This window comes from Novosphingobium sp. MBES04, from assembly GCF_000813185.1.
GTDB lineage: Bacteria > Pseudomonadota > Alphaproteobacteria > Sphingomonadales > Sphingomonadaceae > Novosphingobium > Novosphingobium decolorationis.
Genome location: NZ_DF850488.1, coordinates 111,550 through 169,220, shown reverse-complemented (window position 1 = coordinate 169,220; position 57,671 = coordinate 111,550). Strand labels below are relative to the sequence as shown.

Here is a 57,671-nt window from a genome sequence, read left to right as displayed (position 1 = left end):
CACGGTGGCCTGTCCAACCGTCGCCTCGCGCACGCCAAGATCATGGACGATGCCCAGGAAAAGAAGCTGTTTGAGGTTCTGGCCGAGCGTTACTCGGATCGTCCCGGCGGTTACACCCGCATCATCAAGGCGGGCTACCGCGCTTCGGACGCCGCTCCGATCGCGATCATCGAACTCGTCGACCGTGACACCGAGGCCAAGGGCCAGGATTCGGGCCCGGTCATGAACGAGGCCGAAGACTACGCCGAAGCGTAAGGCTTGGGGCAGGGCCTCCCGGTCCTGTTGAAAAGCAAAGATACGTCCGATTTTTCGAAATTGACGGAGGCGGCCGCGAGATGCACTCTCGCGGCCGCCTTTTCTTTTGGGCGCGACGTATCTTCCCGGGAGTTCTTCTTTTTCATGCGCAATATCCTTCGTTGGACGACAGCCCTGTCGGTCCTCGCGGCCTCGCCTGCTTTCGCGAATGAGCTGACCGACACGAACTATCCCGACACCCGGCGCGGCGACGTAGTCGAGACGCTGTTCGGGGAAGAGATTGCGGACCCCTACCGCTGGCTTGAAAACGATGTGCGCGAGGACAAGGAAGTTGCCGACTGGGTGGCCCGTCAGAGCGCTTTCACCGACAGTTATCTGAAGCAATTGCCGCAGCGGGGCTGGTTCGAGGAGAAGGTACGCGGCCTTCTCGATTTCGAGCGTTTCGGGCTCCCGGACAAGGCGGGGAAGCGGTACTTCTATACGCGCAATTCAGGGCTTCTCAACCAGTCGCAGCTGTTCGTGCGCGACGGGCTGGATGGCGAGCCGCGCCTGCTGATCGATCCCAACACCTGGGCGAGCGACGGGGCCACGGCGCTGTCGGGATGGACGCCGTCGAAGGAAGGTTCGTACCTCCTCTATAGCGTGCAGGATGGGGGCAGCGACTGGCGTATCCTTCACGTTCTGGATGTAGCGACCGGCAAGGTCCTCGAAGACGAGATCCGCTGGGTCAAGTTCTCGGACCTGGCCTGGGTGGGCGAGAAGGGCTTCCTCTATTCGCGCTATCCCGCGCCGGGTGAGGGCGAGGCCTTCCAGAGCGCCAATTACGACCACACGGTCTATTACCATGAACTGGGAACCCCCCAGTCGCAGGACGTGGTGGTCTACCGCACGCCCGAGCATCCCGAATACAACCATTCGGTCACAGCCACGCAGGATGGGCACTGGGCGATCGTCACCAGCAGCATTGGCACCGATGCGCGCTTCGAGATCCACGCGATTGATCTGACCCGCAAGGACTGGACGCCGCGCGTGGTTGTCGGTGGCTTTGACGATGCCTGGGAGCTCGTCGAGGGCATGGGCGACAAGCTCTGGTTCGTCACCAACAAGGACGCACCGCGAAAGCGGCTCGTCCAGATCGATCTGGGCGGCAAGACGCCGAAGATGCACGAGGTCGTGCCCCAGGCCGAGGACATCCTCGAGCGCGCGGGTATCGTGGGCAATCGCCTCGTCCTCAATTACATGCGTGATGCGGCTAGCCATGCGGTCATCGTCGGTCTGGATGGCAAGAGCGCGCAGGAGTTCTCGCTGAGCGGGATCGGGACGGCCTCGGGCTTCCATGGCAAGCCGGGCGATCCTGAGACCTTCTATTCCTTCACCAGCTTCAACCGCCCGCCCTCGATCTTCCGCATGAACATCGAGACGGGTGAGACCACGCCGTTTGCCGAGCCGGAGATGGACTTCGATCCCGAAGACTTCGCCATCGAGCAGCGTTTCTACGCCTCGAAGGACGGGACGAAGGTTCCGATGTTCATCGTGCGCCGCAAGGACGTGGTCGCAGCCGGCAAGCCGGTGCCGACGTTGCTCTACGGCTATGGCGGTTTCGATATTGCGCTCACGCCGGGCTTCTCGGCCTCGCGCATGGCCTGGATCCAGGCAGGCGGCGCCTATGTCCTGGCGAACCTGCGCGGGGGCGGCGAGTATGGCCGTGCCTGGCACGACCCGGACGGCGCGAGAACAAGCAGAACGTCTTTGATGATTTCATTGCGGCGGGCGAGTACCTGAAGGCGCAGGGGATCACGAGCGAAGACGGGCTGGCGATCAACGGGGGCTCCAACGGTGGCCTCCTGGTTGGCGCGGTGACGAACCAGCGCCCGGACCTTTTCGCGGCGGCCGTGCCGCAGGTCGGGGTCATGGACATGCTGCGCTTCGATCGCTTCACGGCGGGGCGCTACTGGGTCGATGACTTTGGCTATCCCGACAAGGAGGCCGATTTCCGGATCATCCGGCGCTATTCGCCCTACCACAACATCGCAGACGGGCAGGACTACCCGGCCGTGCTGGTGACGACGGCGGATACCGATGACCGCGTGGTCCCGGGCCACTCGTTCAAGTATGCGGCGGCCATCCAGCATGCGGACCTGGGCGACAAGCCGCACCTCATCCGTATCGAGACGCGGGCCGGCCATGGCTCGGGCAAGCCGACTGACAAGGTTATCGAGGAATCGGCGGATATCCTCTCGTTCATGGCGGAGTGGACAGGACTGGACGTTCCGGAGTCCTGATCGTTCAGGTAATGCGCGCATAACATGAACAATGGCTGATGTCCGGGTTCAGGCGGGTATCAGCGCCTCCTTGCTACACCGCATCTGTCGCCGGGCATTGGGCTCGGCATGCAGAAAAAAGGAGGAACGCCTCATGCCCACCCTGATGAAATCCGCTCTTGGCAAGGGACTGGTCGGGACCGTGGCGGTCGGCGCAATGGCGGCCTCCACGGCCACCCCGGCCATGGCGCGCGATGGCGGTGTCGATGCGGGCACGGTAATTGCCGGCGCGCTGGTCGTGGGCGGTATCGCCGCCCTGGCCGCGTCGGCCAGCAACGACCGGGACGGTTATGCCTATGGCCACCCGCGCGGGCGTGATCGTCGCTATGGTCGTGGTTTCCGCGGCGTGAGTTCGCGCGATGCGGTTGATCGCTGCGTTGCGGCGGCGACCCGCGCGGCACATCGTTACAGCGGGCGCGCCCGGGTGACCGATATTCGCGATGTCGACCGCAAGGATTATGGCTACAAGATCAAGGGCCGGATCGTGGTCGAAGACCGCCGCGGCGGGCGTGGGATCGCCGCAGCCGGGCCGATAGCGGCAAGTTCACGTGCAAGGTGAATTATCGTGGAGGCCTGCGTGACCTCGACTTTTCGGGAATTCGCGGCCTGCGCTGAGGATACGCTGCCCGCCTGTGCGGTTCAGCGCCGGGAAAGGCGCCTTGGCGCATCGGGAAAACTGCTGATTGGGACGGCGCGGATCGTGCGCGCCGATTGGGAACTCGAGTTATGAAGATCCTGCGTTCGCGTACCAGTGCCTCGCTGGCTGCCCTGGCGGCCACGGTGATGACCGTTTCGCCTGCCATGGCGCATGGCTGGGGCCGCTATCCGGGCCCGCCGCGCCACCATCACCATCGTGGCGGCGGCGGAAGCGGCCTGCTTGCCGGACTTCTGATCGGTGGCGGCCTTGTCGCCATTGCCAGCGCGGCAAGCAAATCCAATCGTCCCGAGCCTGTAGTCCAGCCTCGGGACGCTTATGAGGATGACGATTACGGCCGTGACTATGACCGCGGCGATGCCCGTCCGGCCTATCCCGGTGGCCCGGTGGCGGGCGATCCCGGCTATGCGGCGCCCTATGAGGACGACCGCTTTGGCGACGAGGTCGGGGCCTCGGGCTTCGGCATGGCGGTGGATACCTGCACCGACGAGGTCGAGGGCGGTTCGCGTTACAGCGTGCGCAGTGTCGACAAGGTGGACCGGATGAACGGCCGCGTCGCGGTCGAAGGGCGGCTCGCGGATGGCCGAGGGTTTGCCTGCAGCATCGACAATGAAGGGCGCGTGCGCTCGGTCGCGGTCGATGGCCGCGCGATGATCTAAGGTGCGCTGCGCCCCGGGGCTCAGGTCTGCCGGGGCGGGCTGTCGTCCTCGCCGCCGTGCGTGGGCAGACCGATGGACCAGTGGATCGCGGCTCCGCGCAGGATGAACCCGGCCAGCGCGCCGCAGATCCAGGCGGTGATCGGCGAAATGTCGAGCGCGATGAGAAGCGCCGCACAGGCCGAAGCCAGAGCCGAGGCCGTGACGTAAAGCTCCGGGCGCATCAGGATCGAGGGTTGGCCTGCGATAACGTCGCGGATGATGCCGCCCGCACACCCTGTCATCACGCCCATCAGGAACGAGGGGACAGGGGGCACACCCCAAGCCATCGCCTTGATCGTTCCCAGGACGGAATAGACGGCCATGCCCAGCGCGTCCGCCCAGACGAGGATCCGGGCGTTGTACCAGCGCGCCGGCGTGAACCAGGCGAGCGTTGCCACGGCGAGGCACACCGGCGCCACGAGCCGGTCATGGACCCAGAACACCGGCGCATCGATCAGGAGGTCGCGCACCGTCCCCCCGCCAACCCCCGCGATCAGCGCAAAGAAGGCCACCGTGACGTAGCTTTGCTGGGTCCGTGTGCCCGAGAGCGCGCCGGAGAGGGCGAACAGGCCGATGGCGAAAAGGTCTACGGCGGCGGGCAGCACCGGCGTCTCGGGAGGCGTGATCATGGGTGTCTCTTATCACCCGTTCGGCATGGGACCTACCCTGCCGGGTACAACACGGGGCCATGTTCTGCGGAAACTTGTTTGCCCGCGTGAAAACACTAGGTTGAAGCCCTGCGTCCGGCGTCCCCCATTGCCGGTCTGACCCCGTCACATATGGATTTCCTCCCATGTCCACCCGTACCGTATTTTCCTCCCTTGCCCTGCTGCTGGCGGGCACGGCCCTCGCGCCGAGCAGCGTTGCCATCGCGCAGAGCTCCACTGCCGAGGCACCGTACAATCTGGGCGCGGCCAAGGCCGCACTGGCGCCGGTCGAGATGGATGTCGACACCGCCTTTCTGAATGCGGAAGAGCGCAAGGTCGTCAACCTGCTGATCAAGGCCTCGGACCTTCTGAGCGAGGTCTATCTGCGCCAGCGCTACGACGCCAATCCCAAGGTCCGCATGGCCATCGCGCGCAACCGCCGTGCGGACCGCGACCTCCTGCTGGAGATGTTCGACCGCAATTTCGGACCTTGGGACGAGATGTCCGAACTCCATCCCTTCTGGGGCGGCGAGGCCATGCCCGAAGGCGCGGGTTTCTATCCCACCGACCTGACCCGTGAGGAACTGGAAGCCTATGTCACAGCCCATCCGGATGCGAAGGAGGCGCTGCTCAGCCCTTATACCGTGGTGCGCCGCGATGGTGAGGCACTGGTCGCCATTCCCTATTCAAAGGCTTATGCGCAATGGCTGCAGCCCGCCGCGCAGCTTCTGGAGGAGGCCGCGGCCATCACCAGCAATCCTAGCCTCAAGCGCTTCCTGTCGCTGCGCGCCAAGGCCTTCCTCTCGGACGATTACTATGAGAGCGAACTGGCCTGGATGGACCTGGAGGACACGCCGATCGAAGTCGCCATCGGCCCTTACGAGGTCTACACCGACCGCCTGATGGGCACGAAGACCGCGTTCGAGAGCTTCGTGACGCTGAAGAACCCGGAAGAATCGGCCGCGCTCGCCAAGTACAAGAAGTACCTGCGCGACATGGAGGCGAACCTGCCGATCCCGGACGAGGTCAAGAACTTCCAGCGCGGCTTTGCCAGCCCCATCGTCGTCTCCGAACAGGTTCACGGCGGGGGCGACAACGTGCCCGGCGCGCCGACCATCGCCTTCAACCTCCCCAACGACGAGCGCGTGCGCGAGGCCAAGGGGGCCAAGAAGGTGATCCTCTCCAACGTCCTTGGCGCCAAGTTTGATCGCATCCTGAAGCCCATGGCCCCGATCGTGCTCGAGCCCGATCAGGCCGCGCTCGTCGCGCGCAAGTACATGCAGTACGAGACGCTGTTCCACGAACTCTCGCACAGCCTCGGGCCAGGGACGATCACCGTCGATGGCGAGGAGACGACCGTGAACGCGCGCCTCAAGGAGCAGGCCTCGGCGCTGGAAGAGGCCAAGGCCGATGTCGCGGGTGTCTGGAACATCCTGTTCATGATGGACAAGGACGAGATCCCGGCGGGCGAGCGCGACCAGCTGTTCGCCACCTACTTCACCGGCATCTTCCGCTCGGTACGCTTCGGCGCGGTGGAAGCGCACGGGAAGGGCGCTGCGCTCCAGTACGGCTACCTCCAGGCCAAGGGGGCCTTCCGTTTCGATGACGATGCAGGACGCTTCGTGATCGACGATGCGCGCATGGAAGCGGGCCTTCGCGATCTTCTGCACGACATCCTGATGCTGCAGGCGAGGGGCGATTACGAGGGCACCAAGGCCTTCATGGGCACCTGGGCCAAGCTTGATGGCCATGCAGAGGAGGCGATTGCCGCGATGGGCGATGTGCCCGTCGACATTCTCCCGATCTATCCCAGCGAAGTCTGACGACGCGCGCCTGGCGAACCCAGGTCGCCGGGCGCAGTCCTTGCGCTCAGAACGCCCACCACAAATAGCTGGTGATCGTACCGAGTGAGAGGATCGTGGAGAGAAGCACGGTGCGCGCGGTCACATCGGCCTCGCGGCCATAGAATTCGGCCAGCATGAACGGGCCAGTGCCGGTCGCAGGGCCGAGAGGATGACGGCGGCGTGGATAGCCATCGGGTCGATCTGGAAGACCCGGGCCGCCAGAAACCAGACAGCCACGGGCTGTGCGATCAGTTTGACCACGATCAGTCCTGCAATCCAGCCCCTGGGCGCGGGCGCAGGGCTTCGCTCCGCTGCAAGGAACAATCCGAGGGCAACCAGCGCGCAAGGCGAGGCGGCCGCGCCCAGCATCGTGAGGAAACTGTCGAGCGGATCGGGCACGGCCAGCCCCGTGATTGGAAAAATGCTGGCGGCAAGCGGTGCGGCGACAAGCGGATTGGCAAGCACCCGGCGCGCGACCTTGATGGCGAGCTTGCCCGGAGTCGCCGCCTTCTGGGTCGCGGCTTCGATCAGCACGATGCCGATGGCGAAAACCACGCACACGGTCATCAGGACCGAGAGCAGTGTCAGCGAACGCGCCTCACTCCCCAGCACGACGGCGATGATGGGAAAGCCCATGTAGCCGTTGTTCGCGTAGCTCGAATTGAGGCCGTCGATGGCCGCATCGGCGAGGCCGTGGCGCAGGCGCGCGAGGATCGTGAAGACGAACGTGCCCAGAGTGCCCAGTGCCAGAGCGGCCAGGAAGCCGGGGTGCCAGAGCTGCGCAGGCTGGGCCTTGGCGACGATCTCGAACAGGAGCGCGGGCAGCGCCAGCCAGACGACGAAGCGGTTGAGCTCGCTTGTTGCCTGGGGGCCCAGCGCCTTCAGACGGCGCGCCAGCCAACCGGCGAAGATCAGGCCGAAGACCGGGAGGACGGTCAGCAGGGGTGTGAGCATGGAAGCAGTCTAGCGCTTGGCGGATCAGAAGGAGACGCGCATGTAGCCCGCGAGGCGCGTGCCGGTGTGCCGATCCCAGTAGCGCGTGTCGCGCGCTGCGTCCTGGTCGATGCTGGTCCCGCTCAGCTCCATGCCGATCGCAAAGTTGAGGCGCGAGCGTTCCACCGCGACGTACCAGTTGGTGTAGTCGCCATCGGGGCGCAGGCGCACGGCGCGCTCGGCATCGTTGGTGGATCCGATGGTCTGGCCGATCCCGGCGTAGAGGGCGAGGGGGCTGCCCGGAATACCCGCACCGATGTCGGCGGACAGGTAAAGGTTGTCGCCGCCGATGGCGTACTGCGAGGGGGCGTAGCTGGCGCCCAGCGTCAGCCACGCGGGGCCCAGCGTGCGTGAGACCGAGCCTTCGATCTCGACGTAGTCAAGCTCGCCCGCATCGATGAAGACGTGCCCGCGCGCACCGGCCGAGAAATCCCAGCCATTGCTGGAGGTGACGTACTTGGGGGCGATCTCGATGCCCAGCTCACTTCCGCCGTGACGGCGCGCGCCGCGCAGCGTGGTGGCGTTGGCGTCAACCACGATGTGCGAGGTGATGGGGAGGGAACCGTCGACCTGGAGGGCGAGTTCGCCCTCGCTGTCGCTGATGCCACGGCTGCGCATGTCGGTGCGCGCCTCGAGCGCCGCGCTGGCCGTGCGCATTGCTTGCGCATAGGCCTGGCCGGGAGCGGCGAAAGTGGTCAGGGAGAAAAGCGAAGCCGCGAGAACTGCGGCAGAAAATGTACGCACCATGCGGCTTCGCATAACGTGCTATCAGCGCGCGGCCAAGGACCTCGCCGCGGCGATCGTGGCCGCCACGTGGGGACGGTCTTCCTGTGCGGTCAGCGCCAGCTGTTCGTCGAGGTCGGCGGAGGACTTCGCGACGAGATCGGCGTGCATGGTGTCGCGGGCGACGCAGCGTCCGGCACGGGTGTGCGAGACTTCGCGGGTGCCCGGCAGCATGGCGCTGATCGCCTTGCCCGAGGCGGCGTCGGTGATGCGGCGCTCGATGGTGACGAGGCCCGAGACCTCGCAGCGCTTCATCCCGCGGCGGCCTGCGGGTGCAATGCCGATCTGGCGGGCCGAGGATTCGACGTGGGCGACATAGGAGACCGTGTAGGCCTTGCCGTTCTGCTCATGCTCGACCGTGTGGACGGGAGCCATGGCTGCGGCGGCGGTGAGGGTGATGGCGAGAAGGCTCATAAGGATCCTTGCTTGGTGCGGTGCACGTGACTGGCGAGAGGTGGGCGACTGCCCGGGAGAGGCCCGGCCTAGGCCGCACGGCGGCGTCCCGGTCAACGCGGGCGCGCGGCTTCCTTCGCACAGTGAGAGAAAGGGAGGGCCCCGGCGTCCGGGAATGCGGACGACCGGACACCGGGGCTGCGGCCCCTGGCGCTGCGTACACGCCAGAGGCCGCGGGGGGTGAGGCGCTACCGGTTGATGGATGGCGCGGCCGGGCAGGTCCTGTTCGGGGACGCGGCGAGGGGCCTGGGGATCGGCTGCAGTGAAGCCATCGACATCGTACTCTCTCCCAAAAGCAATAGCGCGCTCAATACATGGGCATGTGTGCCTTTTGTTTGAGCATCCTTTGCGTATCGTGTGGGCAATGCCGCAATGTTTCTGGATCGAAAGAATGATTGGCCTTGTTTCACAACGCTGGCCGCGTTGCGCACGTGAAGCCCCGTTTGGGCCGGGAAGGTGCGGGCACCGGACATGAAAAAAGGGCGGCGCCAGCGGCACCGCCCTTTTCAGCTGTTTCGTAGGGACGCTCGATCAGGTGTGGATCGGCTTGCCCTGGATGCCCATCGCGGCTTCCTTGATCGCTTCCGAGTGGGTCGGGTGTGCGTGGCAGGTGTAGGCGATGTCTTCCGACGTGGCGCCGAATTCCATGGCCTGCGCAACCTGCGCGATCATGGTGCCCGCGACCGAGGCAATGCACCACACGCCGAGCACGCGGTCGGTTTCCGCGTCCGCGATGACCTTCACGAAGCCGTCGGGCTCGTGGTTGGTCTTGGCACGCGAGTTGGCCATCATCGGGAACTTGGAGGTCTTGACCTTGCCCTTTTCCTTGGCGGCTTCCTCGGTGAGGCCCACGCCCGCGATTTCGGGCTGGGTGTAGACGACGCTCGGGATGACGTCGTGGTTCACGATGCCGGTAAGGCCGGCAATGTTCTCCGCAACGGCAATGCCCTCGTCCTCGGCCTTGTGCGCGAGCATCGGACCGGGGATCACGTCGCCGATCGCCCACACGCCTTCGACCTTGGTGCCGAAGTCGTGGTCGGTCTCGATCTGGCCGCGCTGGTTCAGTTCCAGGCCGATCTTGTCGAGGCCCAGGCCATCGGTGTTGGGCTTGCGGCCGATTGCGACGAGCACGACGTCGGCGTCGAGCACTTCGGCATCGCCGCCAGCGGCCGGCTCAACGGTGACCTTGGCCGCTCCGTCCTTGACCTCGACGCCGGTGACCTTGGTCTTCAGCTTGAGGGTCATGCCCTGCTTCTTGAAGATCTTGCCGGCTTCCTTGCGCACGTCGCCGTCCATGCCGGGCAGGAGCTGGTCGAGGTATTCGACCACGGTGACGTCGGCGCCGAGACGACGCCAGACCGAACCGAGTTCCAGACCGATCACGCCGCCGCCGATGACGACCATCTTGCCCGGGACCTTGCCCAGTTCAAGCGCGCCGGTGCTGTCGACGACCACGCCGCCCGCGTTGTCGACTTCAACGCCGGGAAGCGGCGTGACCGACGAACCGGTGGCGATGACGATGTTCTTGGCGGTCTTGGTCTCGCCGTTCACTTCGACGGTGTGCGCGTCCTTGAACTGCGCGTAGCCCTTGAGCCAGTCGACCTTGTTCTTCTTGAAGAGGAACTCGATGCCGCCGGTCAGGCCCTTGACCGCGTCCTTGCGCTGGCCCTGCATCGTATCGAGGTCAAGCTCGGGCGTGACCTTGATGCCCATGCTGGCCATCGCGCCGTTGGCAGCCGCGTCGAAGTATTCCGAGGCGTGCAGAAGCGCCTTGGAGGGGATGCAGCCCACGTTGAGGCAGGTGCCGCCCAGCGTCTCGCGGCCTTCGGCGCACGCGGTCTTGAGACCCAGCTGCGCGCCACGGATCGCCGCGACGTAGCCGCCCGGGCCCGCACCGATGACAAGCAGGTCGTAATCGTATTCAGCCATAACCTGGCTCCAATCCTTCGTTCGTCATCCCCGTGTATAACGGGGATCCCGTTGTTCGGGAGAGAAAAGAGCGGGGCCCCCGCGACATGGCGCGGGGCGACGCGATCAGAGGTCGATGAGGAGGCGCGTGGGGTCCTCGATCGCTTCCTTGATGGTCTTGAGCGCGGTAACCGCCTCGCGACCGTCAATGATGCGGTGGTCGTAGGACAGCGCGATGTACATCATCGGGCGGATCACGATCTGGCCGTTGCGCACGACCGGACGGTCCTCGATGCGGTGAAGGCCGAGCACCGCCGACTGCGGCGGGTTGATGATCGGGGTCGACATGAGGCCGCCGAACACGCCGCCGTTGGAGATCGTGAAGGTACCGCCCTTCATGTCGTCCATGGTCAGCGTGCCTTCCTTGGCCTTCTTGCCGTAGTCGGCAATTGCCTTCTCGATGCCCGCGAACGACAGCTTGTCGCAGTCCTTCACGACGGGGACGACGAGGCCGTTCGGGGCCGAGACCGCGATCGAGATGTCGACGTAGTCGTGGTAGACGATCTCGTTGCCGTCAATCTGCGCGTTGACCGCCGGGATGTCCTTGAGCGCGAGCACCGAAGCCTTCGCGAAGTAGGACATGAAGCCGAGCTTGATGCCGTGCTTCTTGGCGAAGACGTCCTTGTACTTGTTGCGCGATTCCATGACGGCCGACATGTCGACGTCATTGAAGGTGGTGAGGAGGGCTGCGTCCTCCTGCGCGCTCTTGAGGCGCTTGGCGATCGTCTGGCGAAGGCGCGTCATCTTCACGCGCTCTTCCTGGCGAGCCGGAGCCGCGGCGACCGAACCGGCCGAAGCAGGCGCGTCGGCGGGCTTGTTCTTGGCGGCGGCGATCACATCGTCCTTGGTGATGCGGCCGTCCTTGCCGGTGCCTTTGATGGTGGCCGGATCGATGCCGTATTCGAGCACCGCGCGGCGCACGGCCGGCGAGAGCACGGCGGCATCGGTCGTCGAACCTTCGCTGGCGGCCGGTGCGGGAGCCGGGGCCGATGCGGCCGGTGCGGGGGCCGGAGCGGCAGCCTTGGGGGCCGCCGCCGGAGCGGCCGCGCCGCCCGAGCCGGACTCGATCGTGGCGATCAGCGCGTCGACGGTGACGGTGTCACCCTCGGCGGCAAGCTGCTCGCCCATGACGCCGTCGTGCGGCGCCATGACGTCGATTGCGACCTTGTCGGTTTCCAGGCTGCAGATGGGCTCGTCGGCGGCAACCGCTTCACCGGGCTGCTTGAGCCATTCGCCAATGGTGGCCTCGGTGACGGATTCGCCGAGAGTGGGGACCTTGATTTCGGTGGACATGATTTACTCTCAAGCCTTCTGCTTGCGACGGAGTTCGGAACGGACGGAGAGGTGAAGCGCGTCGGCGACCAGGGCCGACTGCTCGGCCACGTGGCGCTTGGCAAGGCCGGTTGCAGGCGAGGCCGAAGCGTTGCGACCAGCGTAACGCGGACGCGGGTTCGAGACGCCGGCTTCCTTGGCAGCGGCCTCGATCTCGCTTTCGACGAAGAACCAGGCGCCGTTGTTCTTGGGCTCTTCCTGGCACCAGCAGATTTCCTCGAGGTTGGTCATGCGCGAGAGGCGCAGGGCCAGCGGCTCGCCCGGGAACGGGTAGAGCTGCTCGAGGCGGATGATCTGGGTGTCGTCGATCTCGTTTTCATCGCGCGCTTCGATGAGGTCGTAGTAGACCTTGCCTGAGCACAGGATGACCTTCTTGGTAGCCTTGTCTTCCGGCGCCTTGGGGTCGGAAAGGATACGGTAGAAGTGGCCGTCGCCGGTGAAGTCCTCGGCCTTCGACTTGGCTGCGGCGTGACGCAGCAGCGACTTGGGCGTCATGATGATCAGCGGCTTGCGGAACGGACGGTGCATCTGCCGGCGCAGCACGTGGAAGTAGTTGGCCGGGGTAGTGATGTTGCACACCTGGATGTTGTCGTTCGCGCACAGCTGGAGGTAACGCTCGAGGCGGGCCGAGGAGTGCTCGGGGCCCTGGCCTTCGTAGCCGTGGGGCAGCAGCATCACGAGACCGTTTGCGCGCAGCCACTTCGATTCCGAGGAGGCGACGTACTGGTCGATGATGATCTGCGCGCCGTTGGCGAAGTCACCGAACTGGGCTTCCCACAGGACCAGGGTCTTGGGGTCGGCGCTGGCGTAGCCGTACTCGAAGCCGAGCACGCCGTATTCCGAAAGCGTCGAGTTCAGGACCTCGAAGGTGCCGTGGGGCAGCGTCTTGATCGGGGTGTACTTGCGCTCGTCCTTCTGGTCGACCCAGACGGCGTGGCGCTGCGAGAAGGTGCCGCGTTCGCAGTCCTGACCGGACAGGCGCACGCCGTACCCCTCGGTCACGAGGCTGCCGAAGGCGAGCGCCTCGGCGGTGGCCCAGTCGAAACCTTCGCCAGCTGCGAACATCTCTTCCTTGGCCTTGAGCACGCGGCTCAGCGTCTTGTGGACGGTGAGGTCCTCAGGAACGGTGGTCAGCGTACGGCCCAGGCTGTCGAACAGCTTGGTGTCGATGCCGGTCTGCACGTTGCGGCGCGCGGTTTCCGCATCGGCAGGCTTGTGAAAGCCCGACCAGCGGCCCGAGAACCAGTCGGCGTGGTTCGACTTGTAGGTCTTGGCCGCTTCGAATTCGTCCTCGAGATGCGCGTTGAACGCAGCTTCGGTCTCGGCGAGGAAGGCGTCGTCGATGACGCCTTCGGCCTTCAGGCGGTCCGAGTAGATCTTGGCGACACCGGGGTGCTTCTTGATCTGCGCGTACATCAGGGGCTGCGTGAAGCCGGGCTCGTCGCCTTCGTTGTGGCCGAAGCGGCGGTAGCACCACATGTCGATCACGATGTCGCGGCCGAAGGTCTGGCGGTAGTCGATCGCCAGCTTGCAGGCGAAGGTCACGGCCGCCGGATCATCGCCGTTGACGTGCAGGATCGGGGCCTGGACGCCCTTGGCGACATCCGAGGGGTACGGCGAGTTGCGCGCGAAGGCGGGGCTCGTCGTGAAGCCGATCTGGTTGTTGATGACGAAGTGGATGCAGCCACCGGTGTTGTAGCCCTTGACGCCCGAGAGGCCGAAGCACTCCCACACGACACCCTGGCCAGCAAAGGCGGCGTCGCCGTGAATGAGCACGGGAAGGACGGTCTTGTGCTTGGCGCCCGGACCCACATCGTCGCCGATGTCATCGTGGCTGACCTGGTAGCTGCGCACCTTGCCCAGGACGACCGGGTTCACGGTCTCGAGGTGCGAGGGGTTGGGCATGAGGCTCATGTGAACCTTGATCCCGTCGAAGTCACGGTCGGCCGAGGTGCCCAGGTGGTACTTCACGTCGCCCGAGCCGCCCACGTCCTCGGGGTTGGCGGTGCCGCCCGAGAATTCGTGGAAGATGACCTTGTAGGGCTTGGCCATGACGTTGGCGAGGACGTTCAGGCGGCCGCGGTGGGCCATGCCGTAGACGATTTCCTTGACGCCGAGCTGGCCGCCGTACTTGATCACGGCTTCGAGCGCCGGGATCATCGATTCGCCGCCATCAAGGCCGAAGCGCTTGGTGCCGACGTACTTCTTGCCGAGGAACTTCTCGTACTGCTCGCCGCGCACGACGGCCTGAAGGATCGCCTTCTTGCCCTCGGGGGTGAACTCGATCTCCTTGTCGGGACCTTCGAAACGGTCCTGGAGGAAGCGGCGCTCCTCGACGTCGGCGATGTGCATGTACTCGAGGCCGACGTTGCCGCAGTAGTTGGCACGCAGGATCTGCACCAGCTCGCGCACGGTCGTCCATTCGAGGCCGAGGTTGCCGCCCACGAAGACCGGACGGTCCAGCGCGGCGCCTTCAAAGCCGTGGTACTCGGGCGTGAGGTCCTTGGGCAGCTCGCGCTTGGCAAGGCCGAGGGGGTCGAGGTTGGCGGCCATGTGGCCACGCACGCGGTAGGTGCGGATGAGCATCATGGCGCGGATCGAGTCCGCAGCGGCCTGGTCGATGCTCTTCTGGTCGACCTTCGCGCCGCCCTTGCCGGCGGCCTTCTCGACAGCCATGCGCAGAGCGGAAGGATCGAGGCCCTGGGTCAGGTCGTCTTCGAACTCGGCGCCGACGAGGGGCCAGTTCTTGCGCTGCCAGCTGGGTCCCTGCTGGGGGCCGTCAAGGCCCGTATCGGGGGTGAACTCGAAACTTTCGTCGCCCATGGAATCACCTTTTCACGCCAGTATCGTCTCTGCGGCGCATGGAGGAATAGTTTTGGGACACTGTCGGGGGCCGGAGAGGAAGGCGCGGCAGTGGGATTACAGTTCTGTCGGCGTTTGGACGCCTTGTGTTTGTTGCCGTGTGGAGGCGGCACCCCGGAAAAACCGAGAGGCCGCCTCCACCGGAAATAGGATCAGGCCACTTCCTTGATGGCTTCGACCAGCGTCTCGCCCAGGAGCGAGGGGCTGGCAGCCACGCGGATGCCGGCTTCTTCCATCGCCGCGATCTTGTCTTCGGCGCCGCCCTGGCCGCCCGAGACAATCGCGCCTGCGTGGCCCATGCGGCGGCCCGGAGGCGCCGTACGGCCCGCGATGAAGCCGGCCATCGGCTTCTTGCGGCCACGCTTGGCTTCGTCCTTGAGGAACTGTGCAGCTTCCTCTTCGGCCGAGCCGCCGATTTCGCCGATCATGATGATCGACTTGGTCTCGTCGTCGGCGAGGAAGAGCTCGAGGACGTCGATGAAGTTGGTGCCGTTGACCGGGTCACCGCCGATGCCGACGGCCGTGGTCTGGCCAAGGCCCGCGTTGGTGGTCTGGAACACGGCTTCGTAGGTCAGCGTGCCCGAGCGCGAGACCACGCCGACCGAACCCTTCGAGAAGATGTTGGCGGGCATGATGCCGATCTTGCACTCACCGGGGGTGAGGAGGCCAGGGCAGTTGGGGCCGATGAGGCGCGACTTCGAACCAGAAAGGGCGCGCTTCACGCGAACCATGTCGAGCACGGGAACACCCTCGGTGATGGCGACGATCAGTTCGATCTCGGCATCGATGGCTTCGAGGATGGCGTCCGCGCAGCCCGAGGGCGGAACATAGACGCACGAGGCGTTGGCGCCGGTGACGGCCTTGGCCTCGGCCACGGTATCGAACTGGGGCAGGCCCAGGTGATCGGTACCGCCCTTGCCGGGGGTCACGCCGGCAACCATCTGGGTGCCATAGTCAAGCGCGGCCTGGGTATGGAAGCTGCCGGTCTTGCCGGTCATACCCTGCGTGATGACCTTGGTATTCTTGTCGACGAGAATGGACATAGGGTTATTCCTGTTCCTGGGCTGGAGCGGCCTCAAAGGCCGGGGTCCGGTGTACTAGGAGTAATGTATGTCGCGGACCAGAGGCTCCGGTCCGCAACACACAAGTGTATTTGCTCAGGCGAGCGTTTCGTCGATGCCCTTGCAGGCCGCGACCAGTTCCTTGACCGCGTCGATCGAGACCTGCAGGCCTGCCTTGGCGGTGTCGTCGAGAGCGATCTCGATAACTTCCTCGACGCCTTCGGCGCCGATCTTGACGGGAACGCCGACGTACATGCCGTCAACGCCGTACTGGCCTTCGAGGAAGGCGGCGCAGGGCAGGACGCGCTTCTGGTCGAGCAGGTAGCTCTCGGCCATCGAGATGGCCGAAGCCGCCGGAGCGTAGAAGGCCGAGCCGGTCTTCAGCAGTGAGACAACCTCGCCGCCGCCGCCCGCGGTGCGCTTGACGATGGCGTCAATGCGCTCCTGGGTGGTCTTGCCCATCTTGATGAGGTCGGGAACGGGGATGCCCTTGACGGTCGAGTAGTCGACAACCGGGACCATCGTGTCGCCGTGGCCGCCGAGCACGAACGAAGTGACGTCGCGCACCGAGACACCGAACTCCCAGGCGAGGAAGGTCGAGAAGCGGGCCGAGTCGAGAACGCCGGCCATGCCGACGACCTTGTTGTGCGGCAGACCCGAGAATTCGCGCAGCGCCCAGACCATCGCGTCGAGCGGGTTGGTGATGCAGATCACGAATGCTTCGGGAGCGTGCTGCTTGATGCCTTCGCCCACGGCCTTCATGACCTTGAGGTTGATGCCGAGCAGGTCGTCGCGGCTCATGCCCGGCTTGCGGGGCACGCCGGCGGTGACGATGATGACGTCGGCGCCTGCGATGTCGGCGTAGTCGTTGGTGCCGGTGATCTGGGCGTCGAAGCCCTCAACCGGACCGCACTGCGACAGGTCGAGTGCCTTGCCCTGCGGAATGCCTTCGGCGATGTCGAACAGGACGACGTCGCCCAGTTCCTTCTGCGCCGCGAGGTGCGCGAGGGTGCCGCCGATGTTGCCGGCGCCGATGAGGGCAATCTTCTTACGTGCCATGATGCGTGCTTGTCCTTCCCAAGGCGGGATTGACGGACGAAAAGGGAGCCTGCTTCATCCCGCGAAAGGCAGGCACCGGGTACTTGCAATCGCGGCCCTAGTCCTCTCGGGGGGGACATTGCAACCGGGAAAGGGCGCGAGAACCGCCGAATTCGGAGGTTTTTATGATAATAGTTCGCAATTGCATTAAGGCGTGTTGCTGCGGTTTTGGGAACGTATTTCGGCGGGTTTCCGTATGCCGGGCGGGCGGCGTAGGTCCGGCCGGATGGCTCCGGCGGTCCGGATTAGCCCAAGTTCGTTGCGCAAGTGTGCAGGGCTTGTGCGATGCTCGCAAGACGGATGGTCCGAGTCGCCCCGTGGCGTCGGTCTGTTGCTTTGCGTCTTCGGGGCGGGGCCACGAAAAAGCCCCTCGGCCGTAGGGCAAAGGGGCTTCGGAAGGGCGGTTTGCCGGAAGGCTTCAGAAGCCGGTGGCGAGGTGGCTTTCAAACTGTTCGGCCATGCGGCGGTTGAGCTGGCGGCAGATCGAGATCCACCAGGTGCACGAGCGCGTATCGCCCACGAGGCGCGCGGCCTGGGCGTTGTGGCGGGCATGCTCGGCCGCGGACAGGCCGTGCCGGGCGAAGTGCTGAAGCGCTTCGGTCAGAAGGGTCTCGTCGTTCGCGGGCGCGGGAGTCCGGTCGAACTCGCGCGAGACGATCGAGACGTCGATCGAGCCTGAACGGCACTTGCGGTCGGCGTTGTCGTTGGTGCTGTCGAGCGGGGCCGAGACGCACTGCATGCGTTCGAGGAAGGGGATGGCTCGTCCTTTCGCAGCTGCGAAGCGTATTGCCATTTTGTGGTCGAGGCCTTTCCGTTTCTCCAGAGTCCGGTTCCTCTGCTCCGTAAGAGCGGGTCCGTGAGAGAATCCCTATCACTCAAGGCGCTAAGTCTTTGTGTGGGGCTATGGTTTCCAAATGGTTTACGGCGCCTCGGGAGGCCTCGGAGTGCTGCGGTCGTGTTCGATCCAGCGGCCCGAGTTGCGATATTCGGGGCGCACGCGGGCGCCTGCGGGAAGCCCATCGGCCGCCGGTTCAGACGGGGAGGCCGTCGCGGAAAGGGGCGCGCTCCCGGGTGTGCCGATGGCAGGTGGTCCGGCGAGCGCCCTGGCGATGTCCTGATAGGCTTGCTGGATCGCGACCGGATCGCTTTGGGTTTCGGTAGTGGGCGTCAGGGCATTGGCGGCGGGGCTGCGGCGTTCGCTTGCCGGTTCCATACCCGCATAGAAGTAGCGGAACGTGGCCGCACGGCCGGCGGCGCCCTTGAAGCTGTAGAACCGGTGGGCACCAATGGTCGTCAGGGGCTGGAGGCTGGAGGCCCAGTACGGCGCCACTTGAAGGGTATGGTAATGGGTCGCGAGACCGGCGGGGGCATAGACATCGCCCGACAGCGCGCCCCTCGCCACCGTTTCGGCGCGGTTCCAGAAGTAGGTCGCCGGACGACGGGACAGGGAGCCATCGCAGGTGAAGGAGAACTGGCAGCCCGTGGCAAGCTCGGAGCCTTCGTAGACAACGCCGCACACGGTGTCGGGATAACTGGGGTGCGCGAGGCGGTTGAGGACGACCTGGGCGACGGCGCGCTGTCCGGCGTCGGGCTCGCTCGCGGCTTCGTAGTAGATCGCGCTGGTCAGGCATTGCAGCGCGCGGGAGCGGTCGGTCGGCGAACTGGTGAAGGGCAGGTCGAGGACGTGGAGGGGCTGTGCCGTAGGGTTCTGGCCGATGGCGTGCCCGACAATCGTGCCTGCCAGGCCATCACCCTGGACGCCTTGTCCGCTTCGAGATAGTAGAACGCCGAGCCCGGGAAGCTGGCCCCCGCCTGCTCGAACGGCATGGGATCGGGCGTGTGGTGCTGGGTGGCCGCGTTGGCGATGCGGAAGCGCTCCCAGGTGCCGGGCATGGCAAAGGCGGTCAGGGCGGCCAACGAGAGTACGGTTCCGATCCGCCTGGTGTAGGCGCGGCGCGGTGCGGCGGTGCGGGTGGTGAACCGGCGGGCCCGGCGCTTGCGGGCAAAGTGCCCCTGGAAGTCGGCAGGGCGGCCATCGCGTAAATCGGGCAGGGCAGGCACGCGCGACATGGGGTTTCGTTCCGGATCCTTGGTTCGCCTACCCCCTCCCCATATCGGGCAGGGGGCGAGCGTTGGCGACACTCTCTATACAATACGCATCGTGGGTCGCGGTCACGCCTGTGAGGCGCGTCCCACCTCGGTACATGGATCGAGTTCGCCAGATTAGGGGAAAGGCTTTAAGAAAGCCTCTGCAACCTGCCAAGATGGTTCCGCGCAATGATTGCAGGGCGAGAGGTCTTTGAGTTGCAATTTCCCCATGGCGCACCTAAAGGCCGCGCGCACGCCACGGGTTGCCTGCTCGCGTTGACGCGGGGGCAGGCCTAAGAGGGAAGCCGGTTGCAACTCCGGCGCTGCCCCCGCAACTGTGACCGGGGAGCATCCCCTCCATTCGCGCCACTGAGCAATCGGGAAGGCCGGACGGGGATGCATCGATCCGGAAAGCCAGGAGACCTGCCCGGGGTCGTCGTTTGCAAACCGGGCGAGGGGACCGGTGGGCAGCGGTATGGGGCGCCACTTCGGGACCGGCGCGATCCTTCCGCCATGAACGGCCACACGTTCAGGGGGTTCCGGAAGGGGTAAGACATGAAGAGCCGTTATTTCGTGGGCGCCGCATTGGGCGTGGTCCTCGCACCTGTCTGTGCGCAGGCCGCCGAGGCCGGACCGCTCGACGAGACGATTGTGGTTGCCGCGACGCGCACCGAGGTCCCGCTCAGCCAGGTCGGCCAGTCGGTCAGCGTGGTGACGCGCGAGGACATCGAGCGCACCCAGGCGACCACCGCCAGCGAAGTGCTGTCGCGCCTGCCGGGCCTGCAGGTCACCAATTCGGGCGGCTTCGGCCAGCCTTCCAGCGTGTTCATCCGCGGCGCCGACAACGCGCAGAGCCTGGTCCTGATCGACGGCGTGCGCGTCAATGATCCGGGCGACGTGGGCGGCGGTTTTGACTTCGGCGCGCTCACCATCGGCCAGTTCGACCGGGTCGAGGTGGTGCGCGGGTCCTCGGGCGTGCTCTACGGCAGTCGGGCCATCGGCGGTGTCATCAACCTTGTCACCCAGCGTCCCGAGGAAGAGTGGCACGGCCGCGCGAGCGCCGAATATGGCTGGCGTGATCGCCGCCAGGTCTCGGCCTCGGCAGCGGGCCTGGTCGGCCCGGTCGGCCTGACGGTGGGCGGCAACTGGCTCAAGGGCGATGGCTATTCCGCCTTCAACGAGGATCGCGGCGGCACCGAGAAGGACGGCTTTGAAAACAAGAGCCTGAACGCCCGCGCGCAGGTGGAGTTGACCGAGGGCCTCTCCATCGACGGCGGCACCTTCTGGACCCGCGCCAACTACGACTACGACAACACCGGCGCCGATGCGCTCAATGTCGGGTTCAAGCGCGATCTGACGGGCTATGCCAACATCCGCTACGCCGGGCTCGATGACCGCCTGCACGCGCGCGTGGGTTATGGCGTGGTCGACACGCGCCGCATCTCCGACGACGCGGCCTGGGGGCCTTACGAGACCAACGGCAAGAACGAGCGCTTCGAAGGCCAGGTCGATTTCACCCCCATCGAGGCGGTGACGCTGCTGCTGGGGGCGGAGACCGAGACGCAGGACTTCTCCGACACCTACGATTCCAACGATTCGATGACCATCGACAGCCTCTTTGCCAATCTGACGCTGCGTCCGGTGCGCGGGCTCACGCTGAACGGCGGGCTGCGCTACGATGACAATTCGCAGTTCGGTGACCGCACCACCTTTGCCGTCAACGGCGCCTATGCCTTCGCGGGCGAGGATGGCCCGGTCGTGCGCGCCAGCTACGGCGAAGGCTTCAAGGCGCCCTCGCTCTACCAGCTCTACACCAACGCGGGGTACCGCGCGCTCGAGGCAGAGACGTCCAAGAGCTGGGACGTCGGCGTGGAGCAGCCTTTCGCGGGCGGCGCCGGGCTCTTCTCGGTCACCTATTTCGATCGCAAGACGAAGAACATGATCGACTATGACATGGCCCAGTGGAACTACTACAACATCGGTCGGGCTCGGGCGAAGGGTGTGGAACTGGGCATGCAGGTGATCGACTGGCAGGGTTTCGACATGAACCTTGCCTATACCTACCTTGATGCCACCAACACGCTGACCGGGGCGCGCCTGCCGCGCCGCACCAAGAGCAACATGACCGCGAGCCTCGACAAGCGCTGGGACGTCAATGGCCACGGCGGCCTGCGCCTGGGTGCGGAGCTGCGCGTGGGCGGCGCGCGCTGGGACGATGCGGCGCAGACCTACTACGTCGAAGGCAACACGGTCGTGAACCTGCGCGGGTCCTTCGCGGTCACGCAGAACGTCGAGGTCTTCGCGCGCATGGAGAACCTCTTTGACGAGCACTACGAAGTGGTGCGCACCTACGGCACGCCGGGCCGCTCGGCCTATGCGGGTGTGCGCGTGAAGATGTGACCTGTACCGTTCCTCCTGCTTCCTGGCGTGCCGCTGCGGCGCGCGCAGGCTGGGCGCTCCTTGGCACGCTGCTGCTGAGCGCGTGCAGCGGCGCGCCCGCGCGCCCGCAGGAGCAGGGGGAAGGGGCGTCCTCGGGGGGGAGGCGGCCGAGCATCGTCTCGCTCAACCCCTGCACCGATGCCATCCTGGCCGAGGTCACCGCGCCCGGCCAGCTGCTCGCGATTTCCGGTTACAGCCACGATCCCTCCAGCACCTCGATGGGGCTGGAGGCTGCCGCGCGCTACCGCGGGGTCTCGGGTTCGGTCGAAGAGGTTGCCGCGCTCGCACCCGATGTCGTGGTGGCAGGGAGCTTCCTCGCCCCGCCGACCGCCAACGCCTTGCGCGATCTGGGCATCCGCGTTGTCCTTGAACCCATCGTCTCGGACGTGGCGGGCGCACGTGAGCAGGTGCGCATGCTGGCCGAATTGAGCGGGGACAAGGCGGCAGGCGAACGGCTTGTCGCGCGGATTGACGACGCGCTCAGGCGCAACGCCGCGCCGGCGGACTGGACCCCGGTTCCCTCGCTGGTCTGGGAATCGGCGGGGCTGGTCGCAGGCAACGACACCCTGGTGGTGGACCTTCTTGAACATTCCGGCTTCGTCAACAGCGCGGGCGCACGCGGGCTTGGGCAGGCTGAGTTTCTGCCTCTTGAACAGGTGCTTGCCGATCCGCCGCGCGTTATCTTCGCGGTCGGCAATCCGCGGGCCGAGGAGGACCGTATGCTCCATCATCCGGTTCTGGCCGATATGAAGAACACGCTGCGCATCCCGCTCTCGCGCTCGCTGATCTGGTGTGGCGGACCGACCGTGCCCCGTCTGCTCGACCGGCTGGGCCGCGCGCGCCGCGCCTGGCTTGGCCGTCACGTGGACACGCGCGAAGGCGCAGAGGACGCGGGGCACGCGAGGGGCTTTGTGCAGAAGGACACATGACCCAGTTTCGCCTCAACCTGTTGTTGCTCCTCGGGCTTGCCCTTGTTGTGCCGCTCTCGCTTCTTGCCGGACGCGTGTGGATCAACCCGCTTTCGCCCGAGACGCACAACGCCTCGCTCATCCTGATGCACCTGCGCCTGCCGCGCGCGGTCCTGGCCGTGACGCTGGGCGCGGGGCTTGGCCTGACGGGGGCGGCGATGCAGGCGTACCTGCGCAACCCGCTCGCCGATCCCGGGCTTTTCGGCATTGCGCCGGGCGCGGCGCTGGGCGCGGTGCTCAGTTTCTGGACCGGCTACGCGGCCTCGCCCTGGTTGCTCCCGGTCTTTGCTCTGCTGGGAGCTTCGGGCGCGATGCTGCTGCTCGCCCTCATTGCCGGGCGCGGCGGCGGGGTGGCCCTGTTCACGCTGGCGGGCCTCATGGTCTCCAGCCTTGCCGGGGCCCTGATGAGCCTGGCCATCAGTCTTTCGCCTTCGCCCTTCGCGATGACCGAGATCGTCACCTGGATGATGGGGGCGCTGGCCGACCGGTCCTGGCGCGAGGTCTGGATTGCCGTGCCCTGTACCCTGGCCGGTGCGGCGGCGATCTACGCCGCGCGGCGCAGCCTTGATGCCCTCACGCTGGGCGAGGTGGCGGCCCGTTCGCTCGGTGTTGATCCGCTGATCCTGCAGTTGCAGATCATTGCCGGGGTTGGTCTCATCATCGGGTCAGGTGTGGCGGTCGCCGGGATCATCGGTTTCGTCGGGCTCATGGTGCCGCACCTCGTGCGCCCCTTGACCGACCGGCGGCCGAGTTCGCTGCTGGTGCCGAGCGCGATTGCCGGGGCTCTGCTGCTGTTGGTCGCCGATTGTCTGTGCCGTATCCTCCCGCTCGCCAGCGGAGAGCTGCGTCTGGGCATCGCGCTCAGCCTTCTGGGAACGCCCTTTTTCCTTGTCCTGCTGCTGCGCATGCGCAAGGGGCTGAGCTGGTGAGCCTGGCGACGGAAAACCTGTGCGTGGGCGAGCGCTTGCGCAACGTTTCGATCCAGTGCCGTCGCGGCATGGTCACCGCGATCTGTGGCCCCAATGGGGCGGGCAAGTCGACGCTGCTGTCCTGTCTTGCGGACCTGCAGGAGGCCAGTTCGGGCCGGGTCATTCTGGGTGAGCAGCCCATGCGTTTCAAATCCCCGCGCGAGCGGGCGCAGTGGCTGGGCTATCTGCCCCAGGCCCCCGATGTGGCCTGGGACGTGGCGGTGGAGGTGCTCGTCTCGCTGGGCCGTCTGCCCTGGAGCGATGCGCCGGCCGGGGAAAACGCAAAGGCCATCGAGGCTGCCATTTCGGCGATGGACCTGGAAGAGCTGCGGCATCGCCCGGTTTCGCGCTTGTCCGGTGGTGAGCGGGCACGGGCGCTCATGGCCCGCGTGCTGGCGACGCAGCCCGGCTGGCTTCTGGCCGATGAACCACTCGCCAGTCTGGACCTGGGCCACGCGGCGGCGCTGATGCGCCGTTTCCGGCAGCAGGCGCAGCAGGGGCGCGGCGTGGTGCTGGTCCTTCATGATCTTGCCACCGCGATGAACCATGCCGATTGCGTGGTCGTGCTCGACAAGGGCGAGGTCGTCGCCGAGGGGCCGCCCGAGACCGCGCTGACCCGCGAGATTGTCAGCCGCGTCTGGAAGTGCCGTGCCCAGTGGCTGGGCGATCCGGGCGAACGTGCGCTTTCGATTGCCTCGCCCTCGCCGGCGAGCGAGCGGGGGATGCGCATCCTCGACTAGATGATCCGGCCGTGGGAACGCGGCTGCGAGCACACGAAAAAGGGGCAGCAGGCGTGGCGCCTCCTGCCCCTTTTTCATTTCGTAGCGGATCTGAAGTCCTACTTCTCCGACAGGCCGCGCGCCTCGAGCATCGGTCCGATCTCGGGATCGTGGCCGGTGAAGTCGCGGTAGAGCACGTCGAGGTCCTTCGAATGGCCCTGACCCAGGAAGCTCGCGCGGATGTGATCGCCGTTGGCGCGGGTCATGCCACCATGCTTGGCAACCCAGTCCCAGCCATCGTGGGCAAGCAGCTCGGTCCAGATGTACGAGTAGTACCCCGAGGCATAGCCGTTGTCCCAGATATGGCGGAAGTACGGCGTGCGGTAGCGCGGCGGGATGAGATCGCTGCGAAGACCCATCGAGTAGAGCGCCTGCTTTTCGAACGCCATCGGGTCCTGCGCAGCCTCTTGCGGGCTCAGTGTGTGCCACTTGATGTCGAGCATGGCCGCTTCCAGAGTCTCGCCAAAGCCCACCGACTGGTTGAACTTGGATGCCGCGTTGATCTTGTCGATCGTGCCTTCGGGAAGCGGGGCGCCGGTCTCGTAATGCTTGGCGTAATGGGCCAGCACTTCCGGGACGGTCGCGAAGTTCTCGTTGAACTGGCTCGGGAACTCCACGAAGTCGCGGGCGGTATTGGTGCCCGAGAGCGCAGGGTAGGTCTGACTTGCGAAGAAGCCGTGGAGCGCGTGGCCGAATTCGTGGAACATCGTGGTCACGTTGTCCCAGCTTGCCAGCGCCGGCTCACCCTCGGCGGGCGGATCGATGTTGAGCGTGTTGGCGATGACCGGCGTGTTGCCGAGGAGGTCGGACTGCTCGACGAAGTTGTTCATCCACGCACCACCGCGCTTGGAGGGGCGCGAGAACGGGTCGAAGTAGAACAGGCCGAGCGCGCTGCCGTCCTTGTCGGTCACTTCGTAGACGCGCATCGTCTCGTGGTAGACGGGAATGTCGGTGCGGCGCTTGAAGCTGAGGCCATAGGTCTGGCTCGCGGCGTAGAACACGCCATTCTCCAGCACGTTGTAGACCTCGAAGTAAGGCTTGATCGCGCTTTCATCGAGGTCGTACTTCGCCTTGCGCACCTTCTCGGCGTAGTAGGTCCAGTCCCAGGGCTGCAGCGTTGTCACGCCATCGGCCTTGGCGGCATCGAGCAGAAGCGCGGCTTCGCGGTCCTGCGTCGTGCGCAATGCGGGCGTGAAGCCGGTCATGAACGCCATCGCCTTTTCCGGCGTGTTGATCATGCGGTCGTACATCTGGAAGGTGCCGAAGTTCGGCTGGCCCAGCAGCTCGGCCTTCTTCGCGCGCAGCGTGGCCAGCTTCGTCACGATGCCGGTGGTGTCGAATTCATCGCCCGAGGAGGCGCGGTTGATGCTCTCCTCGAAGACGCGGCGGCGGCTGTCGCGGTTGGTCAGGCTGGCGAGCACGGGCTGCTGGGTGAAGTTGATCAGCGGCAGCACGTACTTGCCCGGCTTGCCTTCCTCCTTGGCGCGCTTGGCGGCAGACGAAATCTGCCCCTCGGTAAGTCCGGCGAGCTCTTCGGCGCTGTCGAAGACGACGGCGTGGGCGTTGTTGGCCTGGGTCAGCTGCTGCGCGAACTCGGTCTCCAGCTTGGAGATCTGCGTGTTCATCGCCTTGAGTTCGGCCTTCTTCGCGGCCGAGAGGAGTGCGCCGCGGTGGACGAACTTGGCGTACTCGGTCTTGAGCAGCATCGCGTCCTCGCCGGTCAGGGCCTGGCCCGCGGCGCTGTCGTGGACCGCCTTGACCCGGGCGAAGAGCTTGGGGTCGAGGTAGATGTCGTCCTGCATGGAGGAGATCTGCGGCGAGACCGCGGTGTCGATGGCGTCGAGCGTGTCGTTGGTGGCCGCCGAAGTGAGCTGGCCGAAGACATTGTAGACGCGGTCGTAGAGGACGCCCGCGCGCTGCATGGCGACCAGCGTGTTCTCGAAGGTCGGCGCTTCGGGATTGTCGGCAATGGCCTTCATCTCGGCGCGCTTCTGAGCGATGCCCGCCTCGATTGCGGGCTGCCAGTCGGTATCGCGGATCTTCGTGAAGTCCGGGGCCTGGAAGGGCAGCGTGCTCGGCTGGGCGAAGATCCCGTCGTAGGCGGTATCGCTCGCGGCATGTGCGGTGGAGATCGTCATGGCAGCTGTTCCCGAAAGGGCAAGAGTGGCGAGGACAGCGGGCGCTGCGGCTGCAAGGAGCCGTTTCTTCATCAGGTCATTCTCCGAAGGGTCTTCAGGCATGCGACGGGGGATTATGGGGGAGGCGTGCCGGCGTTCTTTTCTGTGCCGGGTTGCCCGCCTGAAGACTATGTCATGGGCGGCAATCAAGCGTGGCGGCGGGGCCTTTGCAAGTCCGATCTGAGGCAGGATGACCCGGTTGCACAGATCGTTGCTCCGGCCTCATTTGTGTGTTCGGTGGTGCCATGTGGAGACATGATCTTGCGTGCGTGGGGGCAAGGTGTGGCCTGAGGCCGACGCACGACAACCGCTAGGGCGGGCGAGCACCCCGGCGGTGTCGGGACATGTTCGATGGAAGGGGGGAGAGTAGGCCCTAGGGGCCCGGCTGTCAGAGCTTGCGGAAGCGCCCCTGGCTCCAGATGCGCAATTCGGACGTCTCGGTGTCCTTGCGCGCGCGGTCTTCGCGTTCACGATCCAGGATGAGCGATCCGGTCTTCCGGCTGAAGCTCGAGCGGCGGAACGGCATTTCGGCTCCGATGTTCATTATTTTTCTCCTCTATCCAGAGAGGAGAACGTGGCTGGGGCGGGATGGGTTCCCGGCGGCTGGCATATTTTTCGCTTCTAGGCGCGCAGACCTGAAACGCCAATCTTGCGAGGGCCCATGCCGATCTACGATTTTCGCTGCCCGTCCTGCTCTGCCGAGTTTGAACTGCTGGTGCGTTCGGGCGAGGCGGTGGCGTGCCCGCGCTGCGGTGGCGGAGATCTCAACCGATTGGTTTCGCGCGTTTCCCCACCGGGAAAGTCCAAAGCGCTCGCGGCAGCAGGTCGAGCCGCGGCGAAGCGGGAAGGGCATCTGAGCAACTTCTAGGCGCCGCCTCCCTCCCGCCGCGCGCGGACCGGCCTTGGGCAGAAGTACGACACGCTCGTGTCGTCTTTGCGACATGGCTTTGCGTGTCGCAGGAAAGTCAGAGCGCGCCGACGCCGCGTTCGAACTGGCGTTGCAGGTTGCCGAGCGTGCGGGAGTCAATCGCGGGGATCTTGCGGGCAGGCTTGCCTTCGCGCAGACGCGCGCGGTCCTTTGCGTCGGGTTCGACCCGGCGCACGCGCACGGCGGCGACGCCCTTGGCGCGGATGCCCAGTTCCTCGGCCGCGCCGCGTGAGAGGTCGATGATGCGCGAGCGCGCAGCAAACGGCCCCCGATCGTTGACCCGCACGAGGATGCGCCGCCCGGTGTCGAGCGCGGTGACCTCGACGTAGGTCGGCAGCGGCAGGTCGCGGTGCGCGGCGGTGATCCAGGCCGGGTGGAACTTCTCCCCGTTGGCGGTCTGGCTGCCGCTTTCACTGCCGTACCACGCGGCATAGCCGAGCATGTCGTAGTCGGGCTGTGCACGCGGCGTGTAGCGTTCCCCGCGCACCTGGTAGCTGGGACCGATGCGCACGGGGCTGTCGCTGACCGGGCGGTATTTCGTGCCGCCCCCGCAGGCGCTCAGGGCGAGGCAGGTGAGGGCGGCGGTGAGGGGAAGGGCGCGCACGAGGAGGCTCAGTTGCGTTCGGCCGCGCTTTCCTCGCGCCGGGCCTTGAATTCAGAGCCGGCCTTCCATTGCGGCCAGCGCGGCGTGCTCGCCAGTTCCCATCCGATCTGGCCGATGAGGTCGATGTCCTGCACCGCGCCCGCGAGGTCCCAGTCCGGGCCGATGGCATCGCAGGCCTGGTGGTAGCAGTCACCCGTGTAGGCATCGATCCAGGCCTGGCCTGCCTCACGTCCGCCGTCTTCGAGATCGGCGGCTCCGGCAATACCCATGAGCAGCATCACAGGAACGCCGCGCTTGGCGAAGGAGAAGTGGTCGGCGCGGTAGAACAGCCCGCGTTCGGGCAGGCCCTCGGGCGTGACGGTGCGTCCTTGCGTGGCGGCTACGCGCGCCATGTCGTCTTCCAGCGTGTTCTGCCCTTCGCCAACGAGGATCACGTCCTTCGCAGGGCCCGCGGTCTGGAGAATGTCGATGGCAAGGTTGGCCACGGTCTTCTCGAGCGGGAGGACGGGATTGGCCGCGTAGTATTCCGAGCCCAGGAGGCCGCGCTCCTCGGCGGTCCAGGCGGCGAAGACGACCGAGCGTGCGGGCGCGGGACGCGCCTTCATGACGCGCGCGATGTCGAGCAGCGCGGCGACGCCCAGCGCATCGTCGTTGGCGCCTGCACGGTAGATGCGGCCCAGTTCGTCGGGCTGGCCCTTGCCGTAGGCGTCCCAGTGCGCGCCATAGATCACGGCCTCGTCGGGGCGGGTGGTGCCCGGGATCTTGCCTAGCACGTTGTGGCTGGTGATTTCCTCGTGGGTGACCGGAACATCGGCGGAGAAAGTTACGCCTTCCAGCGGCACGGGGCGAAAGTCCTTCGAGCGCGCCTGTGCCTGGAGGGCCGCCAGATCGAGCCCGGCGCGGGTGAAGAGGTCCTGCGCGGTCGCGCCCGACATCCAGCCCTGGAGTTGGAGCGGGGTCACTTCGCCTGCGGGCTTGACCACGTCGAAGTTCTCGCCGCCCGGGCTCTCGACGACGTTCCAGCCGTAGCCCGCACCTTCGGTCTCGTGGATCACCAGCGCGCCGACCGCGCCCTGCCGTTCCGCTTCCTCGAACTTGTAGCGCCAGCGCCCGTAGTAGGTCATCGTGCGCCCGCCGAACTTGCCATAGGGATCCATGTCCGGGGTGGCGTTGAAGTCGGGGTCGTTGACGAGGAAGACGAGGACCTTGCCGGTAAGGTCCATGCCCTTGAAGTCGTCCCATTCGCGTTCGGGCGCATCAACGCCGTAGCCTACGAAGACGACCGGTGCCTTGGCGAGGACCGCGCAGTCCTCGCTGCGCAGGGTCGAGACGTAGATGTCCTTGGTCTGATCGACGGCAAGTTCGCCTTTCGGTGTGGCGAAGGAAAGCGTGCGTGCCTTGCCGAGCGCTGTGTGGAGGAGGGGGACGGGCTGGACCCAGCTGCCGTCCGGCCCGGCCGGTTCAAGGCCGAGGTCCTGCATGCGCGCGATGAGGTAGCCGATGGTGCGGTCATCGCCGCGCGTACCCGGCGCGCGCCCTTCAAAGACGTCTTGCGTCAGGGTCGTCACATCGCGCGCGATCCGCGCCGCATCGACCGAGATGGCAGGCGGCGTGGGCGAATTTGCCTGCGCGGGCGTTGAGACAAGGGGGCTCGCGGCCAGCGCCAGGGCCAGCGTCAGAAGGGACCGGGTGTGCATGACAGGCATAGTAAGCCGCGCGAAACAGGACACAAGCGCGCAGCGAAACGCAGTGTGCACAGATGCGCACGGCGACTGGAGGACGTGTCGCGGTGGGCTGCGGCAACCGGCTTTCTCCTCATCCGTTTAGGAGCGCGATGGGCCGCGCACACCTACGGCCTGCAACCTGGAGCCCTTTCGGTCGTGATGTCCCGTTTCCTGCGTTCGATGATGCCTATTCTCCTGCTTGTGCTCCCCGCCTTGCCGCTGGCCGCGCAGGAAAGCTCGCCCGTGGCGCAAGCTGCCGATGCGGTGACACCCGATGCACCGGACGAGAACGCCAACGCAGACGGGCAGGCTCCGGCCCCGCAGGAGCCCGTGTCCGATCCCTATGGGCGGACCACGCCGCGTTCGATGGTGCAGGGCCTGATCGAGGCGCTGGCGGCCGGAGACGATGCGCGGGTCGACCGCTTCTTCGAGGATGCCGAGCATGGCGCCGAACGGGCGCGCCAGTTGCAGGCGCTGCTCGACAAGGGGGGCTCGCTCAACACCTTCGCGGCGCTCTCAGACAAGCCCGAGGGCGTGCTCGACGATGACCTGCCGGCCGAGCAGGAATATGTCGGGCACCTGGGCGATGAGGGCAAGACACCGATCATGCTCACGCGCACGCAATCGCCCGAAGGGGCCATGATCTGGCAGGTCTCGCGCCAGACGGGCGACATCGTGGGGCGGCTGAACCCGGAAACCACCTCGCCCGAGGAAAGCGGCGAACTGACCGTGGCCGGTGCCAGCGTGACCGATTGGGGCGTGCTGATCGGACTGGCCGCGGCCGTGTTCGTCGGCTTTCAGCTGATCTCGATGGCGCTCGTGGCGATTGCCGAGCGGCTGGTGCGCGGACCTACGGCCGAGGCGGGCGTTGCCTTCGCGCGCGCGGCGATGCCGCCGTTCAGCCTGTTCCTGGCCACGGTCGTCTTCCAGCTCTGGGCGGACAGCCTGCCGGTCTCGATCATCGCGCGCCAGTTCATGCTCAAGTACATCGGGCTCTTTGCCGCCGCCGCGCTGACCTGGCTGCTGGTACGCCTGATCGATGCGATCTCGCGCACGGTCATCACCCGCATGGAGGCGCGCGGGCAGCGCCAGGTCGTCTCTGTCGCCTCGCTGCTGCGCCGTGCGGCCAAGATTCTGCTCCTCTTCGGGGTCCTCGTTGCCATCCTCGATACGTTCGGGATCGACGTGACGACGGGTATCGCGGCGCTGGGTATCGGCGGTATCGCTCTTGCGTTGGGCGCGCAGAAGACGGTCGAGAACTTCGTCGGCTCGGTCTCGCTCATTGCCGACAAGCCGGTGCAGATCGGCGACTTCTGCAAGATCGGCGATATCCTGGGCACGGTCGAGGACATCGGCATCCGCTCCACCCGTATTCGCACGCTGGCGCGCACGGTCGTCACCATTCCCAATGGCGACCTGTCCTCGCAGAACATCGAGAACTACGCCAAGCGCGACCGCTTCCTGTTCAACCCCACCGTGGGGGTGGAATACGGCATTGGTTCGGCCAAGCTGCTGGAAGCTGTCGAGATCGTGGAAGGCGTGCTGGAGGAGCACGAGCGCATCGCCAAGCCAGGCCACCGTGCGCGCTTCGTGGCCTTCGGTGCCAGTTCGCTCGACATCGAGGTCTTCGCCTACATCGAGGCCGCGGACTATGACGAAAGCCTGGTGATCCAGCAGGACCTCCTCTTGATGATCTTTGCGCGGCTGGAGAAGGAGGGGATCGGTATCGCCTTCCCGACCCGCACGCTGCACCTCGTGCGCGAGGGGGGCGAAGAGGCGCTGGCCCGCGCGAAGCCCGACACCAGCCTTGCCGACACCCACCGCGAGGGGACGCAGGCCGTGCCCAAGGGACCTCCCCCCTCGCAGGTGCAGGACAGCGAGGACGACGACGGCGAAGATTGAAGGCGGGGAGGACTAAGGGGACGAGGCCTGAAGGCGGCGCCCCGGCGTAGAGCGTGGGCGCGCGCTTGACCGCGGGCGCGCCACGGTCCATCGCCTGCTCCATGATCGCTCGCACGCTTCGCACCGCCGCCCTTGGCGCGGCTTCCCTCGCCCTTGTCCTGCCCACCCTCGCAACCTCGGCGGCGCCTGCCCGGGACACGCTCGACACCATGGCCAACGACCAGGTGGACGCATACGACTGGGTGCGTCCGCAGGCCGACTATGTCCGGCGCGAAGTCATGGTGCCGATGCGCGATGGGACGAAGCTCTTTACCGTCATCGTCTACCGCAAGGGGACGAGCGACGGGCCCATCCTGCTCAGCCGCACGCCCTATAACGCGGGCCGGGCGACGAGCCGCAACCGCAGCCAGAAGATCGAGGAAATCCTGCCCGTCATGGACAAGGAGTTCGTCAACGATGGCTACATCCGCGTCTACCAGGACGTGCGCGGGCTGGATGGTTCGCAGGGCGACTATGTGATGAACCGGCCCCTGCGCGGACCGCTCAATCCCACCAAGGTCGATCACGCGACCGATGCCTACGACACGATCGACTGGCTGGTGAAGAACGTGAAGGAAAGCAACGGCAAGGTCGGGATCATCGGGTCCTCGTACCTGGGCTTTACCTCGCTCATGGCGCTGATCGATCCGCACCCCGCGCTCAAGGCCTCGGTGCCGCAGAGCCCGATGGTCGATGGCTGGATGGGCGATGACTGGTTCCACAACGGCGCCTTCCGCACCTTCGGCTATGACTACGATCTCTCGCAGACGGTCGCCAAGGGTGGTGGCTCGGTGCCGCGCGGCTCGGGCGAGGACTACGCGGCCTATCTGAAGGCCGGCTCGGCCTACGACTACGCCAAGGCTTACGGGCTGCTGGATATCCCCGCGATCCGCAAGGTTCTGGAGCATCCCTCCTACGATGCCTGGTGGCAGGGACAGGCGGTCGACAAGCTGCTCGCCGCGCGTCCGCTGAGTGTCCCCACGATGCTGGTCGTCGGCCAGTGGGACCAGGAAGACAGCTACGGCGCGCCTGCCGTCTACAAGGCGCTGGAGCCCAAGGACACCAACAACGACATGGTGAGCCTGGTGATCGGCCCCTGGCGCCATTCGCAGGTGAACTATGAGGCGCGTTCACTTGGCGCGCTGGACTGGGAGGGCGATACCGGCCTCCAGTTCCGCACGCGCTGGATGAAGCCCTTTCTTGATTGCCATCTCAAGACCGATGCGCCCGCCTGCGACACCCCGCCGGTGCTGACCTATGCGACGGGTACCAACCGCTGGGAGGTCTCGCAGGAATGGCCGGGCGGCGCCTATACGCCGCTCTACCTTGCCAAGGACTTCGGTCTTTCGTGGAGCAAGCCGGAAGCAGGCGAGGACAGCTACGTCTCCGATCCGGCCAAGCCCGTCCCCATGCTCCCGCGCCCGATCCACATGAGCGGGGAGGAATGGCGCACCTGGCTGGTGCAGGACCAGCGTTTTGCCGAAAGCCGCACCGACGTGCTGAGCTACGCGACCGAAGCCCTCGCGCAGCCTGTCCACATCAAGGGCGCGCCCAAGGTGGACCTGCACGCCTTCACCAGCGGCGAGGACAGCGATTTCGTGGTCAAGCTGATCGACGTCTACCCCGAGGAATATTCGGAGAAGCCGCAGATGGCGGGCTACCAGTTGCCGATGGGGATCGAGATCTTCCGCGGGCGCTACGTCCACGGTTTTGCGACCCCTGCGCCGCTGGAGCCGGGCAAGAGCTATAACTTCAAATGGTCGCTTCCCAACGTCGACCATGTCTTCCTGCCCGGACACCGCATCATGGTGCAGGTCCAGTCGAGCCTGTTCCCGCTCTATGACCGCAACCCGCAAGGCTGGGCGCCTTCGATCATGAAGGCGCAGCCGCAGGACTACAAGAAGGCGACCGAAACCGTGCAGCGCGGCGGCGAAGCCGCGAGCGCGGTCTGGCTTCCGGTCGTCCAGGAGGACTGAGGTTCTCGCTCAGGCGTAGTCGTACGTTCCCCCAGCCTCCAGCGCGCGCTGGTAGGCCGGGCGGTCGTGAAGAGTGTCGAGCCACTGGCTGATGTGCGGATGGCTCTGCGCATCAAGGCCTGCCAGCACGCGGGCGGCTTCCAATGGAAAGCTCATCATCACGTCCGCCGCGGTCAGCTCGTCGCCTGCGAACCAGGGGCGTGCGACCAGTTCGCTCTCCACGAAGTCCAGATGCAGCGTGATCATCGGCTGGATTTTCTTCGCCGCCATCTTCCCCATGATCGGGATGCGCCCGATGATGAGCTTGAGGAGAAGCGGGACCATCATCGAGGCTTCGGCGTAGTGGAGGAACTGGCGGTAGCGCAGCTTGTCCTCCAACCCTGTGGGCGCGCCCATGCGCCCTCCGGCAAGATCGACCAGGTATTCGCAGATCGCCGCGCTCTCGATCAGCGTGCGGCCCTCGTGCTCGATCACCGGCGACTTTCCCAGCGGATGCACGCGGCGCAGTTCGGGCGGTGCGAGCATCGTCCTGGCGTTGCGCTCGTAGCGGCGGATCTCATAAGGGAGGCCCAGTTCCTCCAGCATCCAGATGACTCGCTGCGAGCGCGAGTTGTTGAGGTGGTGGACGGTGATCATCAAGGCCTCTCCCGGTTTGTGCATTTCGTGTCGTGGGGCCCACGCTTGGGATTGGGGGCGGGCGCCCCCTACAGCAAGGCCGCCCCGGTAAAGTACCGGAGCGGCCCTGATCGTGTCATCAGCGAACCGATGTCATCGCCAGTGTGTGCGGATCAGCGGCACTGGATGTCGTCGCGGCTGATCTCGCGGCCTGCCAGCGCGCCGCCACCCGCGCCCAGCAGCGTGCCGAGCGTCTTGGAGCCATCAGGCGCAATGAGGTTGCCCAGAACGCCGCCGGCCAGACCGCCGATGATGGCGCCTTCGGTGCCGTCCTTGCGCTTGCAGTAGTAGTGCCCGTCGCGCGCGCGGTAGATGCGGTCGCTGTCACCCAGGCGATAGCCGCGCGAGGAGCCGTAACGATCGTTGTAGCCATAGCCGCCGCGGCCGTAGCGGTCCGAGGCACAGGCGCCGAGCGCCATCGAGAGCGTCGCGAGGGCGAGGATGGGGGCGTATTTCACGAGACAAGTCCTTTGTTATGCGAAGGGGGCGCTTGGCCTTGTCGGCGTGGCCCTCGTGCGACCTTCGGGGGAACGTTGGGGGTGTGCCGGAACAAGGCGCCAAGTCAGATTTTGTTCCCGCGTTGAATTTTTGGGAGCGCTCAAAGGAGCCGATGAAGCGGTGAGCAGGCCACCCCGCCACCCTGTTCTTGCGTACATCTTTGGACAGCTATCTATGTGCTTGATCGCAAGGCGGCTTTGCTCAATACTGACTTGGGTGAGCGAACCGATCGTAGATCCCGCCCCGCAGCGTTCCGGCCCCTCGGTCGTGCTGCCTGCCCGCCCCGAAGCCCTGCGCATCGATGCTTCGACAAGCGCGGTCATCGTCATCGACATGCAGAACGCCTACGCCTCGAAAGGGGGCTATGTCGACGAGGCGGGCTTTGATGTAGGTCCTGCCGCCGGTGTGATCGGTCATATTGCGCAGGTGCTCGACGTGGCGCGCAGCGCCGGAATGCCGGTCATCTTCCTGCAGAATGGCTGGGACGCGGACTATGTGGAAGCGGGCACGCCGCAATCGCCCAACTACCACAAGTCGAACGCATTGAAGACCATGCGCGCGCGGCCTGAACTTGCCGGTAAGTTCCTCGCGCGCGGCGGCTGGGACTACGAGCTTGTCGAGGCGCTGACGCCGAAAGAGGGCGATATCCGCGTCCACAAGCCGCGCTATTCGGCCTTCTTCAATTCGCAGCTCGACACGATCCTGCGCGCGCGGGGCATCCGCACGCTCATCTTCACTGGCATCGCCACCAATGTCTGCGTGGAATCGACCCTGCGCGACGGCTTCCATCTCGAATACTTCGGCGTGGTGCTGGAGGATGCGGTCCATCACCTGGGCCCCGACTTCATCCGCGAGGCCAGCCTTTACAACATCGAGAAGTTTTTCGGCTGGGTAAGCTCGCTCGCCGATTTCCGCACCGCCGTGGGGCAGTTGCCGCCTGCAGACTGACGCGAAGAACCTGCCAGACAGACCAGAGAGGGAAAAAGACAGATGCCGTTCGAGCCGATCAATCCGCCGCAGTTCCCGACCCCCATCGCCCCCTATTCGGCGGGCGCGAAAGCGGGAAACACGGTCTACGTCTCGGGCGTGCTGGCGCTGGGGGAAGGGGGCACGGTCCTCCACGTCGGCGATGCCGCAGCCCAGACCCGGCACATCCTGGACGTCATCAAGGTGACGGTAGAGGCGGCCGGGGGCACCATGGCGGACATCGCCATGAACCACATCTTCCTCAAGGACCTTGATGACTATGCCGCCTTCAACGCGGTCTATGCCGAGTACTTTCCGGGCGACAAGCCGGCGCGCTACTGCATCCGGGCCGACCTGGTGAAGCCCGACCTCCTTGTCGAGATCGCCTCGGTCGCGCACCTTGCCTGAAACGGGCGGCCTCTGGTTCGAGGAGCATGGCAGCCCGGAGGCACCGCCGCTGATCCTCTCGAGCGGTCTTGGCGGCAGCGGCGCCTACTGGGCTCCCAATATCGCCGCGCTGGCGCAGGATCACAGGGTCATCACCTACGACCACCGCGGCACGGGGCGCAGCGACCGCACGCCGCTTGCATCGCTCCGTGTCGAAGACATGGCGGGCGATGTGATCGCCCTCATGGACGCGCTGGATATCTCCAGGGCGCATTTCATCGGCCACGCGCTGGGTGGGGCGATCGGGATCGAGACCGCGATCCGCACCAACCGGATCGAGCGGCTGGTGGTCGTCAACGGCTGGCGGACCTTGTCGCCCCACACCCGGCGCTGCTTTGCCGCGCGTCTTGCCTTGCTGCACGGCGCGGGCGTGGAGGCGTTTCTGGAGGCACAGCCGCTGTTTCTCTATCCGCCGGACTGGATCGCCTCCCACGATGCCCAAATGTCCGCCGAAGTGGCCCACCATGCGGCAAGCTTTCCGGGTGTCGACGCCATGGTCCAGCGGATCGAGGCGGTGCAGGCTTACAGCCCCGATCCGGCGGGTCTTGCCGCGCTTTCCAGCCTGCTGGTCATTGCCACGCGCGACGATTTTCTGGTGCCCTATGTCACCGCACTCGACCTCGCGGGCTTCGTGCCGCACGCCAAGGTCGACAGCTTCGCCTGGGGCGGCCACGCCTGCAACGTGACCGACGCCGCGCTCTTCAACCGCTACGTGCTCGATTATCTCAGGAGTTAGCGCCCCATGCAGGTCGGTGTCTTCATTCCCATCAACAACAACGGCTGGCTGATTTCCGAGACGGCGCCGCAGTACAAGCCGACCTTCGATCTCAACAAGGAGATCGCGCTCAAGGCCGAGGCGCACGGGCTCGATTTCCTGCTCTCGATGATCAAGCTGCGCGGCTTTGGCGGCAAGACCGAGTTCTGGGAGTATGGGCTGGAGAGCTTCACGCTCATGGCCGGACTTGCCTCGGTGACCGAGAAGATCAAGCTCTACGCAACGGCGCCCACGCTGATCCTGCCGCCCGCCTTTGCCGCGCGCATGGGCGTCACTATCGATTCGATCAGCCATGGCCGTTTCGGGATGAACCTCGTCACCGGCTGGCAGCCGCCCGAGTACACGCAGATGGGCCTGTGGCCGGGCGATGAGCACTTTCGCAATCGCTATGATGTGCTCGACGAATACGCCCACGTCCTGCGCGACCTGTGGAACACCGGGCGTAGTGATTTCAAGGGCGACTATTACACCATGGACGATTGTCTGGTGCGCCCGCAGCCGGGTGCGGACATGAAGATCATCTGTGCGGGCTCTTCCGATGCCGGCCTCGCCTTTTCGGCGAAATGGGCGGACTACGCCTTTTGCCTTGGGAAGGGTGTCAACACCCCCAAGGCCTTCGCCTTCAACAACGAGCGACTTGCGAAGTTCACCGCCGAGACCGGACGGGACGTCTCGATGTTCGTCCTCGTCATGGTGATCGCGGCCGAAACCGACGAGGAGGCCATGGCAAAGTGGAAGCTCTATAATGATGGGGTCGATATCGACGCGATCTCGTGGCTCGCGGACCAGGGCGCAAAGGATACGGTCAACACCGACACCAACGTGCGCCAGCTCGCCGCGCCCGAGGGGGCGGTGAACATCAACATGGGCACCCTGGTGGGCAGCTACGAAAGCGTGGCGCGTATGCTCGACGAGATGAGCGAGGTGCCCGGAACGGGCGGGGTGCTCCTTACCTTCGATGACTTCCTGGCGGGTGTCGATGACTTCGGTACGCGGATTCAACCGCTTATGAGAAGCCGCGTGGGAATCGCGGGGTAGGGGCGAGGAGCGGATTAAAGGTTCGGAACCGGCCGAATTAGCCATTGCATCTTGCCCATGGTGCAGTGCAATAAAGTGGCATGCGTATCGCGATTGTCGATGAGAGCGCGGCGCGCGCCTCCATCATTGAAGAAGGCCTGTCCGAGCTTGCCGATTGCGACCTTGTCGTGATTACCGAGCGGCGCGGCATGCTCGCGCGCATGGCTGAGATCGATCCCGATATCGTGCTGATGAACCTTGGAAATCCCTCGCGCGACATGCTCGAGGAGTATTTCGCGGTGAGCCGCGCACTGGCCCGCCCCATCGCGATGTTCGTGGATGAGGCGGACGACGAGGCCATCGTCGCCTCGGTCGAGGCTGGGGTCTCGTCCTACGTGGTCGATGGTCTTGCCGCGGGACGCATCCGGCCCATTCTCGATCTTGCGATCACGCGCTTCAACGCCTTTGCCCGGCTGCAGAGCGATCTGGCCGAAGCGCGCGGCAAGCTGGCCGAACGCGAACTGGTCGACAAGGCCAAGCGCATCCTGATGCAGAGCAAGGGCCTGCCCGAACCCAAGGCCTATGCCGAACTGCGCAAGGCCGCGATGGACCAGGGCAAGCGCATCGTTAACATTGCCGAAGCCGTCGTCACCGCTCACGAACTGATGAGCGGGACATGATCGGCGGGGACCGACAAGAGGTGTCTTGAGGTGAATACGCAACTGACAATCGGCTTCCTGCCGCTGGTGGATGCCTGCCTGCCGATCCTGGCGCGCGAGCATGGGTTCGCCGAGGATGAGGGGATTTCGCTCAGCCTGGTCAAGGACCTGAGCTGGGCGACCGTGCTCGACCGGCTGCTCTACGGGCACAGCGATGCCGCGCACATGATCGCCCCGCTGGCCATTGCCGCCACGCTGGGGCGTGGGCGTCCGGCGCAGCCTCTGGCCGCGCCCTTCGTGCTGGGCCTCAACGGGAATGCGATCACGCTTGCCCCCAAGCTCGCACAGCGCGTGCGCGGCGGGGAGACGGGGCTGGGAGATCCGGTCAAGGTGGGCGCGGCGCTGCGCGAGGTCGCGCTGGAGCGCGCGGCGGCGGGCAAGCCGCTGACCTTCGGCGTGGTCCATCGCTATTCCAGCCACAACTACATGCTGCGCTACTGGCTCGCCTCCTGCGGGATCCATGCGGACAAGGACGTCGACATTTCCACCGTGGCCCCGCCGTTCTGCGCCGAGGCGCTCGAACTGGGCGAGGTCGACGGGATTTGCGTGGGCGAACCCTGGAACAGCGTTGCGGTGGAAAAGGGCGTGGGCGAGATCGTCCTGTCCACCTCGCAGATCTGGCGGCGCGGGGTCGAAAAGGTGCTGGCCTTGCGCGAACCGGTGCTGGAGGAAAAAAGGGAGGCGGTGCTGCGGCTTATCCGCGCCTTGTGCCGGGCTGCCGCGCACTTCGTGGACCCGATCAACTGGGAGCACAACGCGGCGATCCTGGCACGGCCGGAGTACCTCGACGGTTCGCCTGAGCTGATCCGACGCGCCATTGCCGACCAGATCCTGATCGCGCGGGGCGGCACGATGATCCATTACCCCGATTTCATGTTCCAGTACCGGGAAGCGGCAAACTTCCCCTGGGTCAGCCAGGCCGAGTGGCTCTATTCGCAGATGGTGCGCTGGGACGGGCTGACGTTCGATCGCGCGGACGCCGACAAGGCGGCGCGCGTGTTCCGTCCCGACATCTATCGCGCCGCACTGTTGGGCACGAACGAGCCGCTTCCAGGGGCCAGTTCAAAGGTCGAAGGCAGCATCGTCACACCCACGGTCGTGGGGACTCAGCAGGGCAACATGGTTCTGGAGTCCAACGCTTTTTTTGACGGGAAGGTGTTTGATCCACAGCGTATCGAAGAGTACCTGGCGCAGCTCCCGTGACAGTCAATTTTGATGTGCAGTGCAAAAAGAGCTTGCCGCTTGCCGTGCGAATCGCTTACTAAATTAAGCGAACAGTCCGGTGGGCTCCCAAGGATGGGTGCTTAGTATAGCTGGTCTGAACTTTCTTAAATTCGTGGCACCGTAGCCGCCTCGTCGTGGTCCTCATGGGACTTTCGTCGTGGCGGTTTTTTGCGTTTGGGTTTTGGAATTGGGGGTTGGTTCGATGACGAAGTTTGGGCAGTCCGGTTTTTCGCGCCGCATGGTGGTTGGAGCACTTCTCGCCAGCGTGGCCCTGGCCGGATGCGGCGGCAGCAAGGACGAGACGGGCGCGCAGCCGGGTGTCACGGCCGCATCGGCGGGCGGCGCGGTGGAAAAGCCCGTGCTCAAGCTCGGCTTCATCAAGCTCACCGACATGGCACCGCTCGCGATCGCCAAGGAAAAGGGCTTCTTCGCCGAGGAAGGGCTCAACGTCACGCTGGAGCCGCAGGCCAACTGGAAGGTCCTGCTCGACGGGTGATCGGCGGCCAGCTGGACGGGGCGCATATGCTCGCCGGGCAGCCGCTCGCCGCGACCATTGGTTACGGCACCAAGGCCGACCTGATTGCGCCGCTCAGCCTGGATCTCAACGGCAACGCGATCACCGTCTCGAACAAGGTCTGGGACATGGTGAAGGGCGATCTGCAGCGCAGCGCCGACGGCAAGCCTGTCCACCCGATCTCGGCCTCGGTTCTGAAGCCCGTCGTCACCAGCTTCAAGCAGCAGGGCAAGCCCTTCAACATGGGCATGGTCTTCCCGGTCTCGACCCACAACTACGAGCTGCGTTACTGGCTTGCGGCCGGTGGTCTCAACCCCGGCTTCTACACGCCGGGCGACATCAAGGGGACGACCTCGGCTGATGTCCAGCTTTCGGTGACGCCGCCCCCCCAGATGCCCGCAACGCTCGAGGCCGGCACCATCGAGGGCTACTGCGTGGGCGAACCCTGGAACCAGGCTGCGGTGCAGAAGAAGATCGGCGTGCCCATCGTGACCGACGACCAGATCTGGCACAACAACCCGGAAAAGGTCTTCTCGATCCGCAAGGACTTCGCGGAGAAGTACCCGGGCACGACGGCGGCCATGCTGCGCGCGATCATCCGCGCGCAAGCCTGGCTCGACGCCGATGGCGGCGCAAACCGCAAGGAGGCGGTGAAGATCCTTTCGCAGCCCAACTACGTGGGCGCCGACGAGGCGGTGATTGCAGCTTCGATGACCGGCAAGTTCACCTATGAAGCGGACGACACGCGTGACGCGCCCGGCTTCAACATCTTCTTCGATAACTACGCGGGCTATCCCTATTACTCGGACGCGATCTGGTACCTGACCCAGATGCGCCGCTGGGGGCAAATTCCCGCCGACCACGACGACCAGTGGTATTTCGACCAGGCCAAGGCGGTCTATCGCCCCGACCTCTATCTCGCCGCGGCCAACCAGCTCGTCGAGAAGGGCGCGATTGCCGCCGACGATGTGCCCGAAACGGATGGGTTCCGGGGTGAGCAGGACGGCTTCATCGATGGTATCACCTACGATGGCAAGCAGCCCAACGCCTACCTCGCCAAGTTCAAGATCGGCCTCAAGAAGGGCCAGAAGGTGTCCGCTTCGGGCGTGACCGGAAGCTGATCGACAGCGCTGCCTCCAGGAGAAGAACGATGGCAACAGTCTATGCACCACGTGCGCCTCTCCCGGAGGCGAGCGCCGATAATATGAGCAAGGAGGCTTTCATGGCCACGCAACCGTCCATCCCGGCCGAAACCGCGCCTTCCGCGGAGCCCGAGCCGATCGCAGCGCAGCCCGGCAAGGTCCAGGCCTTCTTCGCCAAGAACACCAAGGTGATGCTGGCACCGGTCATTGGCATCCTTGCCTTCCTGGGGCTTTGGGCCGCGCTGGCGCCGATGGTGGATACCTCGCTCGGCGCGCTGCCGGGCCCGCTGGAAGTCGCCGAGCAGGGCGCGGCGCTCTACGGGGAGTGGCAGGCCTCGAACGAGGCGGCGGCCGAGTTCTATGCGGCCCAGGATGCGCGCATTGCGGCGGGCACGCAGGCCATGGCCTTTGACTACGCCGGGCCGCCGACCTTTCTCGACCAGGTCGTGACCTCGCTGGAGACGGTGGCGCTTGGCTTCATTCTCGCAACGGTCGTGGCCGTGCCGATCGGCCTTGCGGCGGGTCTTTCACCGCTCTTCAACGCTGCGATCAACCCGCTCATCCAGATCATGAAGCCGGTCAGCCCGCTCGCCTGGCTGCCCATCGTGACGATGGTCGTCTCGGCGACGGTCACGAGCGCGGACCCGATGCTGGCCAAGAGCTTCGTGATCTCGGCGGTGGTGGTGACGCTGTGCTCGCTGTGGCCCACGCTCATCAACACGGCCGTCGGCACCGCGTCCATCGACAAGGATCTTCTGAACGTCGGCCGTGTGCTCAAGCTCGGCACCTTCCAGAAGCTGACCAAGCTCGTCCTGCCGTCCTCGCTGCCCTATATCTTCACCGGCATGCGCCTTTCGCTGGGTGTGGGCTGGATGGTGCTGATCGCGGCGGAAATGCTCGCGCAGAACCCGGGGCTGGGCAAGTTCGTCTGGGACGAATTCCAGAACGGGTCCAGCCAGTCGCTCGCTCGCATCATGTTCGCGGTGATCGTCATCGGCCTCATCGGCTTCCTGCTCGACCGCCTGATGATGACCCTGCAGAACCTCGTCAGCCGCAACCACGCGGTCTGATCTCGGCCCTTCGCACCACACTTCCTGCACTTACCGTAAGGGACCAAAGACATGGGTACGATCCTCTCGCTCCAGGGTGTGACCAAGGCCTACACCGGCCAGACCGGCGACGTGACGCGGGTGCTCGACGGCATTGACCTCGATGTCGAGGAAGGCGAATTCATTGCCATCCTGGGCTTTTCGGGGGCGGGTAAGACCACGCTGATCTCCACCATCGCCGGGCTGGTCGAGCCCGATGCCGGGCAGATCCTCCTGCACGGTCGCCCGGTGGACGGACCGGGCAAGGACCGGGGGCTGGTGTTCCAGTCCTACTCGCTCTTCCCCTGGTTGACGGTGGAGAAGAACGTCGCGCTGGCGGTTGATGCGGTGCACAAGGATCGCTCGCGCGCCGAACGCGCCGCGCTGGTGCGCCAGAAGGTCGAACTCGTCGGGCTGGGCCACGCGATGGACCGCAAGCCCGGCCAGCTTTCGGGCGGGATGCGCCAGCGCGTGTCGGTGGCCCGGGCTCTGGCGATGGAGCCCGAGATCCTGCTTCTGGACGAGCCGCTCTCCGCGCTCGACGCGCTGACCCGCGCCAAGCTGCAGGACGAGATCGAGCGCATCCGCAAGGAAGAGAAGCGCACCATCATCCTTGTCACCAACGATGTGGACGAGGCGCTCCTGCTGGCCGACCGGGTAGCGGTGCTGACGCCTGCACCCGCGGCCCATATCGGCAGGATCTTCACCGTCGACGTGCCTCGCCCGCGCGAGCGCGAGGCGGTGAACGACGATGTCCATTTCCAGTCGCTGCGGCGCGAGATCGTGGGGTATCTGGGCCATCTCAACGAAGCGGGATCGAGCGTGGGCGAGGCCAGCGTTGCGCTGCCCGAGGTGACTCCGCTCGACCTTTTCGTGAAGAGCGAGCCGCAACTGCCCAAGGCCTATGTCGAGGCGGGGCAGTCGGCGGTCGAGCAGCGCTATCTGGAATTCTTCAAGCTGAACAAGGTCTACCCCACGCCCAAGGGGCCGCTGACCGTGGTCGAAGACTTCAACCTTCTGATGGAGAAGGGCGAATTCGTCTCGCTCATTGGCCACTCGGGCTGCGGCAAGTCAACCGTGCTGACCATGGCGGCGGGGCTCAACGCGATCAGCAGTGGCGGCATTGTCCTCGACAACCGCGAGATTTCGGGGGCAGGACCGGACAAGGCAGTGGTCTTTCAGGCGCCGAGTCTGATGCCCTGGCTGACCGCGCGCCAGAACGTGTCGCTGGGCGTGGAACGGGTCTATCCGCACGCCAGCAAGGCCGAGCGGGCGGACATCGTCGACTACTACCTCGAACGGGTGGGGTTGGGCGATGCCATGGACAAGATGGCCGCGGAAATGTCGAACGGAATGCGCCAGCGCGTGGGCATCGCGCGCGCCTTCGCGCTCTCGCCGCGCCTGCTGCTGCTCGATGAACCTTTCGGCATGCTCGACAGCCTCACCCGCTGGGACCTGCAGGACGTACTGGTCGAAACCTGGAACCGCACCAAGGTGACCGCGATCATGGTGACCCACGATGTCGATGAGGCGATCCTCCTCGCCGACCGCGTGGTGATGATGACCAATGGCCCGCGCGCGACCATTGGCAAGGTCCTGAAGGTCGACCTGCCGCGCCCGCGCGACCGCAAGGCGCTGCTCGAGGACCCGAAGTTCTATCAGTACCGGCAGGAAGTTCTGCACTTCCTGGCCGAATACGATCACGGTCCGGCCTCCAAGGCGGCCTGACCAAACGGGCCGCACCGCGCGGCTCTGCAAACCCTGCGTCCGGGGGAATGTTCGGACGAAGTTGAAGTCCTGCCCAGTAGGAGCAGGGCCCGGCGCGCGCTCATGAGGGGCGGGGAGCAGGCAAAGGCGCCTGCCATCCGAAGCGCAGGAAACAGGCTGTGAAGGCGCAAAGAACGCCCGGCCTGGTGCGGCGGACAAAGAGGTCTGCCTTCGATCCAGTTTCTGGAAGCAAACGGCGTGCCCGCGTGGGGGTGGGGGCGCCATCGGAGGTACACGACGATGAAGACCGCGTATTCCACTATTGTCAGGCTCGCCGCCGGCACCGCCGCGCTCGCGCTGTCGGCTCCGGCCCTTGCCAAGGCGGGCGACCCCGTCGCGGTGGCGGACGGGGTGACCATCGATCCGATCATCGATGGCATGCTGCGCTACGAACATGTCGACCAGGACCAGCTCGGCCTCGATGCCGATGCCCTGACGCTGCGCCTTCGCGGCGGCGTCGAGGTCAAGGCCCACGGCTTCTCGGCGCTGGCCGAGGCCGAGAGCACGCTCGCTATTATCGACGACTACAACGACACGATTCCCGGCAACAACGGGTACCTGGGCGCCGAGCCGTACTCGGTCGTGGCCGATCCCGAGAACGTGGAAGTGAACCGGCTGCAGGTGGGCTATTCGGGCAAGATCGGCTCGATCACCGTGGGCCGCCAGCGCATCATTCACGACGATGCGCGCTTTGTCGGCAATGTCGGCTGGCGCCAGAACGAACAGACCTTCGATGCGGTGCGCGCACAAGGGACATTGGGGCCCGTCGTCCTGGATGCCACCTATTCGCTTTCGCAGCGTTCGATCTTCGGCGCCGACAGCCCGAACAAGTACTGGGACGGCGATTTCGTGCTGCTGGACGGCGGCGTGAAGGTGAAGGGCGTGACGGTGAAGGGTTTTGCCTACCTGCTCGACTATGACGAGCGTCTCACCATGTCGAGCCAGACCTATGGCGCCATGGCCGCAGGCGCGATCCCGCTCGGCGGCACGGCGAAGATCGACGTCAAGCTGCGCTACGCGCGGCAGAGCGACTACGGCGCCAATCCCATCAACTACGCGGCGGATTACTACGATGCCGAACTGGGCATCTCGGTGGCCGGCTTCGGGCTCAAGGGGGGCTACGAGGAACTGGGGAGCGATGATGGCGTGGCCGCCTTCCAGACGCCGATGGCGACCGCGCACGCCTTCAACGGCTGGGCCGACCTCTTTCTGACGACCCCGGCTGCGGGCCTTCGCGACTATTACGGCACCGTCTCCAAGGGCTTTGGCGATGTGGGGCCGCTCAAGGGGCTGAAGGGTATGGTCGTCTACCACCAGTTCGACAGCGACGTGGGCGGCATCGACTACGGGCACGAGTGGGACGCGAACCTGGGCTTCAAGGTCGCGAACTACGCGGTCCTCTTCAAGTACGCCAACTACACGGCCGACAGCTTCGGCACCGACACCGAGAAGTTCTGGGTCCAGTTCGGCTTTTCGTTCTGATCACGCGGGGAAAGGGAGTAGCTACCGATGGCCTATCTTGCACCAACCGAATTCGTCACCAAGCTCATCGATGCGGGCGAATCCAAGATCATGATGTCGACCAAGGACACGCTGGTCCGCGCCTACATGGCGGGTGCCATCCTGGCGCTCGCGGCGGCCTTTGCGGTCACCATCAACGTCCAGACCGGCCAGCCCCTGGCGGGCGCGGTGCTGTTCCCGGTCGGCTTCTGCATGCTCTATCTGCTTGGCTACGATCTCCTGACCGGGGTCTTCGTGCTGTGTCCGATGGCGGTCTGGGACAAGCGCCCAGGCTGCACCTGGGGCGGGGTTGCGCGCAACTGGGGGCTGGTCTTCACCGGCAACTTTGCAGGCGCGCTCACCACCGCAGTCCTGATGGCGATCTACTGGACCTACGGCTTCTCGACCGAACCGGCCGAAGTGGGCGCCAAGATGGCCGTCATCGGTGAGAACCGCACCGTCGGCTACGCGGCCTATGGCGCGGCGGGTTGGCTCACCATCTTCGTGCGCGCGGTCATGTGCAACTGGATGGTTTCGACCGGCGTCGTCGGCGCGCAGATCTCGACCACCGTCTCGGGCAAGGTCATCGCCATGTGGATGCCGATCATGCTCTTCTTCTACATGGTCTTCGAGCATTCGATCGTGAACATGTTCCTGTTCCCCACCGGCCTGATGCTGGGCGGCAACTTCACCATCGCCGACTACCTGGTGTGGAACGAGATCCCGGTCGTGCTGGGCAATGTCGTAGGCGGTCTGACTTTCACCGGCCTCATGCTCTTCAGCACGCACCGCAAGACCGCGCCTTCGCGGGTCGTCAAGATCGCTGCCTGAGCGTCCCCTGGCAGTGCGAAGGGGTGGGAGTGGGTGCTGGCATGCCACCACTTCTGCCCCTTCCTTGCCATCTGCGTCATCTGCGAAAGGGAGCGGCATGGGATCGCGGCTTGCGGTGCGCCTTGGCTATTGCTCCGATGCCGGAGCCAAGGAGGCCAACCAGGATTTCGGCGATGCCTTCGTGCCCGAGGACGGGGCGAGCCTTGCCATCAAGGGCATCGCGCTGGCGCTTGCCGATGGCATCAGCACCAGCGCGCAAGGGCGCGAGGCGGCCGAGCTTGCGGTCTCCTCCTTCCTGACCGACTACATGGCGACGCCCGAAGCCTGGTCGGTGCCGACAAGCGCCGAGAGGGTCATCGCCGCGATCAATTCCTGGCTCTTTGCCCGCAACACCGGCGGGCAGGGCCCGGCGCTGGACGACAGCGCGCGTGAACGCGGCCTCGTCACGACCTTCAGCGCGCTCATTCTCAAAGGCCGGTCGGCCTATGTCTTCCACGTGGGCGATGGCCGTGTTGCGCATCTCTCGGACGGGAGCTGCCGGATCCTGACGCAGCCGCACCGGGTGGACCTGGGTGGGGGCGAGAGCCTCCTTGCCCGCGCGCTCGGCATCGATCGCCGGGTCGAGGTGGATCACGTGCAAACCACTATTGCTGCGGGCGATGTCTTTGTCCTGACGAGTGACGGCGTGCATGAGCATCTTGGCGATGCGGATATGCAGGCGGCACTTGCCGAGCCCGATCCCCAGCGCGCCGCCGAAGCGCTCGTGGATGCCGCCCGCGCGGCAGGGAGCGGGGACAACCTCACCGCGCAGGTCCTGCGCGTGGAAGCTCTGCCCGACGGTGACCTCGCCGATGTGATCGGGGACGGGCGCGATTTGCCCCCCGCCCCGCCGCTCATGGCCGGGCAGAGCTTTGAAGGGCTGACGGTGCTGCGTACGCTCCACGCCGGGCACCGCAGCCATGTCTACCTGGTGCGGGAGGAGGCGAGCGGGCGCCGCCTCGTCCTCAAGGCCCCGGCGACCGAGCAGGCGGGCGATGCGCAGGAACTTCAGCGCCTGATGCTGGAGGAGTGGGTCGCGCGGCGCGTGACAAACAGCCACCTGCTCTCCGCTCCGCCGCCGCGCCGCGAACGGCGTCACGCCTATGTCCTGTTCGAATATCTGCCCGGCCAGACACTGGAAGAGTGGGCCCACGCGCAGATTGCGACCGACCTTGCGGCCGTGCGCAGCCTCGTCAAGCAGGTGGCGCGCGGGCTCCTGGCGCTCCATCGCCGTGAGATCCTGCATGGTGACCTGCGGCCCGCCAACGTGATCGTCGATGCCGATGGCACGGCGCGGATTGTCGACTTCGGCTCCGCGCTTGTCGCCGGGCTCGAGGAACTTTCCCCGCGCGCGGGCGAGGCGCTCTACGCGGGGACAATGCAGTTCACCGCGCCCGAGATCTGGCTGGGTCATGCGCCCACGCGCGCCAGCGATCTGTGGTCGCTGGGCGCGCTCGCCTATTTCCTGCTCACCCGGAGCCTGCCCTATGGCCCGCGCCTCAGCGCAGCGCAGACCCGGGCCGCGCAGCGCAAGCTGAGGTATGTTCCCGCCAGCGAGATCAACCCCGAGGTGCCCGACTGGATGGACGCGGCGCTGGCCTGCGCGCTCGCCCTTGATCCGGCGCAGCGGTACGCCGAACTATCGGAGTTTACCTACGATCTTTCCCGCCCGAACGCGGCGCTGCGTCCGGTTGCGGCACGGCCGCTGCTGGCGCGCCGTCCCGAGCGGGTGTGGCAGGCAATCAGCGCGCTTCTCGCGCTGGCGCTGGCCGCCTCGCTGCTGCTCGGAGGGCAGAGTGCCGGGCGTCCTGCCCCCATTTCATCCCGAGACGTAAAGGAGAGCGACCGATGATGACCAAGTCCGATGTCACCACCATGATCCGCAGCGCCAAGCGTGAGAAAGGGATCGGCTGGGCCGGGATTGCCGAAGAGATCGGCCTCAGCGAGGTCTTCGTGACCTCGGCGTGCCTGGGTATGAACAGCCTTTTGCCCGACGCGGCGGGCAAGCTGGTGGACTTCCTCGGCCTGCCGGCGGAGGCCGCCGTGGTGCTGAGTGAGTACCCGACCAAGACCTTTGCCCAGACCGTTCCGACCGATCCGTGCATCTACCGCTGGTACGAGATCACCGGCGTGTTCGGGGAGGCGTTCAAGGAACTGGTCCAGGAGAAGTTTGGCGACGGGATCATGAGCGCGATCGACTTCGACATGCAGATAAACCGCGTCGCACACGAAAAAGGCGACCGGGTAGAGGTTGTCATGAGTGGCAAGTTCCTGCCCTATAAGAGCTGGTAAATGCTTGGAAAAGTCGCCTTCGGGGAGGAGGCGGCTTTTCCCTTTTTCGCTGCAACTGCAAAAACAGTCTTGCCGGGAACTGTGCGAATCAGTTAAAAACCAAATCAGCGAGAATGCGCCGTCCGCAGAAGGACGATGTAAGCGCCTCGCCGCACTTTCTGACAACGCGTGGCAACGAAGCCGCCCGTACCATCCCTGCAAGGGGCATGGTCCGAGGCGGTTTTTTTGCGTGCGCGTCACGAACGGAGACGCCGACGTGAATGCACCTGTGAACTTCGAGGGGAACGCCTTTCCCGAAGGGCCGCGCGAACGGCTCGTGGTGATCGGCAACGGCATGGCCGGGTGCCGCGCGGTGGAGGAGATTCTGGCGCGCGAGCCCGAACGCTTCGAGATCACGATCTTCGGCGCCGAACCGCGCGTGAACTACAACCGCATCATGCTCTCGCCGGTTCTCGCAGGTGAAAAGACCTTCGACGAAATCGTCATCAACACGCCGGAATGGTACGCTGAAAACGGCATCACGCTGGTGTCGGGCGACAAGGTCGAGCGGATTGATCGCGACACGCAGACCGTCATCGCCGCTTCGGGTCGCACCGAGCCTTACGACAAACTGCTGATCGCGACGGGTTCGGACCCGTTCATCATTCCGGTGCCGGGCAAGGACCTCGACGGCGTCGTGACCTTCCGCGATCTCGATGACGTCGACCGGATGCTGGCGGCGGCGGACAAGGGTGGAAGCGCGGTCGTGATCGGAGGGGGGCTGCTCGGCCTCGAGGCCGCGCACGGCCTCAGCCTTCGCGGCATGCAGGTAAGCGTGATCCACCTCATGCCCACGCTCATGGAGCGCCAGCTCGACGAGGCGGCAGGCTTCCTGCTGCGCAGCGAACTCGAAAAGCGTGGCCAGACCATCCTGACCGGTGCGAACACGAAGGAGATCCTCGGCAAGGACGGGCACGTGGCCGGCGTCCGCCTGGAAGACGGCACCGAGATCCCCGCCGACATTGTCGTCATGGCGGTCGGCATCCGGCCCGCGACGGGGCTTGCCAAGGAGGCAGGCCTCGATGTCGAGCGCGGCATCCTTGTCGATGACCACATGGTTACCTCCGACCCCAATGTCCTCTCGGTGGGCGAATGCGTCCAGCACCGGGGCCTGTGCTATGGCCTTGTCGCGCCGCTGTGGGACATGTGCCGCGCGCTGGCCGACCATGTCACCGACCGGGCGACCGGCTACGAAGGCTCGGTCACCTCGACCAAGCTCAAGGTCTCGGGGATCGACCTGTTCTCGGCCGGAGACTTCTCGGGCGGGGAGGGCTGCGAGGACATCGTCATGCGCGATGCCGCGCGCGGCATCTATAAGCGCGTCATCGTCAAGGACAGCCGGATCGTGGGCGCGGTGCTCTACGGCGATACCGCCGATGGCTCGTGGTACTTCGACCTCCTCAAGAAGGGCGAGGACGTCTCGGACATCCGCGAGGCCCTGATCTTCGGCCAGGCATTCGCGTCCGGAGGTGCGCTGCTGGACCCTAACGCGGCCGTTGCGGCCCTCTCGGACGATGCCGAGATTTGCGGGTGCAACGGCGTTTCCAAGGGCCAGGTGGTCTCGTGCATCGAAGGCGGCGCGCATTCGCTCGACGCGGTCCGGTCCGGGTGCAAGGCTTCGGCCTCGTGCGGTTCGTGCACCAACCTGGTCGAGAGCCTGCTGGCCGTGACGCTGGGCGGCGAGGTCGAGACCGGGCCTGCCACGATGTGCAAGTGCACCAGCTTCACGCACGACGACGTGCGCGCGCTGATCCTGGAGAAGAACCTCACCTCGATCCCGCACGTCATGCAGGAGCTGCACTGGTCGACGCCCGATGGCTGCGCCTCGTGCCGTCCGGCGCTCAATTACTATCTGCTCTGCGCGCTCCCTGGCGTCTACGAGGACGACCAGAAGAGCCGCTTCGTCAACGAGCGCATGCACGCCAACATCCAGAAGGACGGCACCTATTCGGTCGTGCCGCGCATGTGGGGTGGGCTCACCAACCCGCGCGAACTGCGTGCGATTGCAGACGTCGTGGAGAAGTACGACGCGCCCATGGTCAAGGTGACCGGCGGCCAGCGCCTCGACATCTTCGGCATCAAGAAGGAGGACCTGCCCGCGGTCTGGGCCGATCTCAACGCGGCCGGGATGGTGTCGGGCCACGCCTATGGCAAGTCCCTGCGCACGGTGAAGACCTGCGTCGGTTCGGAATGGTGCCGCTTCGGGACGCAGGATTCCACAGGGCTCGGCGTCAAGATCGAGCGCATGACCTGGGGCAGCTGGATGCCGCACAAGTTCAAGATCGCGGTCTCGGGCTGCCCGCGCAACTGTGCGGAGGCGACCATCAAGGATTTCGGCGTGGTTTGCGTCGACAGTGGCTACGAACTGCACGTGGGCGGCAATGGCGGCATCAAGGTGCGCGCGACCGATCTGTTGTGCAAGGTGGCTACCGAAGAGGAGGCGATGGAGATGTGCGCCGCCTTCATCCAGCTCTACCGCGAGGAGGCGCGCTACCTCGAACGCACCGCGCCCTGGATTGAGCGCGTAGGGCTGGAGCACGTCAAGCTGGCTCTTGCCGAACCCGAGGCGGTGCGCGCCTACGCTGCCCGCTTCCGCCATTCGCAGACCTTCATGCAGGATGATCCCTGGGCCAAGCGCGCGGCGGGCGAGCGCGCCGACCTGCACCAGCACCTGGCAACGGTGCGTCCTTCCGATTCCTCGTTTCAGCTGGAGAAGGCATGATGATTGGCGATTGGCTCGATATTGGCCCGGTCGGACAGATCGAGGCGGGCACCGCGCGCACGCTTCCGGTGGAAGGCGCGCAGGAACTGGCGATCTTCCATACGTTGCGCGGCGAATTCTTCGCCATTGTGAACGCCTGCCCGCACAAGAAGGGGCCGCTCAGCCAGGGCATCGTCCATGGCGATGTGGTGACCTGCCCCTTGCACAACTGGAACATCTCGCTGCGCGACGGGCGCGCGTTGGGCGATGATGAGGGCTGCGTGCCCACGATCCCGCTCCGGGTCGATGCCGGACGCATCTATCTTCTGCGCGCCGCGGTTCTGAGCGGGGGCGTCGAAGCGGCGACCGCCGAAGCGGAGGCCTGAGCGACATGCACGACAGGGGCCCGATCCGCACGACATGCGCCTATTGCGGCGTCGGCTGCGGGATCACGGCCGAAGTCGCAGATGGTGCGAGCCGCGAGGTGTCGGTTGCCGGCGATCCTAGGCACCCGGCCAACGCCGGGCGGCTGTGCTCCAAGGGCACGCATCTGGGGGAGACGGTCGGACTGGAGGGGCGGCTCCTCCATCCCCGGATCGCGGGCAAGCGGGTGTCGTGGGACAGGGCGAGCGCCGAAGTTGCCGAGCGCATGCGGGCGTGCATTGCCGAACATGGACCCGAGAGCGTCGCCTTCTATGTCTCGGGCCAGCTTTTGACCGAAGACTACTACGCGGCCAACAAGCTGATGAAGGGCTTTGTCGGTTCGGGCAACATCGACACCAATTCGCGCCTGTGCATGGCAAGCGCGGTGGCAGCCTACAACCGCGCCTTCGGTGAGGATGTCGTGCCCTGTTCCTACGAGGACCTGGACGCGGCGGATCTGATCCTGCTCGTCGGCTCCAACACGGCCTGGTGCCACCCGGTCGTCTGGCAGCGGATCGAAAAGACCCGCGCGCGCCGGGGTACCAAGATCGTGGTGATCGACCCGCGCCGCACCGAGACGGCCGAACAGGCCGACCTGCACGTGCCAATCGCGCCCGATGGCGACATCGCGCTATTCAACGCGCTGCTCGCCCGCATGCACGCACAGGGGCTTGTCGATGCCGCCTACATGACCGCCCATGTCGAGGTTGCGCCCGATTTCTGGGACGATCTTGCCTGCGATCCGGGTGTCGATCCTGAGATTTTCGACCAGCTTTGCGCGCTCGTCGCCGCACATCCGCGCATGGTCACGCTGTTCTCGCAAGGGGCGAACCAGTCGGTCTGCGGGACCGACAAGGGCAACGCCATCATCAACCTGCACCTTGGATGGGCAGTATCAACTGGATCGGCGCGGGCCCCTTCAGCATCACGGGCCAGCCCAATGCGATGGGCGGGCGCGAGGTGGGCGGCCTTGCCAACACGCTGGCCTGCCATCTCGGCTTTTCCGAGGAGGAACGCCGCGCGGCGGCGACCTTCTGGAATGCGCCTGTCCTGTGTTCGGGGCCGGGGTTCAAGGCGGTGGACCTGTTTCGGGCCGTGCACGATGGCCGGGTGAAGTTCCTGTGGGTCATGGCGACCAATCCCGCGGTCTCGATGCCCGACAGCGCCTTCGTCCGCGAGGCTCTGGCGCGCTGTCCGACGGTGGTGGTCTCCGATGTCATCGCGGACACCGACACCGCCCGGCATGCCGATATTCTCCTGCCCGCCGAAGCCTGGGGCGAGAAGAACGGCACGGTGACCAATTCGGAGCGCTGCATTTCGCGCCAGCGCCGCCTGTTCGATGCGCCCGGCGAGGCGCGGGCCGACTGGCGCATCATCGCCGATGTTGCGGCGGCTATGGGCTGGGGGGAGGCGTTCGCCTGGAAGGACGCGGCTTCGGTCTTCCGCGAGTACGCAAGGATGACAGGCCTCGCGGCGGCGCGCGGAAAGTGCCTCGATCTCACGCATCTGGGCGATATCTCCAGCGCCGACTATGACGCGCTTGAACCCTTCCAGTGGGGCGGTGCGCGGCCTCTGGCCTCGCGCTATCCGACACCCACAGGCAAGGCGCGGCTGGTCCGGGTCGAGGTGCCCGAGCGGGTTCAGGATGCGGCGTTCCCGCTGCGCCTCAACACCGCGCGCTACCGTGACCAGTGGCACACCATGACCCGCACGGGCCTCTCGCCAACCCTGTCGCAGCACCGGCCCGAGCCCCTGCTCGAAGTGCATCCGCGCGATGCTGCGCGCTATGGCCTGACCGCTGGTGGGCTCGCACGGGTCGTGACCGGGCAGGGGCGCGCGGTTTTTCGCGTCGATGTGCGTGATGGTCAGCGCCCCGGCGAGATCTGCGTACCGATGCACTGGAGCGATGCCATGAGCGGAGAGGGGCGGGCCAACCGCCTGCCGGACTCTCAGGTCGATCCGGTATCCGGGCAGCCCGGCTTCAAGAACAGTGCCGCGACGCTCGAGCCGGTTGCGGCCGACTGGCAGGCGTTCCTTGTTCGCCGCGATGCCATAGCGCCCCAGGGGCTTGCCTACTGGACCCGCGCGCGAATCGCCGAGGGCTGGCTCTACGAACTGGCGGGAGAAGGCGCGGTCGAGCTCGACGCCTTGCTGCCCGAAGGCGAGCGGCTCGAGGTTGCCGACATCGTCCGAGGCATGCGCCGCGTGGCGGTGCGCGCCGGGGACGGCACGCTGGCCGCGGCGATCTATCTCACCCGTGCGGGGCAGCTGCCCGCGCGCAGTTGGGTGGCAGGCCAGCTCGGGCAGGGCAGCGCGAGCGCCTGCGAGCTTCTTGCCGGGCGGCCGAGCACGCCGCTTCCCGATCGAGGGCCGATCGTGTGCGTGTGCCATGGCGTCGGCGCCAACGATATCGTCGCGGCCTGCGCAGACGGTGCCGACAGCGTCGAAGCTGTTGGACAGTGCACCCAGGCCGGGACCAACTGCGGCTCCTGCCGCCCGGCCATTGCGCGCCTTCTTGAAACCTGTGCCACCCAGCCAAGGGAGCCTGCCGAATGACTGCCCCCCGTTACGACGACTTTTGCGAAGGATCGGTCTGGCTCGTGGGCGCAGGCCCCGGCGATCCCGAGCTGCTGACCCGCAAGGCCGAGCGCCTGATCGCAGCCGCGAGCGTGATCTTCCACGATGCGCTGGTGGGGCCGGGCATCCTTGAACTGGCAAGCCGGCAAGCACGCCTCGTCTACGTGGGCAAGCGGTCGGGGCGTCATTCCAAGGATCAGAAGAGCATCGATGCCCTGATCGTCGAAGCGGCGCTCGCGGGCGAACGCGTTGTGCGCCTCAAGGGCGGCGACCCCTCGATCTTCGGGCGCGCGACAGAGGAACTGGACGCGTGCCGCGCGGCGGGCGTGCCGGTGCGGGTGTGTCCGGGCGTCACTGCGGCGAGCGCGGCGGCGGCGGGCATCGGCGCTTCGCTGACGCTGCGGGGGCTTGCCCGCAAGCTGACCTTCGTGACCGCTCATGCGCGTGCGGGCGAAGAGCTGCAGCTCGACTGGGCGCGGCTGGCCGATCCCGAGGCAACGCTGGCGGTCTACATGGGCAAGGCAGCGGCTCCTGCGCTGTCGGTACAGCTGATGGCGGCGGGCCTTCCGGCCGACACGCCCGTCGCTCTGGTCGAGAACGCCAGCCTGCCTGACGAGCGCCACTTCCACACCCGTCTCGACCTGCTGCCGCTGGCCTCGCGCACCGCGCTTGGCGATGGTCCGGCGCTGCTGCTGATTGGTTCGGCGATGGAGCAGAGCCAGGATTCGGAGCGCGAAATGGCCATGAGATATGGCGTTAAAGTTCTGAAATAGATTTATAATGTCAAAAAACTAGGATAGCCGGCGAAGGACCTCGGTCCTGGGGAGTGGACGAGCGGCGAGGCCGGTTTCCTTCTGCCGATTTACGGAGCCGGTCTCGCTTTCATCTCGGCTGCGTCCGTGATGAGATGGGGTTTGTGGCATGCAGCATGTGGCATTCAGGGCCAGCCTGCTGAAAGAACCTCAGCTTCGGCCTTTGCCGAAAGCGGCTCGCCGAGGTGCAATCCGGGCTGTGCCAGGTCGGCGCGCCCATCAGCATCGAGGGCGATGAGCCTCCAGCCATCTGCTTCCCGGCAGGCGAGGCCTGCGCCAATTGAGCCTGCAAAGCGGCGGCAGTAGGCGCCATCATCGCTCCGGTAGGTCGCGAGGATGTGAAACGGCTTCTGGTCCCGGGTGGAGGCGCGCGGATAGCTCTCAAGGGCCGTGGCGAGGGTGCCTGCTGCAAGCAGCCGGTCGCCGGCATCGCGCAGGTTGCCCACATTGTGTCCGCCAACGTCCTGTCCAGACGTGTCGGCAAAGCGGGCGAGGTCGAGGCTGCTCCCGATCATCACCCCCAGGACAAGCGCCAATGACAGGCCGAGTGCGAGGCCGGGGCGCTGGAAAATCGGGACCTTGCCTCTCGGCGCGACGCCGGCCCGGCGGGGCTCTCTTGTGGCGTTTGCCTGTTCACGTCGGGCCTTGGCGGCGCTGAAATCGAGAATGGCCCCCGCGCGGGCTGCAGCCTGCTCTTCGCCTGCCCGCCGCGCTGTCGAAAGGGGGATGGGCTGCACCTTGCCCTTCGCGCGGCGCACCTTTTCGAGCCGGGCGGCAAGGTGGGGATCTGCGGCAATGGCCGCTTCGACCGCGCGCGCTTCCTCGCCGCTCAGTTCCCCATCCGCATAGGCCCGGAATTGCTGGGGGCTTATGTTCATGCGGTCTCTCCCGATGGTTCGGGACGCGGCATTCTTGCCGTCCTCCCGACGCGATCTTCTTTCCTTTCAGGACTCGTGATGGCCCTTGCGCACTCGAGTGTACGCCAAGGCGCGCAGCCTGACGAGAGGCTGTGCAACCGCGCGCGATGCAAAGAGGCCATGGGCCTCCGGGCGCAGGTGTCAGGCCGCGCTGTCCACGAAGCGGAAGGTGACGGTATCGGACTGGATGAACATGGTCTTCTCGTCGGGCGAGAAGCGGTAGCGTCGGTCTCCGGGCAATTCACGGCCGACCCGATTGGCGATCTCGGGATCGGGGCAGAGCTTGCGGGTGGTGGCGATCGGGGTGATCTGGATCCGGCCCTCCATGAACTGCGCGGTCCATCTGGCGTTGCCGGTGTTGCACGCCAGGCGGAAGTGCGCCTCGCCCTTCACGTTGAAGGTCAGGGTGAGCTCCTGCGATTGCTGCGCGGTGAGCGTGGTTTGCGCGTCCCCTTCCACGATCCCGGCAAGTCGCCAGGTGGGGCCGATGAGGGCGCTCTGGCGTTCCTCGCGCGCATCGAGGCTGGCGCAGGCCGACGTGGTGGCGAGCAGAAGGGCGATGCAGGCGGACCTGCGGATCGAAGTGCGTGCGGTCATGAAGGGGAAGGTACCTGTTTGTGGGGCGAGAACAAGGCGGTTCAGAGACAAGCCGGGTCAGGGGACCGGACCGCCACCATGGGGGGGGGGAGGGACGGTGGCGGTCCGGCGAGCCGTCCGTGGTGGGCGGCTGAAAGAAGGCGTGAACCCGGGGCAGGTGCTGTGCGTGCGCTCGGGCAAACTATAGGGTCGGAGAAACCCGGTGGCGATGAGCCTTTCCGACCCTGCGCCAAGAATGCCCCATGGCCTTGGCTCGCGCCCATCGGGATTAGGCCGGATAAACGGGGGCGGAACCACCCGGCTTTCGGGCCGGGGAAGAGCGCGGGCAAAAGGGCGGGGCATCGCATCTCCGGCGCAGCGGACGCGGTGTCGAAGCTGTGGGGAGGGGGATCCTCGATCCGTTCCAGGACACGGCCCCGCGAGCTGGGCTGTTCATGAATACCACCGGAACCGGAGTTCCCAGAAGTCATTGCACCTCACGAAGTATCTCGTTGCACTCGCATGCAATTCCTGGTGCGTACTCGGTGGTTTACTATCCGTAGTAACCCG

Annotated in this window: 46 protein-coding genes, 3 pseudogenes and 1 riboswitch (1 of these 50 running past the window's edge); of the genes and pseudogenes, 29 read left to right on the top strand and 20 right to left on the bottom strand. The window is 65.8% G+C overall.

The genetic code is table 11. The features are described from left to right. From rplQ to MBENS4_RS00620, 4 genes and pseudogenes are all read left to right on the top strand, one after another. Positions 1-255 carry the 3' portion of a 50S ribosomal protein L17 gene (rplQ, locus tag MBENS4_RS00635; protein ID WP_039388045.1) on the top strand. 168 nt of this gene lie to the left of the window's left edge, so 255 of the gene's 423 nt are visible here — the last part of the coding sequence; its start codon lies off the left edge, out of view; it ends in the stop codon at positions 253-255. Between the two features lie 144 nt (positions 256-399). Further along, positions 400-2,537: pseudogene (locus MBENS4_RS00630) on the top strand (prolyl oligopeptidase family serine peptidase). Between the two features lie 133 nt (positions 2,538-2,670). Continuing rightward, complete coding sequence (locus tag MBENS4_RS00625) at positions 2,671-3,135, top strand: hypothetical protein (protein WP_242404726.1); 465 nt, start codon at positions 2,671-2,673, stop codon at positions 3,133-3,135. A 167-nt stretch (positions 3,136-3,302) separates the two neighbouring features. After that, the gene (locus MBENS4_RS00620) at positions 3,303-3,890 is read left to right on the top strand and encodes a hypothetical protein (RefSeq protein WP_052321913.1); all 588 of its coding nucleotides are present in this window, start codon (positions 3,303-3,305) and stop codon (positions 3,888-3,890) included. Positions 3,891-3,910: 20 nt separating this feature from the next. On the opposite strand, the gene MBENS4_RS00615 is transcribed toward MBENS4_RS00620, so the two are convergent. Further along, positions 3,911-4,558, bottom strand: coding sequence for a trimeric intracellular cation channel family protein (locus MBENS4_RS00615; RefSeq protein ID WP_039388044.1), 648 nt, complete (start codon positions 4,556-4,558; stop codon positions 3,911-3,913). A gap of 164 nt (positions 4,559-4,722) precedes the next feature. Between MBENS4_RS00615 and MBENS4_RS00610 the strand changes: the two genes are divergently transcribed. Further along, a complete protein-coding gene (locus tag MBENS4_RS00610; RefSeq protein ID WP_039388041.1) occupies positions 4,723-6,399 on the top strand; it encodes a dipeptidyl-peptidase 3 family protein in 1,677 nt (558 codons plus the stop codon). A 120-nt stretch (positions 6,400-6,519) separates the two neighbouring features. Here MBENS4_RS00610 and MBENS4_RS00605 read toward each other — a convergent pair whose 3' ends face one another. The 11 genes from MBENS4_RS00605 to MBENS4_RS26275 form a co-directional block, all read right to left on the bottom strand. Next, positions 6,520-7,374, bottom strand: a complete 855-nt coding sequence (locus MBENS4_RS00605) for an AEC family transporter (RefSeq protein WP_242404725.1) — start codon at positions 7,372-7,374, stop codon at positions 6,520-6,522. A gap of 24 nt (positions 7,375-7,398) precedes the next feature. Then, positions 7,399-8,160: a TorF family putative porin gene (locus MBENS4_RS00600; protein ID WP_052321912.1), complete on the bottom strand. Its 762-nt coding sequence runs from the start codon at positions 8,158-8,160 to the stop codon at positions 7,399-7,401. 21 nt (positions 8,161-8,181) lie between these two features. Further along, positions 8,182-8,610 carry a hypothetical protein gene (locus tag MBENS4_RS00595; RefSeq protein WP_039388038.1) on the bottom strand — a complete coding sequence of 143 codons (429 nt, stop codon included), beginning with the start codon at positions 8,608-8,610 and terminating at the stop codon, positions 8,182-8,184. Positions 8,611-9,180: 570 nt separating this feature from the next. Further along, positions 9,181-10,578: a dihydrolipoyl dehydrogenase gene (gene lpdA / locus MBENS4_RS00590; protein ID WP_039388036.1), complete on the bottom strand. Its 1,398-nt coding sequence runs from the start codon at positions 10,576-10,578 to the stop codon at positions 9,181-9,183. Positions 10,579-10,683: 105 nt separating this feature from the next. Next, positions 10,684-11,910: a 2-oxoglutarate dehydrogenase complex dihydrolipoyllysine-residue succinyltransferase gene (odhB, locus tag MBENS4_RS00585; RefSeq protein WP_039388033.1), complete on the bottom strand. Its 1,227-nt coding sequence runs from the start codon at positions 11,908-11,910 to the stop codon at positions 10,684-10,686. 9 nt (positions 11,911-11,919) lie between these two features. Further along, entirely contained in the window at positions 11,920-14,772 is a 2,853-nt protein-coding gene (locus MBENS4_RS00580) for a 2-oxoglutarate dehydrogenase E1 component (RefSeq protein WP_039388031.1), read from the bottom strand. Positions 14,773-14,963: 191 nt separating this feature from the next. Next, the gene (gene sucD, locus MBENS4_RS00575; protein WP_039388029.1) at positions 14,964-15,854 is read right to left on the bottom strand and encodes a succinate--CoA ligase subunit alpha; all 891 of its coding nucleotides are present in this window, start codon (positions 15,852-15,854) and stop codon (positions 14,964-14,966) included. Between the two features lie 114 nt (positions 15,855-15,968). Continuing rightward, positions 15,969-16,931 carry a malate dehydrogenase gene (gene mdh / locus MBENS4_RS00570; RefSeq protein ID WP_039388027.1) on the bottom strand — a complete coding sequence of 321 codons (963 nt, stop codon included), beginning with the start codon at positions 16,929-16,931 and terminating at the stop codon, positions 15,969-15,971. 457 nt (positions 16,932-17,388) lie between these two features. After that, on the bottom strand, positions 17,389-17,763 hold the full coding sequence (locus tag MBENS4_RS00565; RefSeq protein ID WP_144400819.1) for a hypothetical protein: 375 nt from the start codon (positions 17,761-17,763) through the stop codon (positions 17,389-17,391). 126 nt (positions 17,764-17,889) lie between these two features. Then, positions 17,890-18,585 carry a cell wall hydrolase gene (locus MBENS4_RS26280; RefSeq protein ID WP_242404909.1) on the bottom strand — a complete coding sequence of 232 codons (696 nt, stop codon included), beginning with the start codon at positions 18,583-18,585 and terminating at the stop codon, positions 17,890-17,892. Between the two features lie 8 nt (positions 18,586-18,593). Then, on the bottom strand, positions 18,594-19,040 hold the full coding sequence (locus MBENS4_RS26275; protein WP_052321909.1) for a hypothetical protein: 447 nt from the start codon (positions 19,038-19,040) through the stop codon (positions 18,594-18,596). A 261-nt stretch (positions 19,041-19,301) separates the two neighbouring features. Continuing rightward, positions 19,302-19,503, top strand: a riboswitch (cobalamin riboswitch). A gap of 110 nt (positions 19,504-19,613) precedes the next feature. Between MBENS4_RS26275 and MBENS4_RS00555 the strand changes: the two genes are divergently transcribed. Genes MBENS4_RS00555 through MBENS4_RS00540 form a run of 4 tightly spaced genes read left to right on the top strand, consistent with a single transcriptional unit; the run spans position 19,614 to position 24,173 of the window. After that, positions 19,614-21,458, top strand: a complete 1,845-nt coding sequence (locus tag MBENS4_RS00555; RefSeq protein ID WP_039388025.1) for a TonB-dependent receptor domain-containing protein — start codon at positions 19,614-19,616, stop codon at positions 21,456-21,458. Further along, on the top strand, positions 21,455-22,426 hold the full coding sequence (locus MBENS4_RS00550) for an ABC transporter substrate-binding protein (RefSeq protein WP_084591901.1): 972 nt from the start codon (positions 21,455-21,457) through the stop codon (positions 22,424-22,426). The genes MBENS4_RS00555 and MBENS4_RS00550 overlap by 4 nt, the downstream gene beginning before the upstream one ends. Then, the gene (locus tag MBENS4_RS00545) at positions 22,423-23,394 is read left to right on the top strand and encodes a FecCD family ABC transporter permease (RefSeq protein ID WP_039388023.1); all 972 of its coding nucleotides are present in this window, start codon (positions 22,423-22,425) and stop codon (positions 23,392-23,394) included. Before MBENS4_RS00550 ends, MBENS4_RS00545 begins: the two co-directional genes overlap by 4 nt. Beyond that, positions 23,391-24,173 carry an ABC transporter ATP-binding protein gene (locus tag MBENS4_RS00540; RefSeq protein WP_039388021.1) on the top strand — a complete coding sequence of 261 codons (783 nt, stop codon included), beginning with the start codon at positions 23,391-23,393 and terminating at the stop codon, positions 24,171-24,173. The genes MBENS4_RS00545 and MBENS4_RS00540 overlap by 4 nt, the downstream gene beginning before the upstream one ends. A gap of 98 nt (positions 24,174-24,271) precedes the next feature. Here the strand turns inward: MBENS4_RS00540 and MBENS4_RS00535 are convergent, their stop codons facing one another. Both MBENS4_RS00535 and MBENS4_RS26030 read right to left on the bottom strand, forming a co-directional pair. Further along, entirely contained in the window at positions 24,272-26,422 is a 2,151-nt protein-coding gene (locus tag MBENS4_RS00535; RefSeq protein WP_052322299.1) for a M3 family metallopeptidase, read from the bottom strand. Between the two features lie 355 nt (positions 26,423-26,777). Continuing rightward, on the bottom strand, positions 26,778-26,933 hold the full coding sequence (locus MBENS4_RS26030; RefSeq protein ID WP_199904323.1) for a hypothetical protein: 156 nt from the start codon (positions 26,931-26,933) through the stop codon (positions 26,778-26,780). Positions 26,934-27,050: 117 nt separating this feature from the next. Here MBENS4_RS26030 and MBENS4_RS24500 point away from each other — a divergent pair, with 117 nt between their 5' ends. Continuing rightward, complete coding sequence (locus MBENS4_RS24500) at positions 27,051-27,257, top strand: FmdB family zinc ribbon protein (protein ID WP_084591900.1); 207 nt, start codon at positions 27,051-27,053, stop codon at positions 27,255-27,257. Between the two features lie 97 nt (positions 27,258-27,354). Here MBENS4_RS24500 and MBENS4_RS00530 read toward each other — a convergent pair whose 3' ends face one another. Together MBENS4_RS00530 and MBENS4_RS00525 are read right to left on the bottom strand one after the other, a co-directional pair. Then, positions 27,355-27,921, bottom strand: a complete 567-nt coding sequence (locus MBENS4_RS00530) for a septal ring lytic transglycosylase RlpA family protein (protein ID WP_039388019.1) — start codon at positions 27,919-27,921, stop codon at positions 27,355-27,357. 8 nt (positions 27,922-27,929) lie between these two features. Beyond that, positions 27,930-29,618: a M28 family metallopeptidase gene (locus MBENS4_RS00525; protein ID WP_144400816.1), complete on the bottom strand. Its 1,689-nt coding sequence runs from the start codon at positions 29,616-29,618 to the stop codon at positions 27,930-27,932. 186 nt (positions 29,619-29,804) lie between these two features. On the opposite strand from MBENS4_RS00525, the gene MBENS4_RS00520 reads away from it, so the two are divergent. Then, the gene (locus MBENS4_RS00520; protein WP_199904322.1) at positions 29,805-31,547 is read left to right on the top strand and encodes a mechanosensitive ion channel family protein; all 1,743 of its coding nucleotides are present in this window, start codon (positions 29,805-29,807) and stop codon (positions 31,545-31,547) included. 101 nt (positions 31,548-31,648) lie between these two features. Further along, positions 31,649-33,562: a CocE/NonD family hydrolase gene (locus MBENS4_RS00515; RefSeq protein ID WP_039391472.1), complete on the top strand. Its 1,914-nt coding sequence runs from the start codon at positions 31,649-31,651 to the stop codon at positions 33,560-33,562. A 9-nt stretch (positions 33,563-33,571) separates the two neighbouring features. Here MBENS4_RS00515 and MBENS4_RS00510 read toward each other — a convergent pair whose 3' ends face one another. Both MBENS4_RS00510 and MBENS4_RS00505 read right to left on the bottom strand, forming a co-directional pair. Next, positions 33,572-34,198 (bottom strand): glutathione S-transferase family protein, encoded by a 627-nt coding sequence (locus tag MBENS4_RS00510; RefSeq protein WP_039388018.1) that lies wholly within the window; start codon positions 34,196-34,198, stop codon positions 33,572-33,574. Between the two features lie 152 nt (positions 34,199-34,350). Further along, complete coding sequence (locus tag MBENS4_RS00505; protein WP_039388016.1) at positions 34,351-34,695, bottom strand: glycine zipper 2TM domain-containing protein; 345 nt, start codon at positions 34,693-34,695, stop codon at positions 34,351-34,353. Between the two features lie 214 nt (positions 34,696-34,909). Between MBENS4_RS00505 and rutB the strand changes: the two genes are divergently transcribed. The 17 genes and pseudogenes from rutB (at position 34,910) to cobA (ending at position 55,569) form a co-directional block, all read left to right on the top strand. Beyond that, entirely contained in the window at positions 34,910-35,683 is a 774-nt protein-coding gene (gene rutB, locus MBENS4_RS00500) for a pyrimidine utilization protein B (protein WP_052321908.1), read from the top strand. A 42-nt stretch (positions 35,684-35,725) separates the two neighbouring features. After that, a complete protein-coding gene (rutC, locus tag MBENS4_RS00495; RefSeq protein WP_039388015.1) occupies positions 35,726-36,109 on the top strand; it encodes a pyrimidine utilization protein C in 384 nt (127 codons plus the stop codon). Beyond that, positions 36,102-36,884, top strand: a complete 783-nt coding sequence (gene rutD / locus MBENS4_RS00490; RefSeq protein ID WP_039388013.1) for a pyrimidine utilization protein D — start codon at positions 36,102-36,104, stop codon at positions 36,882-36,884. Before rutC ends, rutD begins: the two co-directional genes overlap by 8 nt. 6 nt (positions 36,885-36,890) lie before the next feature. Then, entirely contained in the window at positions 36,891-37,961 is a 1,071-nt protein-coding gene (rutA, locus tag MBENS4_RS00485; RefSeq protein ID WP_039388011.1) for a pyrimidine utilization protein A, read from the top strand. Between the two features lie 80 nt (positions 37,962-38,041). Then, positions 38,042-38,620 (top strand): ANTAR domain-containing response regulator, encoded by a 579-nt coding sequence (locus tag MBENS4_RS00480; RefSeq protein WP_039388009.1) that lies wholly within the window; start codon positions 38,042-38,044, stop codon positions 38,618-38,620. A 30-nt stretch (positions 38,621-38,650) separates the two neighbouring features. Beyond that, positions 38,651-39,862 (top strand): CmpA/NrtA family ABC transporter substrate-binding protein, encoded by a 1,212-nt coding sequence (locus tag MBENS4_RS00475; RefSeq protein ID WP_039388008.1) that lies wholly within the window; start codon positions 38,651-38,653, stop codon positions 39,860-39,862. Between the two features lie 223 nt (positions 39,863-40,085). Continuing rightward, a pseudogene (locus MBENS4_RS00470) lies at positions 40,086-41,518 on the top strand (CmpA/NrtA family ABC transporter substrate-binding protein). Positions 41,519-41,619: 101 nt separating this feature from the next. Next, positions 41,620-42,609: an ABC transporter permease gene (locus MBENS4_RS00465; RefSeq protein WP_242404721.1), complete on the top strand. Its 990-nt coding sequence runs from the start codon at positions 41,620-41,622 to the stop codon at positions 42,607-42,609. Between the two features lie 51 nt (positions 42,610-42,660). After that, a complete protein-coding gene (locus MBENS4_RS00460; protein WP_039388004.1) occupies positions 42,661-44,355 on the top strand; it encodes an ABC transporter ATP-binding protein in 1,695 nt (564 codons plus the stop codon). Positions 44,356-44,634: 279 nt separating this feature from the next. Continuing rightward, positions 44,635-45,876, top strand: coding sequence for an alginate export family protein (locus MBENS4_RS00455; protein ID WP_052321907.1), 1,242 nt, complete (start codon positions 44,635-44,637; stop codon positions 45,874-45,876). Positions 45,877-45,903: 27 nt separating this feature from the next. Continuing rightward, positions 45,904-46,725: a formate/nitrite transporter family protein gene (locus tag MBENS4_RS00450; protein ID WP_039388003.1), complete on the top strand. Its 822-nt coding sequence runs from the start codon at positions 45,904-45,906 to the stop codon at positions 46,723-46,725. A 97-nt stretch (positions 46,726-46,822) separates the two neighbouring features. Next, positions 46,823-48,616: a bifunctional protein-serine/threonine kinase/phosphatase gene (locus MBENS4_RS00445; protein ID WP_052321906.1), complete on the top strand. Its 1,794-nt coding sequence runs from the start codon at positions 46,823-46,825 to the stop codon at positions 48,614-48,616. Beyond that, on the top strand, positions 48,613-49,056 hold the full coding sequence (cynS, locus tag MBENS4_RS00440) for a cyanase (RefSeq protein WP_052321905.1): 444 nt from the start codon (positions 48,613-48,615) through the stop codon (positions 49,054-49,056). The genes MBENS4_RS00445 and cynS overlap by 4 nt, the downstream gene beginning before the upstream one ends. 256 nt (positions 49,057-49,312) lie before the next feature. Continuing rightward, positions 49,313-51,817: a nitrite reductase large subunit NirB gene (gene nirB / locus MBENS4_RS00435; RefSeq protein ID WP_039391463.1), complete on the top strand. Its 2,505-nt coding sequence runs from the start codon at positions 49,313-49,315 to the stop codon at positions 51,815-51,817. After that, positions 51,817-52,182, top strand: coding sequence for a nitrite reductase small subunit NirD (nirD, locus tag MBENS4_RS00430; protein ID WP_039388000.1), 366 nt, complete (start codon positions 51,817-51,819; stop codon positions 52,180-52,182). Before nirB ends, nirD begins: the two co-directional genes overlap by 1 nt. A 5-nt stretch (positions 52,183-52,187) precedes the next feature. Continuing rightward, positions 52,188-54,775: pseudogene (locus tag MBENS4_RS00425) on the top strand (nitrate reductase). After that, positions 54,772-55,569 (top strand): uroporphyrinogen-III C-methyltransferase, encoded by a 798-nt coding sequence (gene cobA / locus MBENS4_RS00420; RefSeq protein ID WP_039387998.1) that lies wholly within the window; start codon positions 54,772-54,774, stop codon positions 55,567-55,569. Before MBENS4_RS00425 ends, cobA begins: the two are co-directional and overlap by 4 nt. A gap of 164 nt (positions 55,570-55,733) precedes the next feature. Here cobA and MBENS4_RS00415 read toward each other — a convergent pair whose 3' ends face one another. Together MBENS4_RS00415 and MBENS4_RS00410 are read right to left on the bottom strand one after the other, a co-directional pair. Further along, entirely contained in the window at positions 55,734-56,486 is a 753-nt protein-coding gene (locus tag MBENS4_RS00415) for a hypothetical protein (RefSeq protein WP_039387997.1), read from the bottom strand. 180 nt (positions 56,487-56,666) lie between these two features. After that, complete coding sequence (locus tag MBENS4_RS00410) at positions 56,667-57,122, bottom strand: META domain-containing protein (RefSeq protein ID WP_039387995.1); 456 nt, start codon at positions 57,120-57,122, stop codon at positions 56,667-56,669. Positions 57,123-57,671: the final 549 nt, after the last annotated feature.

Coding starts and splice junctions, on each gene's coding strand:
- MBENS4_RS00600 (WP_052321912.1), bottom strand. CDS start 8,160: ATGGTGCGTACATTTTCTGCCGCAGTTCTCGCGGCTTCGCTTTTCTCC.
- MBENS4_RS26275 (WP_052321909.1), bottom strand. CDS start 19,040: ATGTCGCGCGTGCCTGCCCTGCCCGATTTACGCGATGGCCGCCCTGCC.
- MBENS4_RS26030 (WP_199904323.1), bottom strand. CDS start 26,933: ATGAACATCGGAGCCGAAATGCCGTTCCGCCGCTCGAGCTTCAGCCGG.
- rutA (WP_039388011.1), top strand. CDS start 36,891: ATGCAGGTCGGTGTCTTCATTCCCATCAACAACAACGGCTGGCTGATT.
- MBENS4_RS00615 (WP_039388044.1), bottom strand. CDS start 4,558: ATGATCACGCCTCCCGAGACGCCGGTGCTGCCCGCCGCCGTAGACCTT.
- MBENS4_RS00445 (WP_052321906.1), top strand. CDS start 46,823: ATGGGATCGCGGCTTGCGGTGCGCCTTGGCTATTGCTCCGATGCCGGA.
- MBENS4_RS00465 (WP_242404721.1), top strand. CDS start 41,620: ATGGCCACGCAACCGTCCATCCCGGCCGAAACCGCGCCTTCCGCGGAG.
- MBENS4_RS00535 (WP_052322299.1), bottom strand. CDS start 26,422: ATGAAGAAACGGCTCCTTGCAGCCGCAGCGCCCGCTGTCCTCGCCACT.
- rutC (WP_039388015.1), top strand. CDS start 35,726: ATGCCGTTCGAGCCGATCAATCCGCCGCAGTTCCCGACCCCCATCGCC.
- nirD (WP_039388000.1), top strand. CDS start 51,817: ATGATTGGCGATTGGCTCGATATTGGCCCGGTCGGACAGATCGAGGCG.
- rutB (WP_052321908.1), top strand. CDS start 34,910: ATGTGCTTGATCGCAAGGCGGCTTTGCTCAATACTGACTTGGGTGAGC.
- MBENS4_RS00450 (WP_039388003.1), top strand. CDS start 45,904: ATGGCCTATCTTGCACCAACCGAATTCGTCACCAAGCTCATCGATGCG.
- MBENS4_RS00605 (WP_242404725.1), bottom strand. CDS start 7,374: ATGCTCACACCCCTGCTGACCGTCCTCCCGGTCTTCGGCCTGATCTTC.
- MBENS4_RS00515 (WP_039391472.1), top strand. CDS start 31,649: ATGATCGCTCGCACGCTTCGCACCGCCGCCCTTGGCGCGGCTTCCCTC.
- MBENS4_RS00415 (WP_039387997.1), bottom strand. CDS start 56,486: ATGAACATAAGCCCCCAGCAATTCCGGGCCTATGCGGATGGGGAACTG.
- MBENS4_RS00460 (WP_039388004.1), top strand. CDS start 42,661: ATGGGTACGATCCTCTCGCTCCAGGGTGTGACCAAGGCCTACACCGGC.
- cynS (WP_052321905.1), top strand. CDS start 48,613: ATGATGACCAAGTCCGATGTCACCACCATGATCCGCAGCGCCAAGCGT.
- lpdA (WP_039388036.1), bottom strand. CDS start 10,578: ATGGCTGAATACGATTACGACCTGCTTGTCATCGGTGCGGGCCCGGGC.
- MBENS4_RS00480 (WP_039388009.1), top strand. CDS start 38,042: ATGCGTATCGCGATTGTCGATGAGAGCGCGGCGCGCGCCTCCATCATT.
- MBENS4_RS24500 (WP_084591900.1), top strand. CDS start 27,051: ATGCCGATCTACGATTTTCGCTGCCCGTCCTGCTCTGCCGAGTTTGAA.
- mdh (WP_039388027.1), bottom strand. CDS start 16,931: ATGGCACGTAAGAAGATTGCCCTCATCGGCGCCGGCAACATCGGCGGC.
- MBENS4_RS00625 (WP_242404726.1), top strand. CDS start 2,671: ATGCCCACCCTGATGAAATCCGCTCTTGGCAAGGGACTGGTCGGGACC.
- MBENS4_RS00620 (WP_052321913.1), top strand. CDS start 3,303: ATGAAGATCCTGCGTTCGCGTACCAGTGCCTCGCTGGCTGCCCTGGCG.
- MBENS4_RS00525 (WP_144400816.1), bottom strand. CDS start 29,618: ATGCACACCCGGTCCCTTCTGACGCTGGCCCTGGCGCTGGCCGCGAGC.
- MBENS4_RS00545 (WP_039388023.1), top strand. CDS start 22,423: ATGACCCAGTTTCGCCTCAACCTGTTGTTGCTCCTCGGGCTTGCCCTT.
- MBENS4_RS00580 (WP_039388031.1), bottom strand. CDS start 14,772: ATGGGCGACGAAAGTTTCGAGTTCACCCCCGATACGGGCCTTGACGGC.
- MBENS4_RS00595 (WP_039388038.1), bottom strand. CDS start 8,610: ATGAGCCTTCTCGCCATCACCCTCACCGCCGCCGCAGCCATGGCTCCC.
- MBENS4_RS00565 (WP_144400819.1), bottom strand. CDS start 17,763: ATGGCAATACGCTTCGCAGCTGCGAAAGGACGAGCCATCCCCTTCCTC.
- MBENS4_RS00455 (WP_052321907.1), top strand. CDS start 44,635: ATGAAGACCGCGTATTCCACTATTGTCAGGCTCGCCGCCGGCACCGCC.
- odhB (WP_039388033.1), bottom strand. CDS start 11,910: ATGTCCACCGAAATCAAGGTCCCCACTCTCGGCGAATCCGTCACCGAG.
- MBENS4_RS00610 (WP_039388041.1), top strand. CDS start 4,723: ATGTCCACCCGTACCGTATTTTCCTCCCTTGCCCTGCTGCTGGCGGGC.
- MBENS4_RS00410 (WP_039387995.1), bottom strand. CDS start 57,122: ATGACCGCACGCACTTCGATCCGCAGGTCCGCCTGCATCGCCCTTCTG.
- sucD (WP_039388029.1), bottom strand. CDS start 15,854: ATGTCCATTCTCGTCGACAAGAATACCAAGGTCATCACGCAGGGTATG.
- MBENS4_RS00555 (WP_039388025.1), top strand. CDS start 19,614: ATGAAGAGCCGTTATTTCGTGGGCGCCGCATTGGGCGTGGTCCTCGCA.
- MBENS4_RS00510 (WP_039388018.1), bottom strand. CDS start 34,198: ATGATCACCGTCCACCACCTCAACAACTCGCGCTCGCAGCGAGTCATC.
- MBENS4_RS00520 (WP_199904322.1), top strand. CDS start 29,805: ATGTCCCGTTTCCTGCGTTCGATGATGCCTATTCTCCTGCTTGTGCTC.
- cobA (WP_039387998.1), top strand. CDS start 54,772: ATGACTGCCCCCCGTTACGACGACTTTTGCGAAGGATCGGTCTGGCTC.